This window comes from Kitasatospora sp. NPDC053308 (assembly GCF_055585785.1).
Genome location: NZ_JBVJJY010000002.1, coordinates 435,309 through 492,527 on the forward strand (window position 1 = coordinate 435,309; position 57,219 = coordinate 492,527).

At 75.4% G+C, this 57,219-nt stretch carries 47 protein-coding genes and 1 pseudogene (2 of these 48 running past the window's edge); 26 read left to right on the plus strand and 22 right to left on the minus strand.

Annotated elements, in window-relative coordinates:
* The 7 genes from ACZ6Y7_RS07195 to ACZ6Y7_RS07225 all read right to left on the minus strand — a co-directional run.
* Positions 1-888, minus strand: the 5' portion of a protein-coding gene (locus ACZ6Y7_RS07195; RefSeq protein WP_465756830.1) for a Pvc16 family protein. Its footprint begins 381 nt before the window's first position; 888 of the gene's 1,269 nt are visible here — the first part of the coding sequence; it begins with the start codon at positions 886-888; its stop codon lies off the left edge, out of view.
* Between the two features lie 37 nt (positions 889-925).
* Positions 926-1,624, minus strand: a complete 699-nt coding sequence (locus ACZ6Y7_RS07200) for a hypothetical protein (RefSeq protein ID WP_465756831.1) — start codon at positions 1,622-1,624, stop codon at positions 926-928.
* Positions 1,617-2,348: a T4 family baseplate hub assembly chaperone gene (locus tag ACZ6Y7_RS07205; protein ID WP_465756832.1), complete on the minus strand. Its 732-nt coding sequence runs from the start codon at positions 2,346-2,348 to the stop codon at positions 1,617-1,619. Before ACZ6Y7_RS07205 ends, ACZ6Y7_RS07200 begins: the two co-directional genes overlap by 8 nt.
* A gap of 11 nt (positions 2,349-2,359) precedes the next feature.
* Positions 2,360-2,884 (minus strand): phage tail protein, encoded by a 525-nt coding sequence (locus tag ACZ6Y7_RS07210; protein ID WP_188297785.1) that lies wholly within the window; start codon positions 2,882-2,884, stop codon positions 2,360-2,362.
* Between the two features lie 8 nt (positions 2,885-2,892).
* Complete coding sequence (locus ACZ6Y7_RS07215; protein WP_465756833.1) at positions 2,893-4,740, minus strand: phage tail sheath C-terminal domain-containing protein; 1,848 nt, start codon at positions 4,738-4,740, stop codon at positions 2,893-2,895.
* A 187-nt stretch (positions 4,741-4,927) separates the two neighbouring features.
* Complete coding sequence (locus tag ACZ6Y7_RS07220) at positions 4,928-5,443, minus strand: hypothetical protein (RefSeq protein WP_465756834.1); 516 nt, start codon at positions 5,441-5,443, stop codon at positions 4,928-4,930.
* A 19-nt stretch (positions 5,444-5,462) separates the two neighbouring features.
* Positions 5,463-7,202: a peptidoglycan-binding protein gene (locus ACZ6Y7_RS07225; protein ID WP_465756835.1), complete on the minus strand. Its 1,740-nt coding sequence runs from the start codon at positions 7,200-7,202 to the stop codon at positions 5,463-5,465.
* A gap of 314 nt (positions 7,203-7,516) precedes the next feature.
* Between ACZ6Y7_RS07225 and ACZ6Y7_RS07230 the strand changes: the two genes are divergently transcribed.
* Positions 7,517-8,041, plus strand: a complete 525-nt coding sequence (locus ACZ6Y7_RS07230; protein WP_465756836.1) for a P-loop nucleotide/nucleoside kinase family protein — start codon at positions 7,517-7,519, stop codon at positions 8,039-8,041.
* A 58-nt stretch (positions 8,042-8,099) separates the two neighbouring features.
* On the opposite strand, the gene ACZ6Y7_RS07235 is transcribed toward ACZ6Y7_RS07230, so the two are convergent.
* Positions 8,100-8,759 carry a thiaminase II/PqqC family protein gene (locus ACZ6Y7_RS07235; protein WP_465756837.1) on the minus strand — a complete coding sequence of 220 codons (660 nt, stop codon included), beginning with the start codon at positions 8,757-8,759 and terminating at the stop codon, positions 8,100-8,102.
* Positions 8,760-9,250: 491 nt separating this feature from the next.
* On the opposite strand from ACZ6Y7_RS07235, the gene ACZ6Y7_RS07240 reads away from it, so the two are divergent.
* Positions 9,251-9,934, plus strand: a complete 684-nt coding sequence (locus tag ACZ6Y7_RS07240) for a DUF1062 domain-containing protein (RefSeq protein ID WP_465756838.1) — start codon at positions 9,251-9,253, stop codon at positions 9,932-9,934.
* A gap of 236 nt (positions 9,935-10,170) precedes the next feature.
* On the opposite strand, the gene ACZ6Y7_RS07245 is transcribed toward ACZ6Y7_RS07240, so the two are convergent.
* The 3 genes from ACZ6Y7_RS07245 to ACZ6Y7_RS07255 form a co-directional block, all read right to left on the minus strand.
* Entirely contained in the window at positions 10,171-10,737 is a 567-nt protein-coding gene (locus ACZ6Y7_RS07245) for a DUF6817 domain-containing protein (protein WP_465756839.1), read from the minus strand.
* 149 nt (positions 10,738-10,886) lie between these two features.
* Complete coding sequence (locus tag ACZ6Y7_RS07250) at positions 10,887-11,873, minus strand: ketopantoate reductase family protein (RefSeq protein ID WP_465756840.1); 987 nt, start codon at positions 11,871-11,873, stop codon at positions 10,887-10,889.
* Between the two features lie 565 nt (positions 11,874-12,438).
* Positions 12,439-13,002, minus strand: a complete 564-nt coding sequence (locus tag ACZ6Y7_RS07255) for a hypothetical protein (protein WP_465756841.1) — start codon at positions 13,000-13,002, stop codon at positions 12,439-12,441.
* A 301-nt stretch (positions 13,003-13,303) separates the two neighbouring features.
* Here ACZ6Y7_RS07255 and ACZ6Y7_RS07260 point away from each other — a divergent pair, with 301 nt between their 5' ends.
* The 3 genes from ACZ6Y7_RS07260 to ACZ6Y7_RS07270 all read left to right on the plus strand — a co-directional run bounded on the left by ACZ6Y7_RS07260 (position 13,304) and on the right by ACZ6Y7_RS07270 (position 17,004).
* Positions 13,304-14,068, plus strand: coding sequence for an ABC transporter ATP-binding protein (locus ACZ6Y7_RS07260; protein ID WP_465757011.1), 765 nt, complete (start codon positions 13,304-13,306; stop codon positions 14,066-14,068).
* A gap of 5 nt (positions 14,069-14,073) precedes the next feature.
* A complete protein-coding gene (locus ACZ6Y7_RS07265) occupies positions 14,074-15,501 on the plus strand; it encodes an FtsX-like permease family protein (RefSeq protein ID WP_465756842.1) in 1,428 nt (475 codons plus the stop codon).
* Positions 15,502-15,780: 279 nt separating this feature from the next.
* Entirely contained in the window at positions 15,781-17,004 is a 1,224-nt protein-coding gene (locus tag ACZ6Y7_RS07270; protein WP_465756843.1) for a sensor histidine kinase, read from the plus strand.
* Positions 17,005-17,181: 177 nt separating this feature from the next.
* Here the strand turns inward: ACZ6Y7_RS07270 and ACZ6Y7_RS07275 are convergent, their stop codons facing one another.
* A complete protein-coding gene (locus ACZ6Y7_RS07275) occupies positions 17,182-17,748 on the minus strand; it encodes a MarR family winged helix-turn-helix transcriptional regulator (RefSeq protein WP_465756844.1) in 567 nt (188 codons plus the stop codon).
* A gap of 76 nt (positions 17,749-17,824) precedes the next feature.
* On the opposite strand from ACZ6Y7_RS07275, the gene ACZ6Y7_RS07280 reads away from it, so the two are divergent.
* Entirely contained in the window at positions 17,825-18,541 is a 717-nt protein-coding gene (locus ACZ6Y7_RS07280; RefSeq protein ID WP_465756845.1) for an SDR family NAD(P)-dependent oxidoreductase, read from the plus strand.
* A gap of 9 nt (positions 18,542-18,550) precedes the next feature.
* Here ACZ6Y7_RS07280 and ACZ6Y7_RS07285 read toward each other — a convergent pair whose 3' ends face one another.
* The 3 genes from ACZ6Y7_RS07285 to ACZ6Y7_RS07295 form a co-directional block, all read right to left on the minus strand.
* Positions 18,551-19,219 carry a response regulator gene (locus ACZ6Y7_RS07285; RefSeq protein ID WP_465756846.1) on the minus strand — a complete coding sequence of 223 codons (669 nt, stop codon included), beginning with the start codon at positions 19,217-19,219 and terminating at the stop codon, positions 18,551-18,553.
* A gap of 335 nt (positions 19,220-19,554) precedes the next feature.
* On the minus strand, positions 19,555-20,055 hold the full coding sequence (locus ACZ6Y7_RS07290; RefSeq protein ID WP_465756847.1) for a DUF5959 family protein: 501 nt from the start codon (positions 20,053-20,055) through the stop codon (positions 19,555-19,557).
* A 350-nt stretch (positions 20,056-20,405) separates the two neighbouring features.
* Positions 20,406-21,404, minus strand: coding sequence for a ScbA/BarX family gamma-butyrolactone biosynthesis protein (locus ACZ6Y7_RS07295; RefSeq protein WP_465756848.1), 999 nt, complete (start codon positions 21,402-21,404; stop codon positions 20,406-20,408).
* 463 nt (positions 21,405-21,867) lie between these two features.
* Between ACZ6Y7_RS07295 and ACZ6Y7_RS07300 the strand changes: the two genes are divergently transcribed.
* Positions 21,868-22,641, plus strand: a complete 774-nt coding sequence (locus tag ACZ6Y7_RS07300; protein ID WP_465756849.1) for a ScbR family autoregulator-binding transcription factor — start codon at positions 21,868-21,870, stop codon at positions 22,639-22,641.
* A 290-nt stretch (positions 22,642-22,931) separates the two neighbouring features.
* On the plus strand, positions 22,932-23,786 hold the full coding sequence (locus ACZ6Y7_RS07305) for an AfsR/SARP family transcriptional regulator (protein ID WP_465757012.1): 855 nt from the start codon (positions 22,932-22,934) through the stop codon (positions 23,784-23,786).
* A 798-nt stretch (positions 23,787-24,584) separates the two neighbouring features.
* Here the strand turns inward: ACZ6Y7_RS07305 and ACZ6Y7_RS07310 are convergent.
* Positions 24,585-25,313, minus strand: coding sequence for a TioE family transcriptional regulator (locus ACZ6Y7_RS07310; protein ID WP_465756850.1), 729 nt, complete (start codon positions 25,311-25,313; stop codon positions 24,585-24,587).
* A 107-nt stretch (positions 25,314-25,420) separates the two neighbouring features.
* On the opposite strand from ACZ6Y7_RS07310, the pseudogene ACZ6Y7_RS07315 reads away from it, so the two are divergent.
* Positions 25,421-26,533 (plus strand): annotated as a pseudogene (locus ACZ6Y7_RS07315) (erythromycin esterase family protein); the annotation flags it as partial.
* A gap of 32 nt (positions 26,534-26,565) precedes the next feature.
* On the opposite strand, the gene ACZ6Y7_RS07320 reads toward ACZ6Y7_RS07315, so the two are convergent.
* The gene (locus ACZ6Y7_RS07320) at positions 26,566-27,717 is read right to left on the minus strand and encodes a LysR family transcriptional regulator (protein ID WP_465756851.1); all 1,152 of its coding nucleotides are present in this window, start codon (positions 27,715-27,717) and stop codon (positions 26,566-26,568) included.
* Positions 27,718-27,788: 71 nt separating this feature from the next.
* On the opposite strand from ACZ6Y7_RS07320, the gene ACZ6Y7_RS07325 reads away from it, so the two are divergent.
* The 9 genes from ACZ6Y7_RS07325 to ACZ6Y7_RS07365 all read left to right on the plus strand — a co-directional run bounded on the left by ACZ6Y7_RS07325 (position 27,789) and on the right by ACZ6Y7_RS07365 (position 44,366).
* Positions 27,789-28,460, plus strand: coding sequence for a maleylpyruvate isomerase family mycothiol-dependent enzyme (locus ACZ6Y7_RS07325; RefSeq protein ID WP_465756852.1), 672 nt, complete (start codon positions 27,789-27,791; stop codon positions 28,458-28,460).
* 154 nt (positions 28,461-28,614) lie between these two features.
* Entirely contained in the window at positions 28,615-29,835 is a 1,221-nt protein-coding gene (locus ACZ6Y7_RS07330; protein WP_465756853.1) for a PP2C family protein-serine/threonine phosphatase, read from the plus strand.
* Between the two features lie 432 nt (positions 29,836-30,267).
* On the plus strand, positions 30,268-31,674 hold the full coding sequence (locus tag ACZ6Y7_RS07335) for an MFS transporter (RefSeq protein ID WP_465756854.1): 1,407 nt from the start codon (positions 30,268-30,270) through the stop codon (positions 31,672-31,674).
* 47 nt (positions 31,675-31,721) lie between these two features.
* On the plus strand, positions 31,722-33,032 hold the full coding sequence (locus ACZ6Y7_RS07340) for a non-ribosomal peptide synthetase (RefSeq protein WP_465756855.1): 1,311 nt from the start codon (positions 31,722-31,724) through the stop codon (positions 33,030-33,032).
* 406 nt (positions 33,033-33,438) lie between these two features.
* Positions 33,439-36,546 carry a non-ribosomal peptide synthetase gene (locus ACZ6Y7_RS07345; RefSeq protein WP_465756856.1) on the plus strand — a complete coding sequence of 1,036 codons (3,108 nt, stop codon included), beginning with the start codon at positions 33,439-33,441 and terminating at the stop codon, positions 36,544-36,546.
* Entirely contained in the window at positions 36,543-37,718 is a 1,176-nt protein-coding gene (locus ACZ6Y7_RS07350; RefSeq protein ID WP_465756857.1) for an acyl-CoA dehydrogenase family protein, read from the plus strand. The genes ACZ6Y7_RS07345 and ACZ6Y7_RS07350 overlap by 4 nt, the downstream gene beginning before the upstream one ends.
* 35 nt (positions 37,719-37,753) lie before the next feature.
* The gene (locus ACZ6Y7_RS07355; RefSeq protein ID WP_465756858.1) at positions 37,754-39,604 is read left to right on the plus strand and encodes an amino acid adenylation domain-containing protein; all 1,851 of its coding nucleotides are present in this window, start codon (positions 37,754-37,756) and stop codon (positions 39,602-39,604) included.
* A gap of 65 nt (positions 39,605-39,669) precedes the next feature.
* The gene (locus ACZ6Y7_RS07360; RefSeq protein ID WP_465756859.1) at positions 39,670-41,478 is read left to right on the plus strand and encodes a non-ribosomal peptide synthetase; all 1,809 of its coding nucleotides are present in this window, start codon (positions 39,670-39,672) and stop codon (positions 41,476-41,478) included.
* Positions 41,475-44,366, plus strand: a complete 2,892-nt coding sequence (locus ACZ6Y7_RS07365; RefSeq protein WP_465756860.1) for a condensation domain-containing protein — start codon at positions 41,475-41,477, stop codon at positions 44,364-44,366. The genes ACZ6Y7_RS07360 and ACZ6Y7_RS07365 overlap by 4 nt, the downstream gene beginning before the upstream one ends.
* A 137-nt stretch (positions 44,367-44,503) precedes the next feature.
* On the opposite strand, the gene ACZ6Y7_RS07370 is transcribed toward ACZ6Y7_RS07365, so the two are convergent.
* Positions 44,504-45,241: an SDR family oxidoreductase gene (locus ACZ6Y7_RS07370; RefSeq protein WP_465756861.1), complete on the minus strand. Its 738-nt coding sequence runs from the start codon at positions 45,239-45,241 to the stop codon at positions 44,504-44,506.
* 141 nt (positions 45,242-45,382) lie between these two features.
* Between ACZ6Y7_RS07370 and ACZ6Y7_RS07375 the strand changes: the two genes are divergently transcribed.
* From ACZ6Y7_RS07375 to ACZ6Y7_RS07390, 4 genes are all read left to right on the plus strand, one after another.
* Positions 45,383-45,958, plus strand: coding sequence for a TetR/AcrR family transcriptional regulator (locus ACZ6Y7_RS07375; protein ID WP_465756862.1), 576 nt, complete (start codon positions 45,383-45,385; stop codon positions 45,956-45,958).
* Between the two features lie 446 nt (positions 45,959-46,404).
* Positions 46,405-48,246 (plus strand): hypothetical protein, encoded by a 1,842-nt coding sequence (locus ACZ6Y7_RS07380; protein WP_465756863.1) that lies wholly within the window; start codon positions 46,405-46,407, stop codon positions 48,244-48,246.
* Positions 48,247-48,430: 184 nt separating this feature from the next.
* Positions 48,431-48,850 (plus strand): YciI family protein, encoded by a 420-nt coding sequence (locus ACZ6Y7_RS07385; protein WP_402212068.1) that lies wholly within the window; start codon positions 48,431-48,433, stop codon positions 48,848-48,850.
* Positions 48,823-50,154 carry an RNA polymerase sigma factor gene (locus tag ACZ6Y7_RS07390; protein ID WP_465757013.1) on the plus strand — a complete coding sequence of 444 codons (1,332 nt, stop codon included), beginning with the start codon at positions 48,823-48,825 and terminating at the stop codon, positions 50,152-50,154. Before ACZ6Y7_RS07385 ends, ACZ6Y7_RS07390 begins: the two co-directional genes overlap by 28 nt.
* A 106-nt stretch (positions 50,155-50,260) precedes the next feature.
* Here the strand turns inward: ACZ6Y7_RS07390 and ACZ6Y7_RS07395 are convergent, their stop codons facing one another.
* A complete protein-coding gene (locus tag ACZ6Y7_RS07395) occupies positions 50,261-50,512 on the minus strand; it encodes an amphi-Trp domain-containing protein (protein WP_465756864.1) in 252 nt (83 codons plus the stop codon).
* A gap of 334 nt (positions 50,513-50,846) precedes the next feature.
* Between ACZ6Y7_RS07395 and ACZ6Y7_RS07400 the strand changes: the two genes are divergently transcribed.
* Positions 50,847-52,349, plus strand: coding sequence for an MFS transporter (locus ACZ6Y7_RS07400; RefSeq protein WP_465756865.1), 1,503 nt, complete (start codon positions 50,847-50,849; stop codon positions 52,347-52,349).
* Positions 52,350-52,410: 61 nt separating this feature from the next.
* On the opposite strand, the gene ACZ6Y7_RS07405 is transcribed toward ACZ6Y7_RS07400, so the two are convergent.
* Both ACZ6Y7_RS07405 and ACZ6Y7_RS07410 read right to left on the minus strand, forming a co-directional pair.
* A complete protein-coding gene (locus ACZ6Y7_RS07405; protein ID WP_465756866.1) occupies positions 52,411-52,767 on the minus strand; it encodes a nuclear transport factor 2 family protein in 357 nt (118 codons plus the stop codon).
* Between the two features lie 97 nt (positions 52,768-52,864).
* Complete coding sequence (locus tag ACZ6Y7_RS07410; protein WP_465756867.1) at positions 52,865-53,251, minus strand: hypothetical protein; 387 nt, start codon at positions 53,249-53,251, stop codon at positions 52,865-52,867.
* Positions 53,252-54,115: 864 nt separating this feature from the next.
* Between ACZ6Y7_RS07410 and ACZ6Y7_RS07415 the strand changes: the two genes are divergently transcribed.
* Both ACZ6Y7_RS07415 and ACZ6Y7_RS07420 read left to right on the plus strand, forming a co-directional pair.
* On the plus strand, positions 54,116-54,424 hold the full coding sequence (locus ACZ6Y7_RS07415; RefSeq protein WP_465756868.1) for a WhiB family transcriptional regulator: 309 nt from the start codon (positions 54,116-54,118) through the stop codon (positions 54,422-54,424).
* Between the two features lie 266 nt (positions 54,425-54,690).
* The gene (locus ACZ6Y7_RS07420) at positions 54,691-56,007 is read left to right on the plus strand and encodes a type III PLP-dependent enzyme domain-containing protein (RefSeq protein ID WP_465756869.1); all 1,317 of its coding nucleotides are present in this window, start codon (positions 54,691-54,693) and stop codon (positions 56,005-56,007) included.
* Between the two features lie 368 nt (positions 56,008-56,375).
* On the opposite strand, the gene ACZ6Y7_RS07425 is transcribed toward ACZ6Y7_RS07420, so the two are convergent.
* The gene (locus ACZ6Y7_RS07425; protein ID WP_465756870.1) at positions 56,376-56,750 is read right to left on the minus strand and encodes a hypothetical protein; all 375 of its coding nucleotides are present in this window, start codon (positions 56,748-56,750) and stop codon (positions 56,376-56,378) included.
* 368 nt (positions 56,751-57,118) lie between these two features.
* On the opposite strand from ACZ6Y7_RS07425, the gene ACZ6Y7_RS07430 reads away from it, so the two are divergent.
* Positions 57,119-57,219, plus strand: the start of a protein-coding gene (locus tag ACZ6Y7_RS07430) for a serine hydrolase domain-containing protein (protein ID WP_465756871.1). The gene runs 1,096 nt beyond the window's last position; 101 of the gene's 1,197 nt are visible here — the first part of the coding sequence; its start codon is at positions 57,119-57,121; its stop codon lies beyond the right edge, outside the window.

The window sequence follows — 57,219 nt, forward strand, 5'->3', positions numbered from 1 at the left end:
GAGGTGCTCGGCGGCCGGTCGGCCGTCCAGGGCCAGCCCGTGCACCACCTGCACCCGGACCACACCGGGCGGCAGGTCCTCCGGTACGGCGACCACCAGGCGGTCGTCCCGGACGGCGCCCGGGTCGACCGCCACCCGGCGCTCGCCCAGCTGGGCGACCACCAGGTCCGCGCGCAGTCCGGAACCGTCCACCACCAGCTCCCGGTCCTTGGTCACCGGCCCTTCCGCGGGGGCGCCCCGGGATCCGGCGGGCCGGGAGAGCACTCGGTCCACGACCGGTCCGCGGGACGGCACGGCCCGCACGGAACGGCGCAGCACCGGCTTGCCCGCCACCGGATCGGCCTTGCCCTCCACGAACACGGCGGTGGCCTGGTAGGCCACGGACAGCGCGTACGGCGTCTGGAGCAGCGTCATCCACAGCTTGGACAGCTCGTCGAGGTCCATCGGCGAGGGCGTGAAGCGCACCCGCTGCGGCGAGGCGGCCAGGTCCGTCCCCGCCAGGTACGGCTGTCCGGCCGCCTCCTCGATCAACTGGCCCGACAGCAGCGGCTGTTCGGTCAGCTCGCGGATCACGCAGCCGAGCAGCCGCTGGCCGACCAGCTGGGTCTCCTCGCCGTAGCAGCTGATCAGGTAGTGCAGGTCCAGGGCGGCGGCCGGGCGGGTCAGCACGGTGCCGTCGGTCGCGCGGGTGGGCGCGTCGCGGTTGCGCAGCGAGGCGTTGGGCGTGACCTGGTAGAGGAAGACGGTGATGGTCGGGTCGGTGGGCGGCTCGCTCGGCGGCTTGCGGGTGCTGACCTCCACCGCGAACGGGATGTCCGGCGAGAGCGCCCGGGTGATGAGCAGCCGCAGCGCCTCGCTCACGGTGGCGATCGCCAGGTGGTTGCTCATCGGCCCATCCCTTCGGTGACGTGCCCCGCCGACGCGCTCATGAGGTCTCCCGGTTGAGGTAGCTGCCGAGGTCGACGGCCGGGGCCGGTCGGACGGCGGCGGGCGTGCGCGGGCCGGCCGGGGCGCGTTCGGCGGCCTTGACCTCGACCCGCCCGATCTGGACCCGTACCACCCGCTCGACCGGCCGCTGCTGGCGCCTGGCCCCGGCCGGGTGCGCCTGGCCCGGGGCGGTCGCCACGGCGGTCCGGCGCCCGGCGGCCCGTGCCGCGACGGCCGGCCGCGCGGGTGCGGGCGGCGCCGCGGTCGGCCGCTCGCGGGCGGCCGTCCGCTGCGGTGCGGTGACGGGCGCGGGTACGGCTGCCGGGCGGGGGGCCTCCCTCCGCACCGCCGGTTCGACGGGCGGTGCGGCGACGGGGGTGGCCGGCGGCGCGATCAGCAGCGGCGTCCGGGGCAGGGGGAGGACGGGAGCGACGGTCGGCCGCTCGCCGTCGTCCGCCGCCCGCGGCGCCCGCTCGGCCGGCGCGGGCGGTGCCGCCGGTGGCCGGGGGAGCGGTACGGGAACGGACCGCCCACCCGGGCGGCCGGGCCCGAACGACTCCTCGTCCACGACCGGCAGCACCGGAGCGAGCGCGGCGAGCCGTTCGAACGGCCCCGGCAGGCGCGGGCGCACCCGTACGCCGGCCCGGTCCCCGCCCGGGCCGCCCTTGGCGAGCAGGCGGTCGAAGTGGTCAGGCATCTGCACACAGCTCCAGGTAGTAGCGGCGCCGCAGCGGGCTGAGCGCCAGGATCTCCGCCTCGCTCCAGCCGTAGGCGGTGGCCAGGAGGTGGACGTCGAGCAGGGTCGCCCGGGCCCAGTCGTCCAGCTCCTCCCAGAGGTAGGAGGCGATGTCCAGCTCGGCGAGGGCCTGTTCGCCGCACGCGGGGCAGTGGAGGTTCAGCCGGACGTCCGCGCAGGGGTCGGCCGCGGCGGCGGCCTGGGCCACGCGCCGCTGGACCGCGTCGGGGAGTTGCCGGGCGGCGACCGGCTCCCCGCCGTGCTCGGCGGTCAGCACGCACCGCTCCAGCACGACCGCCCTGGCCCGGCCCGCGGGGGCCTGTTCGGCGGCGGCCAGGTCGCCGGGGGTGGGCAGCCGGAATCCGACCCGCCAGCCGTCCAGCTCCACCCGCAGCGGGCCGTCCGCCGGCCGCGCGGCGCCGACCACCTGCCCGGCGTCGAAGGTGAACTCCAGCTCCTCCGCGCAACCGGGGCAGCCGACCCGCACGTTGAGCCGCTCGCCGAACAACTCGGCGCGCAGGCCGAACAGTTCGGCGTCCCGCTGGCCGAGTGGGACGGCCAGCAGCTCCTCCGCCCCGGCGCCGGGCCGGGCGGCGGTGTGCAGCAGCAGGGCCCGCCCGGTGCGGCCGGCCGCCAGCCCGGCCTCCCACACGGCCAACAGGGCGGCCTCCCCCGTGAGTTCCACCGGCCGGCCGCTCAGGCCGGCTGCTGGAACGAGGGCTCTTCGGGCTCGGGCGTCTCCTCGTCCCGCTCCCAGCCCTCGACCTCCAGCTTGAGGCTCTGGATCGCCACCGCGTTGGCGTTGGCGTCCAGTTCGCCGAGCACCTGGTACTCACTCGGCCAGGCCCGGTACAGCTTGTGGGCGACCGCCACCTGGCCGGACTCGTTGAGCACCTGGATCACCAGGTCCTTGCGGAAGTCCCGCAGGGAGACCTCCGCCCCCCGGCCCGCGCCGACCATCCAGACCTTGTTGGCCCAGCGGTCGAATTCCGGGTCGTGGGTGACCCCGCGCTCCAGGGTCACCGCCTCGAAGTCGGTGCGCCCCGGCGACTTGCGCGGCGCGCTCGGATCACCCCCGCTGCGGTGCTTCACCACTTCGGTGGTGCGCTTGAGCGGGCTGATCTTGCTGATTCCGGCGACGACCCGACCGTCCCAGACGACCAGGAACTTGAAGTTCTTGTACGGATCGAACCGGTGCGGATTGACGGTGAACTCGACCATGGAGATCCTTAAACCTCGAACTGTCCGGCGAGCTGCTCGATCTTGACGATCACGAATTCCGCAGGTTTCAGGGGCGCGAATCCGACCACGACGTTCACCACACCGCGATTGACGTCGTCCTGCGTGGTGGTGTCCTTGTCGCACTTGACGAAATAGGCCGAGCGCGCCGACGTGCCCTGGAACGCGCCCTGCTGGAACAGCGAGTGCAGGAACGCGCCCACGTTCAGCCGGATCTGCGCCCACAACCGCTCGTCGTTGGGCTCGAACACGACCCACTTGGTACCGCGGTAGAGGCTCTCCTCCAGCATCAGCGCCAGGCGCCGCACCGGCACGTACTTCCACTGCGAGCCGAGCGCGTCGGCGCCCGCCATGGTCCGCGCGCCCCACGCCACCGGGCCCACCACCGGGAAGGTCCGCAGGCAGTTCACCGCCAGCGGGTTCAGCAGGCCGTTCTCCCGGTCCGTCAGCGGGACGGTCAGCGCCCGCACCCCGGGCAGCCCGGCCTCGGTCCCCGCCGGCGCCTTCCACACGCCCCGCTGGGCGTCGGTGCGCGCCATCACGCCGGCGATGGTGCCCGACGGCGGGAAGCTGCGCAGCCGGCCGGTGAGCGGGTCGACCAGCTCCAGGTGCGGGAAGTAGAGCGCGGCGTGGTCGCTGCGCACCGAGTCGAAGGCGGACAGGCCCGCCCGCGCGGCGTCCAGCGTCGTCCACGCCTGCGGCGCGTCCACGATCAGGAAGATCCGCTGCTCCACGCAGAGCGCCTGGGCGGCCGAGACGACCGTGACGGCGTCGTCCACGCTGGCGTAGCCGGCCAGTTCTGGCAGCACCAGCAGGTTGACGTCCGGCACGTCGCGCAGGGCCTGGATGCCGGTCTTGGCGGCCTCGCTGCCGATCAGGTCCGTCATGCCGGGGGGCTCGCCGTCCTGGCCGCCGGCCAGGGCGAGGACCGGCGGGTTGACCGAGCCCTCCAGTCCGAGGTTGTTGGCGGCCTCGCCGAGGAAGCGCACCACGTCGGCCGGGTCGGTGGAGCCGGCGACGACCTGGAGCTGCCGCCCGAACACACTCACCCGGGTGCCCGCGAAGGCGCGCCTGCCCGGGGCGTCGGGCAGGGCCCGCAGCTTGCGTTCGAGCAGCAGGGCGAGTTCGGCGACGGTGGTCGGCGCGGCGCCGTCCGCGGCCGGGTCGTAGATCGTGACGGTCCGCGAGACGTCGGCGATCTTCACCTGGATCTCGTGGGTGAGGTCCGGCAGGGTGGCGGCGAAGGGCTTGGAGACGGTGCCCACCGGGTCCGGCCGGCTCTCCGCCAGCACCTTGACCCGGACGACGCCCGAGCCGCTGTTCACGACCGTCTCGGCGAACCGGGGGCTGGCGGCCTGCGCGGACAGGTCGGTGAAGGACTCCCGGACGGCGCCGGAGGTGTCGAAGACCTGGAGGTTGAAGGTCTCGGCCGGGGTCGCCGTCCGGTAGTCCACGGCGACCCGCAGTCCGCCGCCCCAGAGCCCCGGCTCGACGGCCGTGACCTGCAGGGCGGCGGTGGCGGTGGAGGTCTGCGTCGAGTTGAGCGTGACGCCCGCGGCGGCGCCGGTGCCGGCCGCCGCGACCCGGACCACGATCCCGACCGAGCCCCCGTTGAGGAAGAACTGCTGGACGGCGTAGCTCACCGGGCTCTGACTCGCGAGTCCGCCGAAGCGGCGTTCGAAGTCCGCGAAACTGGTGATGGTGACCGGCTGGTTGAGCGGACCGCGCCGGGTGGCCCCGACGAAGGCGGTCACCGAGGTGCTCACCGCGGTGATGGTGCGGACGCCGCTGGGAAGCTCTTCGATGTAGACGCCCGGGTAGGTCGGTGTCGTCGGCAATTCCCCCTCCGTTCACTTCGTGCATCAAGGGACCGGTGAATGGGGTCCGGATGCATTGGTGGCAGGCTCAGTCTCGGATTCAGGTGACAATTCGTCAAGGCCTGAATGAGAAAGGCTAATTGTATTACTGCGAGTTTTTCGGGGGTTGCGGAGGATGGAATTCCGCAACCCCCTGTGCCGGTGCCGGTCAGCCGCCTTCGGGGAGGTTCCGGTAGTCGGGCCGGGACGGTGTGGGGTCCGTCGGTGTCGGCATCGGTGCGGGGTCGGGTGCGGGTGCGGCCGGAGCGGGCGCGGGAGCCGGAGTCGGCGCGGGCGTCGGTGCGGCCGGCGTGGGTGTGGGTGTGGGTGCGGCCGGAGCGGGCGCGGGAGCCGGAGTCGGCGCGGGCGTCGGTGCGGCCGGCGTGGGTGTGGGTGTGGGTGCGGCCGGCGCGGGCGTCGGTGCGGGCGGTGCGGGCGCGGGTGCCGGGGTCGGCGGCTGGTAGGACGGCGGCCGGGCGGCCCCCAGGAACCAGCCCCAGCCCGCGCCCAGCCGGTGCTCCAGGAGCCGGAACGCGGCGTAGTAGACCGTGCCGAACCCGGTGACCAGGGCGGCGGTGACGGAGGCGTTGTCCAGGTGGATGCCGAGCCGGGCGGCCTGCACCACGAGGAACGCGACGATGTAGGGCACGCATGTGCGCCACAGGGACAGGGCGAGTTGGTACATCTGTCCTCCTCGGCCGACGTCAGCCGACGACGGTGAAGCCGTGCGCCTGGCCGAGCCGGGTCAGCGAGTCGATGCCGGGTATGCCGTCCGCCTGCTGCCCGCTGTACCCGTACCGGCGCTGCAGCTCGGAGTAGGCGTCGATGGTGCGGGTGCCGAACGAGCCGTCCGCCCACCGTCGTTCGAGCATTCCCTCGGCGACGAGGGCGCACTCCACCGTGTACACGTCGTCGGCGTGCGTGGTGGCGCCCTGGGGCGCGTCCGGGTCCTGGCGGGCCGCCGCGACCACCCGCGACTTCGACACGACGGCCAGCGGGACGGGCCCGCCGAGCAGCCGGCGCAGCGAGGACTCGCCCGGCACGCCGTCCGCGTCCCCGCCGGAGTACCCCAGACTGCGCTGGTAGTCCGCGTAGTTGAGGGTGTCGGCGTCGGTCCAGTCCGGTCCCGGGCCCTGGGCGTAGTGCGCGCCGAAGCCCGCCGCGACCAGCGCCTCGCCGACGATGGTGACCTGCGGACCGTGCGCGCCGTAGCCGTACGGCAGGCCGCCGATCTCCGCCTGGTACCGGGCCGGGATCGGGTCCGGTGCCGGGGTCGGGTCCGGCTGGGGCGCGGGCTGCTGGGGCGGGGTGACCACCGTGCCGGAGGGGCGGGGCGCACCCGACGTCACCCAGGCGTAGAGCGCCGGGCCGGGGCAGTCGGTCGAGTAGCCGTCCCGGTGGCCCTTGATCTCCGGGCCGGCCGGGCCCTGCTGCTCGCAGTACTCGATGGCGTCCCGCAGACCGTTGAGCTGCTCCGGGGTGGGCACGGTCGAGCCGGAGGACCCGACGAGCCCGCACACCGCGTAGTGCGCCTCGTTGAGGGGGACGTCGCCGTTGGCGCTGTTGCGCCGGTTCAGTCCCCGGCCCTCGAACACGTGGCCGTGCTCGCAGACCACGAAGCTGTAGCCGATGTCCGACCAGCCGTCGTCGTCCATGTGCGAGGCCTGGATGCGCCGCACGTAGGCCGGGCAGGTGTCGTGGGTGTCGAAGGTGTACGCCGTGCCCAGGTAGTGCACCTTCACTCCGGCCCGCGGACCGGCGTACGGGATCGAACCGTTGGGCTCGCGCCAGGGCCGCGCGCCCCACTGGTCCCGGTTCACCAGCTGCAGCCCCGGCCAGTCGGGCGACTGCGGGGCCGGCGCGGGCGGCCCGGGGTCCGGGGCCCGGCCGGCGCCCGCCCAGGCCCGCAGCTCGTCCGGCGAGCCGTTGAACACGTCCGCGTCGAGCGGGTCGTCGCTGTACTGGTGGAAGCGCCAGGACGCCTGGATGCGCGGCGAACCCGCGGACACGTAGTCCGCGATCCACAGGAAGTCACCGGCGTTGTCGTCCGTCCGGAACCAGTAGTCCCGGTTGGTGTAGAGCCCGACCAGGTGGTCCGGGTAGCGCTGCTTGACCGCCGCCAGCCACCGGTTCTTCGCCGCGGTCGCGTCCCCGTCGCCGACCGACTGCCCGTACGGTTCGAAGTCCAGCACCAGCAGCTCGCCCGCGGGCACCTGCCCCACGACCCGGCAGAAGTGCTCGACCTCGCCCTCGACCGGGTTCTCGGCGTGCAGGAAGTGGTAGTGCCCGACCACCAGCCCGCGCCCCCGCGCGGCCGCGAGCTTGTCGGTGTACCCGGACTGGTCGGTGTGGCCGCCTTCGGTGGCCTTGATGAAGACGAACTCCGCGTCCCCCGGAATGCCCGACTGGAAGTCGGAAACGTCATAGCCCTTCGCGTATGCCATCAGGATGCTCCCCCTTCGCGCCGATGGCAGCCACGGCCGACCGTCCCCATCCCCCGGGGCGCGCGACGTCGGCCACGGCGTCATGCTCACTCCACGGTACAGCTGACGGAACATCAACTCCCTTGATTTGCAAGTGTTCTGCGGGTTATGCGCTCCGCCTGTGGCGGCCCCGTTCCGCAGGCCTGTGCCCCTGGCACATCCAGCCGACGACACGCCGAAGCGAGGGCGTACGCCGGTCCGCATCCCGCGGGCCGGCAACCTCCGGGCAGGCGGCTTGCGCCCGTTCCGCGGAGACACGCCCTAACGTGGGGCTCATGATCGTATGGCTCAACGGAACCCACGGCGTCGGCAAGACGACGACCAGTGCACTCGTCCAGCAGCTGCTCCCGGATTCCCGGGTGTTGGACGCCGAGAAGGTCGGTGAGACGCTCATGGACATCACTCCCGGCCTGCCCGAGACGGACAACTTCCAGCACTGGGCGCCGTGGCGGCCGCTCGTGGTCGAGACGGCCCGCCGCGTGCTCGACTACGCCGGTGGCACCCTGGTGATGCCGATGACCGTCCTGGTCGAGGAGTACTGGCGCGAGATCAGCGCAGGTCTCGCCGACCATGCGATTCCGGTCCGGCACTTCGTCCTCCACGCGGACCAGGAGACCCTCCGCGAGCGCATCGCGGGGGACACGGTCGTCGGTCCCGACTCCCGGTTCCGCCTCCAGCACGTCGAGCCCTACGCCGAGGCGGCCCGCACGTGGCTGCACGGCGCGGCCGAGGTGGTCGACACCACACACCTCACACCCGCACAAGCCGCCCTGCGGATCGCGGAGGCCGTCAGGAGTTGAACTCCTCCACCCGCCGGAAGCACGGGCGGATCGGCAGGCCGGCCCCGGTGATCGGCGGTCAGACGTCGAGTACGCCCAGGGTGTCCCAGAACAGGTGCTCGTAGGACTGGAGCAGCAGTCCGTACTCGCGCGCGGCGGCCAGGGTCGGCTCGTCCAGGCCGTCCGGTCCGAGAGCGTCGGCGGCCTGCTGCTCCAGCCCGGTCGCGGGCTGGGCGAAGAAGTCGAAGAACGCGCAGTCCCGGTCGGAGAAGCCGTAGTGGCGCCGCAGCGCCTGCCCGACGGTGGCGCAGTAGCGGCCCCAGGCCGTGAAGTTGGTGACCAGGGCGAGGGCTGCGGCGGCCGGGCGGGCGTTCAGGGCGAGCCAGGCCAGGTAGGCGGGGTAGGCCTGGCAGCCGGGCAGCGGCGGGCGTGCGTCCGGATCGGTCCGGTCGAGTCCGCAGGCCGCGGCGAGGGCGGGCAGGGTGCGCAGGGCGGCGCTCTCCCCGTCGGCCAGGGTGGCGAACCAGGCGCCGACCGGGGTGTCCGCGCAGCGGGTGGCGAGCAGCAGCAGGCTGCGCCGGTCGGAGCGGATGATGCGGTGCTGCTGGGCGGCGAACTCGGCGAGGACCGCGCGCGGGGCGGCGCCGTCGGCGAAGGCGGTGACCAGGGCGGGGGCGGTGTCCCCGGGTGCCGACTCGGCGCGCAGACGACGGATCTGGTCGAGGATCGGGTGGTTCACCGGTGCCTCCGGGGTGCGGTTCGGTCCGGTGCCCATTCCTACCGGCCGACGGGGTCGGGGTGTGGGAGACAGGCCGTGGGGCGGCCCGGCGAGGTGGCGCGGGACGGTCTTGCCGAGGGGGCGGTGGGCCGTGCGCGGAGCGTTCTCCGGGGCGGCCCGTCGACGGGGGACGGGGGACGGGGGCCGGGGGCCGGGGGCTGGGAGACGGGGGCCGGCCGGGCGTCGTGGGTGCTGTCCGGCCGATCGTCCACGGGGTGCCCTCGGTGGCGCGGATCAATTCGGTTGCCGCGGGCCGCCGGCTCGATCAGGATCTCCCACATGGACTTTTGATGACTGCCACGTCGTACGTACCTGTCGCGCGATCGACCTCGGAGCCTGACAGCCGGCCCGGGGCGATGGGTCGCGCCCCTCGTGAGCATCCGTCAGAGAGCGGGAGCGGCCGCGTGAGTTCGGCATGCCGTCCTGCTGAGTCCTGAAAGTACCCATCACACATGAATACCGACCGCAAGGCCCTGTGGGCCGTGCGTCAGTCCGCCCTGCCCGCTGTCGTCCGGTCCTGCCCGGACTGCCCCGGCACGCGGCACCGCGCCTCGGGAAAGATCCGCGCCAACGCGAACGGCAAGCTGCTCGACGTCTGGCTGCTGCTGAGCTGCGCGACGTGCGACCGGACCTCGAAGGTGCCCGTCCACGAGCGCGTCCACGTCTCGACGCTGGAGCCGGCCCGGCTGGCGGCGTACGAGACCAACGACCGGGCCGTGGTCCGCGAGTTGGTGATGGACGCGTCTCTCGCGGCGAGGAACCGGTACCGGCTCGACTGGACCGGGACGTGGGAGCTGGAGACCCGCATGCCGCTGTACGCGCTCGACGACCCGACCCCGCTCTCGGTGCGGGTGCGCTTCGAGCTGCCCGCGCCGGTCCGGGTGGAGCGGCTGCTCCGGATCGGTCTCGGCCTGAGCCGGGCCGAGGTGCGCCGTTTGGTCGCGGACGGACGGATCCGTCTGCCGTTCGCGCCGGACGCCAAGGCGCACCAGGACTTCGAGCTCACCGTCCACGGGCCCGGTTCCGCCGTCGCGGCCGAGCGCGTGCGGTCCCTCGACGCGCCGGGCGCCGAACGCACCGACCCGGCCCGGACCGGGCTGCCGCCCGTGCCCGGCCGGGCGCCCCGCGTCGCATGACGGCGGCCGGGACCCGTCCGGTCGACCGGGTGCCCAGCCGGATGACGCCCGCGGCTGCGGTGACGGTGCCGAGGCGGACGCAGCCGCGTCGGTCGTAGCGGGTGGCGACGGCTCTGACGTGCGGCCCGGCACCACCACGGTGCCGGGCCTCCGCCCTCGGCCCTCGGCGGGGCGGGGCGGGCCCGTGGCGTGCTCCCGGCCCGGCGGGTGCCGGTGCCGGGAGCGGTCGGGTGATGTCACGGCCCGAGCAGCTCGGTGCAGGCCTGTCGGGCGCCAGGTGGCAGCAGGTGGCGGGTGCGGGTGAGGAGCAGGTGCAGGCCGGGGCCGTGGCGGGCGGCCAGGTCGGCGTTGTGCGCCAGGACGTCGAGCTCGTTGGCGGCCGTGAGGGCGAGGAAGGCGCGCAGGTCGTCCTCCGGCGGGGTGTGCTCCCGCCCGGTGAACCGGTCGCGGAACAGCGGCTGTCCGGCCACGCCCAGGCGCGGGTAGACGGCGGCCCGGTCGCAGCTCGCGTAGAGGTGGACGAGCGCTTCGGCGCGGTGACCGACGAGTTCGACCAGGGTCGCGCGCCGGTCGAGCCCCAGCAGGGCGTGGTCGAACCCGTCGGTGCCGTACGCGGCGTGGCAGAGCCCGGCGGTGCGGACGGCCGGGTCGCAGCCCCAGTCGGCCAACAGGCCCGCCACCCGGACGAGATGGGCGAGCAGAGTGCCGCCCGGGTGGGGGATGCGGTCGGCTCCCTGGGCGCGGAGGAAGTCCTCGATGCGGTCCTGCGCGGGAACGCTTCGGTGGTGGTCGGAAGGCGTCACGTCGGCGGTCCTACCCGCCTTCCGGACGCTTCAGCCCGCTTCTGCCCGCTTCCGCCTGCTTCTGCCCCGGGAGTGGCCGCCCGGCCGCCGCGACCGGGCCGCCCGGCCGTGGCGATCGACCGCCGACGGCGGCGACCGGGCCGCCGCCGTCAGCGCTCGGCGGACTCCGTCAGCTCGGCCACCAGGCGGGTGAGGGTCGGGACGGCGACCCCGTGGGCGTCGGCCGCCCGCAGGACGGCGCCGCCGATGGCGGCGAGCTCGGTCGGGCGGCCGGCCTCCACGTCGCGCTGCATCGAAGACTTCATCGTCCCGGGGACGCGGTCGACCAGCGCGATCAACTCCCGCGCGTCGCCGGGCGCGCCGACCGCACGCGCGACGGCGGTGATCTCGTCCAGCGTGGCGAGGAGTTCGGGCCGGTGCGCGGTCCGCACGGTGCCGACGTCGCTCGCGTGCCGGGTGGTGAGCAGGGCCAGCGGGGCGAGGAAGGAGAACTTGCTCCACAGCATCGCGGTCTCGTCCTCGCGCAGCGTCACGCTCAGGCCGGCGTGCCGCAGCCGCTCGGCGAACTCCTCGACGGCGGTGACGGGTCCGGTGGATCCCGTGGACCCGGTGAGTCCTGTCGGTTCGGTGGGCTCGACGGGCTCCGCACCTCCGGCGGGCTCCAAGGGGCGGGCGGGGGAGGCGAGTTCGATCGTGGCGAACGGGCTGTCGTGCTCGATCCGCCCGGGAGCCGTCCGGGTGGCCTCGACCCGGATGGTGCCGGCCACGACCCGGGCGGCGGGGTAGCGTTCGCGCAGCACCGCCATGTGGTCCAGGCCGTTGAGCAGCGGAACCACGACTGCGGGGCCGAGCAGGTGCGGCGGCAGCCGGTCGAGCGCCGCGGCGAGGGCGGTCTCCTTGACGGTCACGAACACGGCGTCGACCGGCTCGCGCAGCTCGGTCGTGGCCTCGACGCGGGCGCTGAACTCGCCGAACTGCGCGCTACGGACGTGCAGTCCGTCCCGGCTGATGGCGGCGGCGGTCTCCTCGCCGGCCAGGCAGATGACGCGGTGGCCGTCGCGGGCGAGCAGTCCGCCGATCAGCCCGCCGACGCCGCCCGGCCCGAGGATCGCGACGGTCAGGGGGGTGGTGGTCATGCTGGCTCCCGATGGTGTGAGAAGGGGTTGGCGCGGCGGTCACGAGTCGTCCCGCGGGCACGCGGCCCGCCGAGGCGGCCGGTGGCGGCCCGCGCGTCCGGACCGGGGAGCCCGACGCCTTCGCCGTGACCGAGGTCGAGGACGTGCGGGTCGTCCTCCTGCGGAGCGTCCGCGAGGGCGAACAGGAGCCGCCACGGCGCGGGTACCCCCGCGGCCGCTCGGGGAGGACGGGGGACCGCCGAGGCCCTCGCCGCGCAGGCACGGCCGCGCGGCGGTCCGTTCGTCCGTCCAGCGGTCGGGCTCGCCCGGCAGCGGCGGCGGGTCGCACCGGCACTCGACCGGTGTCGAGGCGGCGTCGGGGCCGCGGCGTCGCGGGCGCGCCGTCCGGGTCGCGGCGCCCGAGCGGGCGCGCCGCAGGTGAACCCGTCCATGCACGGCGGCGGTTGAACGGTGGCGGGGAGAGCGTCCGGGCGGGTCCGACTGGTCGGCCGGGTCCGCTGTCGAGGGATGGCGGCGGTGTGGCGCGGTCCCGTGGCGGTCGCGGTGCCGGCGGGCGGCGAGGGGGTCATGCGGGGCCTCCGGCGGGGTCGGTGTCCCCGGTGCCGGGGGCGGTGCCGTCGTGGAAGGAGACGACGTCGAAGCTGAACGGCCCCTCCCGGCGCGGTTTCCGGCCCGGTGCCGAAGGGCGGCGCGGTGTCGAGGGGCGGAGCGGGGCGTGGAGGCGGTAGAGGTGGAGCGGGTCGTGGTGGAGGGCTCCGCGGACGGGATCGGGCACCGGCAGGCCCTCGGCGCGCAGCGCCTCGACGAGTTCGTGCGCCGGCCAGCCGAGCAGGTCGATCCCGAGGTAGCCGACCGGGCAGGCGGGCCGGTCGTCGCTCGGGTTGCGGCAGACCGTGACGCTCCGCAGGCGGTCCAGGTCGTCCGAGCACAGCGTGACGGTCACGCCGGGGAGCGGGAAGGACAGCGCCCAGCGGCACCCGCAGACGAAGGTGCTCCGCAGGCCGCCGGGCAGCAGCTCCCCGTGCGGGGCCAGCAGGCCGCGCACCGCCGCTTCGCCGAGGCCGAACCGGAGTTCGGGCAGCGGCGCGGGCAGGCGGACGCCGCGGCCGGGCAGCAGATCGACGGTCACCCGGTCTGCGGCGTCGTCGACGTCGTGGCCCCGGACGCGTGCGACTGCTCGGCTGCCGGCTTCCCGTGGATGGTCACAACTCGCATGATAGCCAGTCGGCTTGCGGCCGCATGCGGTCGTCTCCGATCGGGGTGAGGGCCTCGGCCGGGCCGGTGCCGGCGGCCTCGGACCAGGCCGGGGGGCCACGGCCCTGTCCGGCCCAGCACCACCTGCGGCGTTCGGTTTTCCGAACCCCGGATTCGGGGGCCAGCCCGATCGATCTCCCGCCCCCGGGCGCCCCACGATGGTGGGCATGAACGGGATGACGACGGCCGCGGCTCCGGCGGCGCATGACGGGGTGAGGGGCGCGGCCCTCAGCGGAGACGGGCTGCACCGGGAGTACGGACGCGGCGGGGCGGCCGTCCGGGCCCTGCAGGGCGTGTCCGTGGCCTTCGCGCCGGGCACCTTCACGGCGGTGATGGGGCCCTCGGGCTCGGGCAAGACGACCCTGCTGCACTGCCTGGCCGGGATGGACCGGCCGAGCCGGGGCACCGTGCGCTGGGGCGACACGGTGGTGTCCGGTCTGCCCGAGCGGCGGCTGGCGGAGCTGCGCCGTACCCGGATGGGCTTCGTGTTCCAGGCCTTCAACCTGATGCCGGCGATGACCGTCGCGCAGAACGTCGCACTGCCCGGCCGGCTGGCCGGGCGGCCGCCGGGGCGGGCCGAGGTGCGGGAGGCGCTGGCCCGGGTCGGGCTGGCCGGGCGCGAGCGGCACCGGCCGGGGCAGCTCTCGGGCGGGCAGCAGCAGCGGGTGGCGATCGCCAGGGCGCTGGTCTCCCGGCCGGAGGTGCTGTTCGCCGACGAGCCGACCGGCGCCCTCGACCGGGCGACCGGGCACGACGTCCTCGACCTGCTGCGCGCGGGCGTCGACTCCGACGGTCAGACCTGTGTGATGGTCACCCACGACCCGGTGGCCGCCGGGTACGCGGACCGGGTGCTGCTGCTGGCGGACGGGCTGCTGGTGGACGAGTTGGTCAGGCCGACCGCCGCGCAGGTCGGCGAACGGCTGAGCCGGCTGGGCGGGTGAGCGCGATGCGCACGATGCGTGGGAGGAACGGGGTGAGCGTGCTGGGCAGCCCCGTTCTGACGATGTCCGTCGGGCAGATGCGGCGCCGGCCGGCGGCCTTCGCCGGCTTGGCGGCGGCGCTGCTCCTCGCGATGGCGGCGGTGACGTTGTTCGGTTCGCTGGTCGCCGCGCAGGTCACCGCTCCCCGGGCGGTGGCGAAGGCGCCGGTGTCCGGGCCGGGTGTGATGGTGATCGCCGCGGCCTTCGGGGAGATCGCCGTGCTGGTCGCGCTGTTCGTCGTGGTCAACGCGCTCGGCTTCACGCTGCGTCAGCAGCACCGTGACCTCGCCCTGCTGCGCACCGTCGCGGCGACACCCCGTCAGGTGCGGCGCGTGGTGCGCGCCCAGGTCGTGGCGACGGTCCTGCTGGCGGCGGTGCCCGGGTGCGCGGTGGGCGAGGTCGCCGCCCGTGCCTTCCTCGCGGCCCTGCGGGAGCGCGGGATGGCCCCGCCCGGTCTGCGGATACCCGGGACACCGGTGCCGGCCCTGGTGGCGCTCGGGGGGGCGCTGCTGGTCGGTCTGGCGGCGACCGCCGCCGTGGCGTGGCGGATCACCCGGCCCGCGCCCGCCGTCGCCCTGACCGAGGGGACGGGCGGGCCGCGAGCGACGGGCGTGCTGCGGCTGTCGGCCGGGCTGGCCGTCCTGGCGGGCGGCGGGCTGCTGCTGCGGCTGGCCGCGACCAGGCCGGCCGGTGAGCTGGACAAGGCGGGGCAGGCCTCCCTGCTGGGTTCGCTGGTGCTGCTGATCGCGGTCGCGCTGCTCGGGCCCGTCGCGGCACGGGCGCTGGCCGCCGTGCTCGGCGCGCCGGTCCGGCTGCTAGCTCCGCGCGCCGGTTGGCTGGCCGACGCCAATCTGCGCGGCTACGCGGCCCGGCTCTCCTCGGCGGTGGTCCCGGTGGCGCTGCTGGTCGGGCTCTCCGGCACGATGTTGATCATGACCAGCACCGCCGAGCGCGTCGCCCGGGCGAGTGGCGCCGCGACCAGCGTCACCAAGGCGAGCGACATCTGGCTGCGCCAGGCGGAACTCGGTCTGCTGGTCTGCTTCGCAGCGGTCTCCACCGTCAACACCCTGGTCGCGCTGACCGCCGACCGGCGCCGTGAGTTCGCACTGCTGCGCCTGATCGGGGCGACCCGCCGGCAGCTGCTGCGGATGCTCACCGTCGAGGCGGTCCTGACCACGGCGCTGGGCGTGCTGCTGGGAGCGGTAGTGGCGGCGGCGGCCACGGGAGCCTTCAGCCGGGCGGTGCGCGGGACGGTCGTACCGGTGGTGCCGGGCGCCGGGTGTGCCTGGGTGGTGCTGGGCGCGGTGGTCCTGACCGTGCCGGGGATCGTCGGTACCGGGCTGTGGGCCGGCGGCGGATCGGCGGTGCGGTCGGTGGGCGCGGACCGGGGGTGAGGTGACGGGCGCGGGGACGGGTGACCGCTCCGGACGGCGGTACGGGGGAGGCGGTGCGGGGGAGGCGGTGCGGGGAAGGCGGCACGGGACCGCGGGTGGATGCGGTGTTCCGGCGGCGCTTGGTGGATGCTGGGGCCGCTCGGCGATGGCGTGGTGCGGTGGATGCCGGAACCGGTCGGCGGGTGCGGTGAGACGGGTGTACGGCGAGACGGCTGTGCGGTGAGACGGGCGCGCGGTGAGGTGGCCTTCGGTGTGGCGGGGTGAGCGGTGAGGTGGGCGATGGCCGAGCGGCGGCGGTTCCTGGCGGTGCGGGGGGCCGAGGTGGCGTTCGCCGTCCTCGGACTGCCGCTGGGGGTGCTCGGCGGTGTCTACGCCGTCGCCGTCCTCTACGCCGGGGCGCTGCTCTCGCTCACCGTGCTGGGCCTGCCCTTCGTGGTGGTCGCGCTGCTCGGGGCCCGGCGGATCGGTCGGCTGCACCGATGGCTGGTGGGGAGGCTGCTCGACGAGACGGTGCCCGAACCGGCAGCGCTGCCGCGCCCGCCCGGCGTGTTCGCCCGGGGCCGGTCGGTACTCACCGACCCGGTGGCCTGGCGGGTGCTGCTCTACCTCGTCCTGCGGCTACCGCTGGGGGTGGTCGGCTTCCTGGCCGTGATCGGGATGCCGCTCGGCGCCTTCTGGCTGGTCGGGTTCCCGCTCTGGGTACGGCTGCTGGAGCCGGGTCCGCGGCCGTTCGGCTGGGCGGACGTGGGCGCGATCCCGGTCGGCCTCGCCCTGCTGGCCGTCGTCCCGGCCGTGCTGCGGGCGCTGAGCCGGGCGAACCGGGCACTCGCCCGCACCCTGCTCGGCCCGGTGCGCTCGCAGCAGCGGGTGCGCGAACTGGAGAGCGCCCGGGCCACCCTGCTGGCCGAGAACAGCGGCCGGCTGCGGCGCCTGGAACGCGACCTGCACGACGGTACCCAGGCCCAGCTGGTCGCGATCGCCATCACCCTCTCGCTGGCCGACGACGCCCTCACCGATCCGGCCGAGCCCGACCTCGCGCGGCTGCGCACGCTGGTCGACCGGGCCCGCGCGCAGACCGACGACACCATCGCCGGCCTGCGCCGACTGACCAGGGGCATCCACCCGGTGGCCCTGGACGGCGGGCTGGCCGAGGCGCTGCCTTCGCTCACCGCCACCTCGCCGGTGCCGGTCACCGTCCGGGTGGACCTACGGGAGCGCCCGGAGGAGGTCATCGAGCAGGCCGTCTACTTCTGCGCGGCCGAACTGCTCACCAACGTGGCCAAGCACAGCGACGCGCGCTCGGCCGAGCTGACCGCGACCTCCGCCGACGGGAGGGTCCGGCTGACCGTCCGCGACGACGGGCGCGGCGGCGCCGCGGTCGGCGCGGGCACCGGACTCGCCGGCCTGGCCGACCGCCTCGCGGCGGTGGACGGCGTGCTCCGGGTGGACAGCCCACCGGGCGGCCCGACCCTGGTCACCGCCGAGCTGCCCGACAGGCTGTGACGGGCGAGGCAACGCCGCGGCGTGCCCATGAGAGGCGCTCACGGGCGTCTCTCATGAGCGTGGGCTCCTCTCATGAGCTTCTCTCATGGGCTTCCCACGTGAGGGAAGCCCATGAGAGAAGCTCATGGCCCAGGGCATGAGGAGGTCTCATGACCTCTTCTACGCCATGTGTCCCGCTCATGACCGGTCGTCGGGCGCGCGGTCTCCGCTGCGGGCGGTGCGCCGTCGGACGTCGTCCATCAGTGTGCCCAGGAGCGTGACGAGTGCGGTGCGTTCCTCGTCCGACAGCCCGCTGACGAGCGCGGCTTCCCGGCTGAGCACGGTGTCGACGGACCGCTCGATGAGCGCATGGCCCTCGGCCGTGAGGTGCACCAGGACGGTCCGGCGGCCCGTGGTCCCGGCGGTCCGCTCGACGAGGCCGTCCCGCTCGGCCCGCGCGATGCGTTGGGAGACCGCTCCGGCGGTGACCAGGGTCCGGCGGGCGATCTCGCGGGTGCTGAGGCGGTAGGGCGGACCGGACCGACGGATGACGGAGAGCAGGTCGAGGGTGGCCGCGTCGATCCCCGCTGCTCGCAGGGCCCGGCCGCGGTCGTCGGTGAAGAGCTTGGCCAGCCACCAGATGGGGGTGACGATCTCGATCGATCCGGTCGGGGTGCCCGGTCGCTCCCGCTGCCAGGCTGCGGCGATCTCCGTGGCGGAGTGGGCGGGCGGCGGTGGTTCCCCAGCCGGGGCCAGATCGTCCACGGTGTGATCCCTTGTCAGTCCGATGCCGTTTCGGGCAATGTTTAGACCTAAACGTATCAAGGGACAAGGGGGAGTCATGACTCGCACCGTGGTCGTCACCGGAGGAACCAGCGGCATCGGCCGGGCGATCGCCCGGATGTTCGCCGCCGAGCAGGCGAAGGTCTTCATCACCGGGCGTCGCGCCGACACCGTCGAGCCGGCGGCCGAGGAGTTGGGCGTGCACGGGGTCGTCTGCGACGCGACCGACCCGGAGCAGGTCGCCTCGCTGGCCGATCGCCTCGGGGAGCTGGACGTCCTGGTCAACGCCGCCGGCGGCCTGCCCCCGGCGGCGCCGGGGGGCGCCGCGCCGTTGGAGGCGCTGCTCGCCCAGTGGCAGGCCAACCTGGGGCAGAACCTGCTCACCGCGGTGCTGACGACGGCCGCGCTGCAGGACCGACTCGTCCACGGTGGCTCCGTCATCAGCATCGGATCGATCGGTGCCGAACGCCGCGGTGGCTCCTACGGTGCGGCCAAGGCGGCTCTGGCCGCGTGGAACGCCTCGTTGTCCGCGGAGCTCGCCCCCGGGGGTGTGACCTGCAACGTCATCTCCGCGGGATACGTCGTGGGCACCAACTTCTTCGCCGGCGGGCTGAGCGACGAACGCCACCGCGCGTTGGTGGAGGAGACGCACGACAAGCGGCCGGGCACGGTCGACGACATCGCCCACACCGCGTGCTTCCTCGCCTCCCCGGGCGCCCGGCACATCACCGGGCAGACCATCCACGTGAACGGGGGTGCCTTCACCACGCGGTAGCGCGCCGGGTCAGGGAGTGCCGTGCTCCGCGAGGTAGGCGAGCACGGCCTTGACACGGCGGTTGTCGGCGTCGGTCGCGGGCAGGTCGAACTTGGCGAACACGGCGGCCACGTGCTTCTCGACCGCCCGCTCGGACACCACGAGCCGGGTGGCGATCGAGCGGTTGGAGTGGCCCTGCGCCATCAGCTCCAGCACCTCCCGTTCGCGCGGGGTGAGCGTGTCCACCAGGCTGCGGCGTCGGCCGCGGATCAGCCCGTTGACGATCTCCGGGTCGAGCGCCGTGCCGCCCGCGGCGACCCGCTGCAGGGCCTCCACGAACTCGGAGGTGCGGGCCACCCGCTCCTTGAGCAGGTAGCCCACGCCGGCGGCACCGCCGTCCAGAAGGCGGGCCGCCCAGGCGGTTTCGACGTGCTGGGAGAAGACGAGGATGCCGACCCCGGGCAGCGCGGCGCGGATCTCGACGGCGGCCCGGATGCCCTCGTCGGTGTGGGTCGGGGGCATCCGGATGTCCACCACGGCGACATCGGGCCGGTGTTCGGTGACGGCAGCCACCAGGTCGGGGGCCGTGCCGGCGGTGGCGACCACCGCGCAGCCGCGGGCGGTGAGGAGTTCGACCATCCCGTCGCGGAGGATCACCGAGTCCTCGGCGAGGACGACGCGGAGCTGCTTGTCAGTCATGTCGTCATTATCGTGTGGCTCGGGCGCCGAGGAGCCTCCCGCAGGGCCTGATCGGGCTCGGCCACCAGACCGGCCTCCACACCACCCGACCGCCCTCCACCACCGGGCCGCCACGGCCGCCACCGCGTCCGCGGCGGGGCTGTCGCACACCTCCCTGTGCCGGGGCGCGACAGCCGCCTCCGCCGCGAACGCCGCCGTCGTCCCGCGGGGCGCCACCCCGAGGAGGGCTGCACCACCTGGCGCTGTTCGCGCCCGGCGGTGCGGCCCTGTTGTTCCTCCTCGCCCCCCGCTCTGCCGGAGGAGAAGTGTTGTGGGATGAGGACTTTGACTATCGTTCAGTTCTCCTCGTTCGAGGAGGCGGGCCAGTCGTGGGCGCTCGGCTCGACCGCGGGCGTCCCGAGCGGATAGGCGTCCCGGACGAGCTTGAGCAGGGCACGCTGGTCGTCCAGCCAGTCGGGGGCGGGGGAGAGGACGACCCGGAGGGTGACGCCCGAGTCCTCCGCGTCCGACACCGTCACCCAGAGTCCGCCCGGACGGCCGGGCTCGATCCGCAGCTCCGGGCCGTGCTCCTCGTCCAGCCAGCGGACCGCGCCACCCCGGCCGAGGCGGTCCAGGGCGGCGTCCCACTCCCGCAGGTGGCGATCGGTCACCAGGGTGACGAACTGCCCGCGCACGGAGTCGGCGGTGACGGAGATCTCGCAGTGCAGCCAGTCGTGCCCGAGCGGGGAGCCCGGAGCGTGCCGCCCCAGGACCCGGACCCGGACGTTGCGGCCGCCGGTCCGTCCGTCGCGGCCGGGTGCGTCGTCCGCCCCCGGACGGTCCGTCAGTCTGATCAACTCATGTCGGTGCGAAGCGGCTTCACTCACTGCGTACTCCCCGTCGGCAGCGGATCCAAGGGCTGACATCCTCGCGCAGGTGTTCGTTCCGGGGCCAGACCGGCGGGTCGTGGGTTCCTCCAGGGATTCGCCCCCGGGCCGCCGTGGCGGGCCGGAGGAGCGACGAACGGCGGGCCGCGCGCCGGGCGCCGGGCGGCTCTCCGGGGGCGCGGGGTGAGGGAACGCGGGCGGCCCGCCGGACCGGGGAGGTCGGGCGGGCCGCTCGGGTGGTGGGGTCGGGGCGGCTGCCCCGCCGTGCCGTTGGTCCCGCCGCACCGGCTGCCCGCTCGGTGCGGTGACGGGCCTGCGGGTCAGCGGTGGTCCGGGTGGCCGGTGAGGACGGTGGTGAAGATCGGCTCGCCGTGCTGGTGGCCGGTGACGGTGGTGGTCAGGGCCTCCTCGTCCTGGCCGGGGGTGTGCCGCGCGGTGATGGTGGTGGGCGCGTCGTACTCGGCGTAGCGGTGGAAGGTGGTGGCTGCGGAGGTGGGCGTGACGGCGACCGGGCTGGTCAGTGCGTTGGTGGCCTGGCGGGCGGCCTCCAGCAGGACCATGCCGGGGATGTGGTCGTTGGCGTGGTCGAAGAGGATCGGGTGCCAGAAGTCCGGGGTGAGGTGCCAGGTGCCCGGCGCGTCGGCCGGGCTGAGGAGGACGTCGCAGGGGCGGAGCCGGCCGACCCGGGCCGGCGGCAGCGCCTCGGCGGTCACCCCGGGTGCCGGGAGGGCGTCGGCCTCGTGGCGGCCCCGGCGGAGCCGCTGGTAGGTCGCGTTCGGCACGGTGGTGAAGCGGGCGTGCCCGGTGGCGGCCAGCTGCGCCCCGCGCCGGACGATCGTGCTGAGCGTGAAGTCGACGGTGGTGCGGGTGCGGCGCGGCTGGGCGAGGAGCTTGGCCTCGATGGTGAGGTCGGTGGGCGTCGCGCCGATCAGGAGCTGGCGCGGCCGGGTGGTGTAGTCGAGGTTCCACATCATGAACTTGTGGTCGAGCGGGACGCCGAACCGGGTGTGGGCGAGGTAGAGCCCGGCCTGACGGATCGTTTCAGCGGCTTGGATCGGGTCGTGCCGGGTGCCGTCCGGGGTGCTGAAGAACGTGTGTGCCCGGGGCCATTGCGCGGAGACCGCGAAAGTGGTCTCGTTCAGCTGCTCGCTGCCGGTGAGGAAGACCTCGGCGTGGCAGGCCCGGTGGACGTACTCCTTGGCGACGGTGCTGGTCAGGCGAGGTGCCGGGCCGGTCGCCAGGGCCGGCCCGGGGAAGGCCCCGGGGTCCTCGGCGCTGGCGGGGGCGGAGGCAGGCGTGCGGAAGGCAAGCAGGGTCATGGGGAGCGCTCCGAAAGGCCGTGACGGGCGGGGTGGGCTGCTCAGGGCTCGTAAGATACGTACCTACCGGTTTGGTTTTCAAGGCGGCTGGGTGAAGGTTCGTCGGCAGCCGAGTACGGTCGTTCGAGTACTCCCCGTGGGTATCGCGGCCCCTCGGCCGACCGTGGCGAAACCGCCACGCGTGATTGACCTGCGGTGATTTCACAAGCCAGACTTGACGGGTTCATTATCATGAGGGTGCTTCGAGGGGCGAGAGGGCGCTGCAAGTAGCAGGTACTCCTCCGGTTCCAGGGGCCTCAGTCGGGGGTTCGGACACCTGCGCGACCGGTACCGTCCATGCGGTTTTCGCTCGCTCAAAGACCGCCGTACAAGGCGTGGCGCCCAAGGATCGGCCGATTACCCGGCGGGTAAGATACGGGGTGTTTGGTTTTGTTTGCCGAGCGTTTCGGATGGGGTGGTTGCGGTGGTGCGGCAGGAACGGGCGGTCCGGACGCGTCGGCAGATCCTTGAGGCGGCGGCATCGGTCTTCGACGAGTACGGGTACGAGGGTGCGACGATCGGCGAGGTCGTCGCCCGCGCGGGAGTGACCCGCGGTGCGGTGTACTTCCACTTCGCCTCGAAGCGGGAGCTCGCCCAGGGGGTCGTCGAGGAGCAGTTCGGCCGCGACGAGATCCCCGAACGGCATTGCAAGCTCCAGGAGTTCGTGGACCTCGGCATGGTGGTCGCGCACCTCATGCCGAGGGACCCGCTGTTGAGCGCGGGCGCGCGGCTCTCCCTCGGCCAGGACGTCTTCGGCGAGTTCAGCGGCGGCGCCGCGCCCGGGTGGATCGAGCGGGCCGAGAGCGTGCTGACGGCGGCCGGCGAGCGCGGCGAACTGCTCCCGCAGGTGGTCCCCGCCGAGACCGCGTGGCTGGTCACCGGCGCCTGGACGGGCGTGCAGATCCAGTCCCAGAAGCTGTCCGGCCGGGCGGACCTGGAGCGCCGGGTCGCCGCGCTCTACCGGCACCTGATGCCGAGCATCGCCGTGCCCGGAGTGCTCGCCACGCTCGACCTCGCAGTGGACCGGGGCGGCCGGGTGGTGGCGGAACTGGAGGCGGCCCGGGCCGCGGCCGGGAGCGCGACCGGGGCCGGGCAGGGCGGCGGGAGCGGCGTCGGCGAGGGTCGCGTCGACGAGGGTCGCGTCGACGAGGGGGAGGCCGCCGAGGGTGCCCGCGTCGGTGGGGCCGCTTCGCGCTGAGGCCCGTCCGGGCCCTCTCCGAGCAGCTCCCCGGTCCGCTCCCGAACTCCTCCCCGAGGCCGGTCGGGGCATCGCTCGACCCGTTGCCCCGGTCCAGCGGCGATTCCTCCGCCCAAAAACAAACAGCGCGTTCGGTTTTGTATTGACAAACCGTCCGTCCTGTTTTTGGATAGGCGTCGGGTGCTCCACCGATCCCTCCGCAGATCCTCGCGGAAGCGTCGAGCAGGGGAGCGCCCGCCCGGCCGGTGGCCGTCGGGGTCGCCGATCCGTCTGGATTTGGGGTGGTCGTCGTGGAAATCCGGGTGCTGGGGGCCTTGGGGGTCCGACTGTGCGGGGTGTCGGTGGTGCCGACGGCTCCGAAGCCTCGGCAGGTGCTCGCCCTGCTCGCCTTACGGGCCGACCAGGTCGTCCCGGCCGGCGTGCTCGCCGAGGAGCTCTGGTGCGGCCGTCCGCCGCGCAGCGCGCGCACCACCGTGCAGACCTACGTCCTGCAACTGCGCGACCTCATCGACCGCGCGCTTGCCCAGGGGGAGGGTGGCCCGGGAGCGTCCTGCGCCAAGGACGTCCTGGTCACCTCGGCCGGCGGCTACATGCTGAACAGCGGCGGCGGACTCGTCGACCTGCAGGAGTTCGACCGCCTCGCCGGGTACGGGTACCGCGCCATGGACGCCGGTGACTTCCCGCTCGCCGCCCGCCAGTTGGGCGAGGCGCTCGCGCTGTGGCGCGGACCGGCCTTCGCGGACGTCCCGGTCGGCGGCCAACTCACCGTCGAGGCCAAGCGGTTGGAGGAGACCCGGCTCTGCGCGCTGGACCAGCGGATCGAGGCGGACCTGAGGCTCGGGCGCCACCGGGTGCTGCTCGCCGAACTGACCGTCCTGGTCGACCGCTACCGCACCCACGAGAGCCTGCACGGCCAGTACATGATCGCCTTGCACCGCTCCGGGCGCCGCGGCGAGGCCCTGGAGGCCTACCAGCGCCTGCGGAACACCCTGGTACGGGAGTTGGGCATGGAACCGTCCGCCGCGCTGCGCCGCCTGCAGCGCTCCATCCTGCTGGCCGGGCCCGAACGGCCCGAGCAGGACCAGCCGGCCGCCCTCGCCGACGGCCCCGCGGCCCGCCCCGCCCGCCTCACCCGGGTCGGCTGACCCGGAGGGGCGAAGCGGGGTTCCAGGCCCCGGTACCTGGACGTCAGACCCCGGCGAGTCACCTCGCCGGGGTCGTGGTGGACGATGCTCGCCGGGACGCGTCCGTGCGGGGGCGGTCGGTCAGGGCGGCGGCTGCGCGGCCCGGGTGGAGCTGCCGAGCTGGACCAGCTTGGCTCCACCCCGGCCGAGACCGCCTGGGGCCCGTCTCGGTGGTCCTCCTACGGCGGACCGCTCTCGCAGGTCGGGCCGGCGCGGGAGACCGCCGGGAGCGCGTCGCTCAGAAGTGGATGATCTGCAGATTGGCGATGCTGTTGACGTCCTGGACGTACCCGCCGGCGTAGAGGGTGTGGCCGTCCGGGCCGACGGCCAGGCCGTTCACCCCACACCTCGTCCAGGGGAGCCGCGGGCCGCGCCGCCCCGGTCTTCGCCTCGGTGTTCCGGTCGGCGTGCAGCAGCTACCGTCCGTCGTCCTGCCTGGTCAGAACGTACGGCGGGGTGCCGTCGGAGTCGCCCGTCGCGGAGGTGGTGCACTTGGCGGAGGTGGCCGCCGCTACGTCGGCCCGCAAGAACCCGGCGTGCGCCGCCCGGTCGGTGACCGGGGCGTCCGGGTCGTTGTGGGTCCTCCCGGGCCTCCCGGTCGTCCCGGAGGGTGGCGGGCAGGACGGCGCGGGTGACCTCGGCGACCGCGTCGAGGCGGAGGGGAGCGTGCCGTAGCGTCGGTCCCGAGGGTGTCGGGGTGCGACGGGGCTGCGGCATCCGGTCGGTCGCGCCGTCGGGCCGGTCGCGCGGTCGGGTCGGTCAGGGGGTGGAACGCAGCGCCAGGTAGCCGTCGAGGCGGGCGGCCGCGGTGAGCATGGCGAGGCCGCGGGCGGTGAGGCGTCGCTGCCAGCCGTCCAGGGCGGCGGCCAGTTCGTCGGTGCCGCCCGCCGAGCGGATCTGCCGGACCACGGTGGCGATGTGGTCCAGCAGGTAGCCGCCGCGTCGGAGGAGGTGGGCGAGTTCGGCGTCCCGGACGTCGGCCGGGAGATAGCTGCGGTGGCCGGTCCCGTGTTCGCGGACCGGGGTGAGGATGCCGGCGGCCTCCCAGGCCCGCAGGGTCGCGGGGGTGACGCCGAGGCGGTGTGCGACCTCGCCGATGCTGAGCGGGCCGGGGCGCGGCGGCCGGTCGGGTCGGTCGAGGGGGGAGGGCCGCCCGACCGCGGGCGCGGAGGCGAGATGGCCCACGGCCTCCCGGACGGCGGCCAAGGTCTCCCGGTCGCGCAGCAGTCGGGCGTGGCCGTGGTCGAGGGCGGTGAGGGCCTCGTCGAGCAGGTCGGCGTGGACGCTGATCATGACCTGCCCGGCGGTCGCGTGCCCGTACGCGGCCACGAGGGCGAGGAAGGCGCGCAGCGCCGCCGCGTGCAGCTCGGTGTAGATCCGGTAGCCGGTAGGGGTGCGGTCGGCGGGCGGGAGGCAGCCGTCGCGTTCGTAGTTGCGGACCGCCTGGGTCGAGATGCCGTGTTCGCGGGCGAGGTCGGAGGGGCGCATGGTCGTCGGTCGTCCTCCGTGCGGGGCGGTTTGAGAGTTTTCTCGGGATTCCTCGGGCTGACACCGGGAAAGTCTCAACCGTTTTTTCAAGGATACGCTTGAGGTTCATGAGCCAGGACATTCACGACTTCGTCATCCCGTCGTGCGAGCTGCTGGGGCTCGGCGAGCCGACGCACCAGGAGCCCGCCTTCGGGTGGATCCGCAACGAACTGTTCGCCCGGCTGGTCGACCGGGGCTTCCGGTCGATCGCCCTGGAAACCGACCGGGGGGCCGCGTTCACCGTGGACGACTTCGTCCGCGAGGGGGTGGGCACCCTCGATGCGGCGATGCGCGAGGGCTTCTCGCACGGCTTCGGCGAGCACGCCGCCAACCGCCGACTCGTCTCCTGGATGCGGGAGTTCAACCGGACCCGACCGCCGGCGGAGCGGCTGTCCTTCCACGGCTTCGACGCCCCGACCGAGAACTACAGCGCCCCCAGCCCGCGCCGCTACCTCGAACACGCCCGCGACTACCTGCAGCTCGGCACGGACGTCGGCACCGACACCGGCACCGACACCGGCACTGGCACCGGCACCGGCACCGACGCGGGCGCGGGCGTCGACGTCGACATCGCCGGTCCGGCCGGCGAGGACGAGCGCTGGAGCCGGGCCGAGGCGGTGCTGGACCCGGCGCAGTCGCCCGGTGCCACCGCCGAGGCCCAGCGGCTGCGCTGCCTGGCCGACGACCTGCTCAACCGACTCCACGCGCGGGCACCGGAGTTGATCGCAGCGACCTCCCTGGCACGGTGGGCCAGGGCCAGGGCGCAGCTGACCGCGGGCATCGGTCTGCTGCGCTACCACGCGCAGTCGGCGGTCCCGGGCCTCACCCCGAGCGACCGCCTGAGCGGCCTGATCGGTGTGCGGGACGCGCTCATGGCGCAGAACCTCCTCGACATCCGCGAGTTCGAAGCGCGGCGCGGGCCGACGCTGGTCTTCTCGCACAACCAGCACCTGCGGCGGAACCCGAGCACCTGGGCCCTGGGCGAGCTGGACTGCGGCTGGAACAGCGCGGGTCGCATCGTCGGTGCGCTGCTGGGCGAACGGTACGCCTTCATCGCCGCGAGCCTGGGCCGCAGCGAGGCCATCGGGCTGGCCGAACCCGCCCCGGACACCTACGAGGCGCAACTCCAACAGCGCATCCTTCACTGGGAGCTGACCGAGGCGGTGCTGCCCGCCGGAGGCCGTGAGCGCACCGACACCACGCCGCGGCAAGGCTACTTCCCGCTCGACCGGGAGGTGCTCGACGGCGCGGCCGCACTCCTGCACGTCGCCGACGGCGCGGCGGTGGCGGCAGCCGCGGAGGCACGGGCGGCAGCCGCGGAGGCGCGGGAAGGAACTGCGGCAGCACCCGAAGGCTGAGCGGTGTCCGGCCCCGGGTAGGCCGCCCGCAGGTGGGACACCAGGGCGGCGGTCGGCGGCGCGGCGGGCCGGCCGCCCGGCCAGGCCAGGGCGATCCGCACGCGCGGGACGGGGTCGGCCAGCGGGCGGATCCGCAGTCCGGGGTGGGGGCCCGGGTCCGGCAGGACGGCGACGCCCAGCCCGTGTGCCGCGAGTTCCGCCAACTGCGGTGGCGCGGCGGCCTCGACGCCGACGGTCGGGCACGCCCCGACCTCGGCCAGGGCGCGTTCCAGGGCGGTGCGCATGCCGGTGCCGCGCGGGGTGCTCACCAGGGGGTGTCCGGCCAGCGCGGCGATCGGGAGCCGGTCGTTCCGGCCGGCCTCGCGCAGCGCGGGGCCTTCCGGACCACCGGGGTGCGCGGCGCCGGCCCGGGCGGTCGCGAGCGGGTGGTGCTCGGGGCAGGCCGCGACCAGCGGGACCTCGAGCACGGCATGCAGGGCGAGCCCGGCCAGGGTCGTCCAGCCGTCGTCGTCCTCCCGCCCGCTCGCGGCGGCGGGCAACGCGATCACCGCGAGGTCCAGCCGTCCGTCGCGCAGTGCGGCGAGCATGCCCGCGGTGGTGTCCTCGGCCAGCGAGAAGTCGATGCCGGGGTGCTCCTGGCGGAACGCGGCGAGGGTGGTGGCGAGCCCGGGGAAGGCGCCCGGCTCGGCCGGCGGGCTCAGCGCCGCCCCGGCGACCATGCCCAGCCGTACGTGTCCGCGCTGCAGACCGCCGAACTCCTGCGCCGTCCGCCGGGCCGCCGCGGCGGAGGCGAGCGCGGCCCGCGCGTGCGGCAGCACCGCCTCGCCGACCGGGGTGAGGCGCACGGTGCGGCCCGAGCGGTCGAGCAGCGGGTGGCCGAGCTCGCGCTCCAGCTGCCGGATCTGCGAACTGACCCCGGGTTGGGTCAGGTGCAGCAGCTGCGCGGCCCGGGTGAAGCTGCCGTGCTGGGCGACGGCGACGAAGTACCGGAGCTGCCGCAGTTCCATAACCGCCGATCATAGGCGGCAGAACTCCCCGGTCTTGGACGGGCGTACGGTTCCGGCCGCAGGCTGGACGCATGGAAACCGTGCCGCAGGAACAGGACACCGACCGGCCCCGCCGGAACCCGAGCATCCGGCAGGAGATCGCGGCCGAGCGCCGTGAACTCGCCGAGCTGTTCGCCGATCTCACCCCCGAGCAGTGGAACGCGCCCTCGCTGTGCGGGGGTTGGCGGGTCCGTGAGGTGGCCGCGCACATGAGCACCGGCTTCCGGCACTCGACCGCGCGCACCCTCCTGGAACTCGCCCGCTCCGGCGGCAACGTCCATCGCATGGCCGACCGGATCGCCCGCCGCGACGCCGCCGCCATGACCGAGCGCGCACTCGCCGCCGCCATGGCCGAGCACGCCGACCACCCCTGGCGCCCGCCCGTCGGCGGACCGATCGCCGCTCTGGCCCACGACGCCGTCCACGGCCTCGACATCACCGTGGCGCTCGGACTGCCCGCGCGGCTGCCGGTGGAGCGGGCGACGGCCGTGCTGGCCGGTGTCTCCCCCTTCTCCCTGCGCTTCTTCGGGGCGCGGCTCGACGGCGTCCGGCTGGAGGCGACGGACGCGGACTGGGCGTACGGGGCCGGTCCGCTGGTCGTGGCCGGCCGGGCAGAGCACCTCCTCCTGGTGGCGTACGGGCGGCGGGTGCCGGAAGGGCTGTTGTCGGGGCCGGGCGCCGGACGCTACGTCCGGGGCGGGTGACCCGGGGCGGGTGACCCGGGGCGGGTGACCCGAGGCGGGCAGGAAGCGGCCCGCCCCCGCGGCCGTCCGCGGCCGTCATGCGCGTTCCGGGGGCCGGTGCCTACGATCGGAGGAAGCCCTTCCGGATGGTGGTGAGACGGAAGCCAGGTCGCCGATGCCCCCGAGGTCCGTGCAGTGGCCGCCGTACGTGCGGGTCGCGCCGTGGTTGCTGATCATCGGCGGGCTGCTGTGGAACTCGCAGGGTCCGGCCGACTACTGGGGCGATCCGATGCTGGCGGCGGCCGCCGTGCTGGCGGGCGCGCTGCTGGGCCTGCGGGACACCCTCGCGGTGGGAGCGGCCAATCTGACCGGGATCCTGGTGCTGTCCGTCCGGGACGGCTCGATCGGGACCGGGGACGGCTACCTGGAACTGGCGAACACGGCTTTCGCCGCGCTGCTCGGCATCGGGGTGAACCGGGTGGTGGCCCGGCACGGGCGGCGGCTGGAGCGGGTGCGGTCGGTGGCGGAGGCGGCGCAGCGGGCGGTGCTGCCGGAGCCGCCGGGGCGGGTGGGCGCGCTGTCGGTCGCGGCCTGCTACCGGGCCGCGGCCGACGAGGCGCTGATCGGCGGTGACGCGTACGCGCTGCAGGCCACCCCGTACGGCGTCCGGGCGTTGATCGCGGACGTGCGGGGCAAGGGGCTGCACGCGGTGGGGGCGGTCTCGGTGCTGCTGGGGGCCTTCCGGGAGGCCTCGCACCGGGTGCCGGACCTGGTGGCGCTCGCGGACGCGCTGGAGGACTCACTGCTCCGGGAGCCCGAGCAGCTGAGCGAGGAGCAGCGGATGGAGGGGTTCATCACGGCGCTGCTGGTGGAGTTCCCGCCGGGGGAGGCCGCGGTGCGCACCCTGGACTGCGGGCACCCCGGCCCGTACCTGCTGAGCCCCGGTCCGTACCCGCCCGCCCCCGGTCCGTACCCGCCCGCCCCCGGTCCGGCCCCGGCCGCGGTCGCTCCGCCCGCCCCCGGTCCGGCCCCGGCCGCGGTTGCTCCGCCCGCCTCCCCGCTCGCGCGGGCGGGCCGGCCGCAGGTGCGCCGGTGGGACGCGACCGACCCCGGACTGCCGCTGGGGATGGGCGCGCTGGGGGCCGGGCGGTCCGCGCCGGAGCGCCGGCCGTTCCCGCCCGGGTGCACGCTGCTGCTGGTCACCGACGGGGTGACCGAGGCCCGGGACGCGGCGGGGGAGTTCTACGACCCGGTGCGCGGGCTGGGCCCGCTGGGGCCGTTCGCCGGGCCGGACGAGGTGCTGGACGCGCTGGTGGCGGACGTCGAGCGGTGGGCCGGCGGGCCGAGGGACGACGACATGGCGGTGCTCGCGATCACCCACCGGGCGGACGGGTGAGGGAGCGGGGCCCGAAGCCCGCGGTGGCGGTGGGGGCCCGGAGGCCGCCGCGGCGGTGATCGGTCGGTTCCACGGTCGCCGAGGGTCACGCGGATATCACGACGAGGTGAAGGGCGCGCGGCACTCCACGGAATCCGGCCAAGTTGAGTGACGGCGTCCGGTGGCCGGAAAGTCGACGTCCGGATATCGGACAGAGAAATGGACGGACGCTCCGGCCGCCCCCGACCGTGCCCCCGGGTGCCGCTCGGGCCGGGACGCCTTGGCGGAGCGGCGTCCGGGGCCGTCCTACGGCGTCCCGGCCGGTCCATAAGGGGACGTAAGAGGCTTCCAAGGGGCGGCTGAGGGAGTGGCGGGTTCCGGCCGAGCCGGGGTTCGTCCGGAAACGGACCCGGTGTTTGCTCCGTGTCGAAGCGGTGACCGAGAGTCGAACCGATGAACGAGAAGCCTCAGCCCCGTCAGGCCCGTCTGCTCGGCCACCGCGATTTCCGGCTCCTGCTGACCGGAGCCGCGGCGGCCCAGACGGGCAGTCAGGTCACCCTGGTCGCGCTGCCCTTGGTGGCGGTGATGGTGCTGGACGCGACCCCGTTCGAGGTCGGTCTGCTGACTGCCGCCGAGACCGCGGCCTTCCTGCTGGTCGGCCTGCCGGCCGGCGCCTGGCTGGACCGGATGCGCAAGCTTCCGGTGCTGATCCGCGCCGACCTCGTGCGCTGCCTGGCCGTGGGGTCGATCCCCCCGGCCGCGGCGCTCGGGGTGCTGACCATGCCGCAGCTCTACCTGGTGGCCCTGGTCACCGGGGTGGCCACGGTGTTCTTCGACGTGGCCCACCAGTCCTTCCTGCCCGCCGTCCTGCCGCGCGAGCAACTGGTCGGCGGCAACGGGGCGCTGGAAACGGTCCGCTCCTCGGCGCAGATCGCCGGGCCGGGCCTCGGCGGCGGGCTCGTCCAGCTGCTCGGCGCGCCGCTCGCCATCGTGGCCGACGCCTGCGGGTACCTGGCCTCCGCGCTGCTGCTCGCCCGGATCCGGGTCGAGGAGCCGCGGCCGGAGCCGGAGCCCGGACGCTCGCTGCGCGCCGAGGTGGCGGAGGGCGTCCGGTTCGTGCTCGGACACCCGCTGCTGCGGGCGATCGCGACCGCCACCGCGGTGTCCAACCTGTTCGCCGCCGTACTGATGGCCGTGCAGACGGTCTTCTGGGTGCGGGTGCTCGACCTGTCGCCCGGCGTGATCGGCGTCCTGCTATCGACCTCCGCCGTCGGCGGGCTGGCGGGCGCGCTGTGCGCAGGCCGGCTGGCGCGGTGGGTCGGGCAGGCCCGGCTGATCTGGCTGTCGACCCTGGTGACGGCGCCGTTCGCGGTGCTCTGGCCGCTGTCCGGCGGCGGTGCGGGCGTGGTGCTGTTCGGCATCGCCTCCGGGGTGGTGCTGTTCGGTGCGGTCGCCTACAACGTCGCCCAGGTCAGCTTCCGGCAGAGCGTCTGCCCGCCCGCGCTGCTCGGGCGGATGAACGCCACCATGCGCTTCCTGGTGTGGGGCACGCTGCCGCTCGGCGCGTTGGGCGGCGGGACCGTCGCCGAGACGGCCGGGCCGCGCACCGCGCTCTGGCTCTGCGCGGCCGGCTTCCTGCTCGTCCCGCTGCCGCTGCTGCTGTCGCCGCTGCGACGGATGCGCGACCTGCCGAACGCCGACGCGCCGGGCGGTGACGCGCCGTCCGGCGACCAGCCCGGGACCGAAACGACCGGCGCCACCCGGGAATCGAGCGCCGACGCGCCCGCCGACGCCAGCGCCGACGCGACCGCCGACGCGACGGCCACCGAGGAGCCCGCCATGAGCCGCAGCACCCCGTGACCCACCCCAGACCTGCCGAGCCGCGACCGGAAACCGGAGACCGTTCCGTGCACGCCAGCATCACCGCCGCCTACCTCGCCCGGTACAGTGCCGCCGCCGCCCGCTCCCCCGTGGAGCTGCTCCCGCTGACCGGCGCCCAGCGGCGCTTCCTGATCACCCGCCGCCTCGCGCCGCAGACCCGGTCCGACGTCGTCCCGCTGCTCTTCGCCTACCCGGCGGGCACCCTCGACCCGGACCGGCTGGGCCGCGCCGCCGCCGCGGTCGCCGGCCGCCACCCCGCCCTGTGCGGCGGATTCGCGACCGTACGCGGCACTCCCGTCCTGCGGGTCGGCGGCCCGTCCGTCGAGGCCGCCCGGATCGCCGTCGCCCCCGGCGGCACGGCCCGCGAGGCGCTGCGCCGCGTCCTGCTGGACTGGCCCGTCGACGGGCCCGCGCTGCGCCTGCTGATCGCCCGGGAGCCGGACGGCGAGGAGGAGTTGCTCGCCCTGGCGCTGGACCACGCCGCCTGTGACGAGCAGTCGCTCGGCGTGCTCACCGCCGAGCTGAGCCGGGCGTACGAGGGGGACGAAGCGCCGGCGGACGGGCCCACCGCGCAGGCCCTGGCCGACTACCGGCAGGCCGTCGAACTCCAGCTCACCGCCGAGGACGCCGCCGGCGGCCCCGCCGCGCAGGCCCACTGGGGCCGCCGGCTAGGCGGCCTGACCGGCGCGGGCGGCGGCGCGGCCGCCGCCACCGGCATGCTCGTCGAGCGGCTGCCCGCCGCCGAGGGGGCCGCCCGCACCGCCGTCTTCCCGGCCCTGCTGGACGCGGTCGGAGTCGCCGCGCACCGGCTCCACCGGGCCCGGGGGCCGCTCCCCGGGGCCGGGGGAGGGCTGCTCGCGCTCGGCTACCCGTGGGGCGGCCGCCCGCCCGGCGCACCCGCCGCGCTCGGCTGCTTCCTCAACACCCTGGTGCACCCGGCCGGGCCGGCCGCCACGGGCGCGCTGGACGACCTCGCCGACGCCTGGTGGGACGACCTCGACCACGCCGGCACCCCGTTCGACGAGGTGGTGCGCGCCGCCCGTACCGCCGGGGCGCCCTGGTCGGGAGCGCTGGACGCCATGCTCACCCTGGAGGACCTGCACCGCCGCCCGCCGCTGGTGCTCGGCGGCACGCCCGGCCGGGAGACCCACCTGGCCGGACGGCCGCTCGCCGCCCCGCTGGCCGTCTCCGCCTCGCACGGCGACGACCTGCTGATCCGGCTCGCCTGGGACAGCGACCGCTTCCCCGAGGCCGACGCCCGGGCCGCCTTCGACGACCTGCTCGCCGTCCTGCGGCAGCACCTGCACGGACGGGCCCGCCTGGCCTCCCACGCCTGACCGCTCCCGCCCCCGGGCGGGAGCGCGACCACCGGAACCCGCGCCCTCACCCGGGGAGCGCGGACCGCACGCCCGCGCCCTTCCCCGTGGCACGGCCCAGACCTCCCGCGCCCTTCCCCAGGGCGCGGCCAGACCTCCCGCGCGCCTCCTCGGGGCGCGGGCCGGATCACCCGCGCCCCCTCCGCGCGGGCCGAACTCCCCATCCCCACACCGGATCCGCCTCGCCGGATCCACCGTGCCCGCGCACGCGTGCCCCGAGGGGCGCGCCCGTGCGCACGCCCGGACCACGGACGCCGGGCCGCGCCCCACCCCAGCGCGCCCCGGTCCACCGGCCGGAGCGGGACCACCCCACGCCCGCCGCCGGCCACCGCAGTGCCGACAAGCCCACCACACAAGGGAAACGCCGATGTTCGCACTCTCTCCGTCCCAGGAGATCGTCTGGCTGCACGAGCAGATGCTGCCGGGAAGCCGCGCCTACAACTTCACCGCCGTCCTCGACCTGTGGGGCACCCTCGACCGGGACGCGCTGTACACCGGTCTGGCCGCCGTCCTGGACCACCACCCCGGCCTGCGGCTGGAGTTGGTGCCGCGGGCCGAGGGCCTGCCCGGACAGCGGGTCGCCGAGGGGTGCCGCCCTGAGCTGCGCCACAGCGACTTCTCCGCCGAGGCCGACCCGGAGGCCGCCTTCCGGCGGCTGCTCGCCGCCGAGGCCGAGGAGCCGGTGGACACGGAGCGCGCGCCGGTGCTGCGCTGGCACCTGGTCCGGATCGCCGAGGACCACCACCGGCTGATCCACGTCGAGCACCACCTCGTCCACGACGGCCACTCCTTCGCGATCCTGCTGCGCGACCTGTTCACCGTCTACCGCGCCCAGGTCCTCGGCGAGCCGTACGAACTGCCCGCCGCGCCCTCGTACGAGGAGCACGCGCGCGCCGCCGCCGACCTCCCCCGCGACCGCGGACTCGACTTCTGGACCAAGGAGTTGACCGGCGCCCCGCGCGAGGTCACGCTCCCCGGCCTGGCCCGGCCGGGCGTCGAGCGGCGCCACCGCGGCGGGCAGCTGCGCCAGGCGATCGGTGCCGACCTCGCCGAACGGCTGCGCGAGCGCAGCACGGCGGACGGCCACACCCCGTTCAGCACCCTGCTCGCCCTGCTCGCCGAACTGCTGCGCCGGCACAGCGGGCACCGCGAGATGGTGATCGGGACCGCCGTCGGCAACCGTCCGGAGGGCTTCGAGGGCACCGTCGGCATGTTCGTGAACACGGTGCCGCTGCGCCTGCGGCTCGACCCCGCGGCCACCGGCACCGACGCCGTCGACGAGGCCACCGACGTGCTGATGCGCGCGCTGCCGTACCAGGACCTGCCGGTCCAGGAGCTGACCCGCCGGCTCGGCCTGCACACCGGTGGCGCCGACAACCCGCTGTGGAACGTGATGTTCAGCGCGCACGACGCGGCGCTGCCGGACGTCCAGGCGCCCGGGCTCGAGGTCTCGCTGTACGAGGGGTTCAACACCGGCACCACCCGCTTCGACCTCGACGTGGTGCTGCTGCCGGACGACCGCCGGGTGGTCGGCGAGAAGCACGGCGCCGCCGGGATGACCCTGGTCTGGGACTACGACGCCGACCTGTTCCGCGAGTCGGACGCGGTGCTGCTCTCCGAGCGGCTGCTGGAGCTGCTGCGCTGCTACCTCGACCGCCCGCAGGCGCCGATCGCCGAGCTGGCCCCCGCCGCCGAGGCGGAGGCCGAGCCGACCGCCCTGCCCGCCGGCACGATCCCGGACGCGCTCGACCCGGCCGCCGTCCACGACCCGACCGCGCTCGCCCTGCTGGCCGGCACCGAGCGGATCAGCTACGGCGAACTCGACCACCGGGTCACCGAGTTGGTCGAGCGGCTGCGCGCCGCCGGGGTCACCCCGGGCCAGCCGGTGGCCACCGTGCTGCCGCGCGGCGCCGACAGCGTCGTCGCCCTGCTCGCCTGTCTGCGCCACGGCGCCGTCTACGCGCCGCTGTCCACCGAGGACCCGGCCGCCCGGCTCGGCCTGCTGCTGGAGCGGCTGAGCCCGGCGCTGGTGCTGGCCACCCGGCAGAGCGCGCTCGCGCTGCCCGCCGAGGGCGTCACCCCGGCGCTGCTGGACGGCCCGGCCTTCCCGAAGGCCGAGCCCGCCGCCGTGCTGGACGGCGCCGCGTACCTGATCCACACCTCCGGCTCCACCGGCGTGCCTAAGCCCGTGCAGGTCGGCCGGGAGGCCCTCGCCGGGTACGTCGCCGCGATCGCCGCCCGCTACGAACTCACCTCCGCCGACCGGGTGCTGCTGTTCGCCCGGCCGTCCTTCGACGTGGCCCTGGAGGAGGTGCTGCCCGCCCTCGCGGTCGGTGCCGCCCTGGTCGTGCCGCAGCGCGAGGTGCCCACCGGGCCCGAGCTGGTCGCCGTACTGGCCGCCCGCGGCGTCACCGTCGCCAACCTGCCGACCAGCTACCTGCTCGCCGTCCGCGAGGACCTGCGCGAGGCGCTGCGCGACGGCCGGTGGACGCCCCGGCTGCTCGTGCTCGGCGGCGAGCGCCTGCCCGCCCGGGCCCTCGCCGGCCTGACCGACGCCACCACCGTGCTGAACGCCTACGGCGTCACCGAGGCGACCGTCACCTCCACCGTGCACCGGGTGACCGCCGCCGACATCGCCGAGGACGGCGAGATCCCGCTCGGCACCGAACTGGACGGCGTGCGGATGCACGTCCTGGACGACACGCTGCGCCCGCTGCCGGCCGGCTGCGTCGGCGAACTCGCGGTCGCCGGACCGATGCTGGCCGACGGCTACGTCGGCCTGCCGGAGCCGACCGCCGCCCGCTTCGCCACCGTCCCCGCGCTCGGCGGCGCCCGGGTCTACCGCACCGGCGACCGCGGCTACCGCGACCTGGACGGCCGGCTGTGGTTCCTCGGCCGCGCCGACAACCAGGTCAAGCTGCGCGGCCACCGGATCGAGCTGGAGGAGATCGAGGCCGCGGCCTCCGCCGAACTCGGCGGCCGCCCCTGCGCGGTGGTGCTGCACACCGATCCGCAGGCCGGCCCCCGGCTGCTCGGCTTCCTGGAGGGCGGCGGCAGCGTCGACCAGGCCGCCATGCACGAGGCGCTCGCCCGCCGACTGCCCGCCGGACTCGTCCCGGCGAGCTGGACCGCCGTCCCGGCGATGCCGACCCTGCCCGGCGGCAAGCCCGACCGCGCCGCCCTCGCCCGCCTGGTCGACGAGTCCGCGGCCGAGCCCGCCGAGCGGCAGACCGCGCCGACCGCCTTCGCCGACCCCGGCCAGGAGCTGATCGCCGCCGCCTGGCGCGAGGTGCTCGGCCACGACCGCTTCTCCCCGGACTCGCACTTCTTCGAGGTCGGCGGCCACTCGCTGCTCGCCGCTCAGCTCGCCGCCTACCTGGAACCCCATCTCGGCACCCGCCCGCCGCTGCGCACCCTGTTCCGCCACGCCGTGCTGGCCGACCAGGCCCGCGTCCTCACCGGAGACGCCAAGTGAGCGCCCCCTCCGCCGTCCTGGAGGACGGCCACCACGAACTCGTGGACGCCTTCGAGAGCTTCATCCGCCGCGAACTCGTCCCTCTCGCCGCCGAGTTGCCCGAGACCGCCGACCAGGTGCCGGGCGACCTGCGCCGCTACGTCCGCAAGCGCTCCGCCGCGCTCGGCTTCTACGCGGGCGACTACCCCGAGGAGCTCGGCGGCTCCGACATGCCCTTCACCGCCGTCGTCCTGCTGCACCACGCCGCCGGGCGCAGCGGCTGCGTCCTCGCGCCGTACGCGCTGGCCGGCTCCGACGGCCCCAGTCCGCTGCTGCGCCACGGCACCCCCGAGCAGGTCGAGCGCCACCTGGTCCCGCTGGTGCGCGGCGAGCAGACCCGCTGCCTCGCCCTCACCGAGCCGCACGCCGGCTCCGACGCCTTCCGGCTCACCACCACCGCCGTCCGCGAGGGCGAGCGCTGGGTGATCAACGGGCGCAAGACCTTCGTCAGCAACGCCGAGCACGCCGGGCTCGCCCTGGTCGTCGCCGCCACCGACCTCGGTGACGGCGCCGGCCCCACCGGCGGCGCCACCGCCTTCGTGCTGCCGATGGACCAGCCCGGTCTGCGGATCGGCCAGCGCTACGAGGGCATGTCCGGCGAGCCGCTGTTCGAGCTGCTGCTCGACGGCGTCACCGTCGGCCCGGAGGCCGTGATCGGCGGCGAGGAGGGCGTCGGCGCGGCCACCGCCCTCGCCATCGACAGCCTCTCCCGCGGCCGCCTGGTGGTCGCCGCGATGTGCAACGGCATCGCCGAGTACGCGCTGCGCGTCGGCGTCGACTACGCCAAGGAACGGCGCGCCTTCGGCCGGGTGATCGGCGAGTACCAGCACGTCCAGGAGCACCTGGTCGCCACCCGGGCCGAGGTCGAGGCCTCCAAGCTGCTCACCCTCGCCTGCGCCCGGCTGGTCGACGAGGGCACCGAGTCCCCCGAGAACGCCGCGCTCGCCAAGCTCACCGCCTCCGAGACCGCCGTGCGCGCGGTCGACCGCTCGCTCCAGGTGCACGGCGCCACCGGCTGGGTGCGCGGCCACCCGCTGGAGTTCCTGTACCGCTACGTGCGGATGACGACGATCATCGAGGGCACCTCCGAGGTGCAGAAGGTGATCATCGCCCGTTCCATGGGCCTGAACTGACGGCCTGTCACACCCCTAGAGCGAAGGAGACCCCGATGGAACCCCTGAGCATCGGGCACGGCCGTCCGCACCAGGACGGCGCGGTCCTCGACCTGTTCACCACCTGGGCGCACCGCACCCCGGACGCCCCGGCCCTGATCGACGGCGAGCGGACGTACAGCTACGCCGAACTCGACCGCCTCGCCGACAGAACGGCCGAGGCCCTGCGCGGCAAGGTCGGCCCGGGCGACCTGCTCGGCGTCTGCCTCGGCCACTCGGTGTCGCTGGTGGCCGTCACCCTGGCCGCCGCCAAGCTCGGCGCCGTCCACCTGCCGCTCGGCCCCCGCCCGGGCGAGCACCGGCTGCGCGCCGTCGCCGAGCAGCTGCGCCCGGCCTGCCTGGTCGGCGAGCCGGCCCTGCTGCCGCCCGGCGGCGAACGACTGCCGCTGGACCTGCCCACCGCCGGCGTGGTGGCCGCACTGACCCCCTGCGAGCAGGTGCCCGTCCCGGTCGGCACCCACTACGCGGTGCTCACCTCCGGCTCCACCGGCACCCCGAAGGCCGTCGCCGTCACCGAGCCCGCGCTCGGCGCGCTGCTGCAGTGGTACCGCGAGCTGGCCGGACTCGGCCCCGGCGCGCGGCACAGCCTGCTGATCGGCGTCGCCTTCGACCCGCACCTGATGGAGCTGTGGGCCGGTCTCACCTCCGGCGCCGCCCTGGTCGTCGCCCCCGAGGCCGTCCGCTGGGACTCCGGCGCGCTCACCGAGTGGTGGCGCGAGGCCGGCATCACCGCGGCCATCCTGCCCACCCCGCTCGCCGAGCCCGTCCTCGGCCGCCCGTGGCCCGCCGGCCTGGCGCTGCGCCACCTCACGATCGGCGGCGACCGGCTGCGCCGCGCCCCCGGGCCGGACGTCACCGCGAGCGTCCACAACGCCTACGGCCCGGCCGAGGCCACCGTCACCACCACCGTGCACACCATGGCCCCCGGCGGCGACCACGGCGCCGGCGCCCCGCCGATCGGGCTGCCGATCCCGGGCGCGGTCGTGCTCGTCACCGACGAGGACGGCCGGCCGGTGCCCCGCGGCACCGCCGGTGAACTGCGGATCGGCGGCCGGGGCCTGGCCGCCGGGTACCTCGACCCCGAGCTGACCGCCCGCCGCTTCGTCGCCGCACCCGAGGGCGTGGACGGCACCGACCGGGTCTACCGCACCGGCGACCGGGTGGTCATGCGGGCGGACGGGGTGCTGGAGTTCCACGGCCGGCTGGACGACCAGGTCAAGGTCAGCGGCGTCCGGATCGAACCCGCCGAGGTCGAGGCCGCGTTCGAGCGCGACCCGGCGGTGCGCCGGGCGGTGGTCGCCGCCGAGCAGGCACCGACCGGCGGCGTCCGGCTGCTCGCTTTCGTCCAGCTCGCGGACGGCCCCGCGGACGGCCCCGCGAGCGGCGTCACGGACGGCCCCGCGGAGGCGGCCCTCGCGGCCGGCGCGGCGGCCGGCGAGGCCGCGGCACGGCTGCTCGACGCCGTACGGCCCTGGCTGCCCGAGCAGGCGGTGCCCTCGGCCGTCCGCCTGGTCGACCGCTACCCGCTCGACGCCAACGGCAAGGTCGACCGCCGGGCCCTGCTGGCCGAGGCGCAGCCGGAGCCCGCCGCCGAGGAGGGCGACACCCCGGTGGAGCGCACCGTGCTCAAGCTCTGCCGCGAGCTGATCGGCCGCGCCGACCTCGGGCCCACCGACAACTTCCTGGCCTCGGGCGGCAATTCACTCGCCGCCGCCCGGCTCCTGGAGGCCCTGGACAGCGAGTACGGGATACGGCTGCGCGCGCCCCTGGTGCTGCGCCAGCCGGACCTGCGGGCCGTCGCCCGACTGGTCGAGGAGCGGCTGGCCGCCCCGACCGCGACCGCCTGACCCTCCCGAACCACCTCAGCAGGGCGCCCCGGCCCGTACCGCCGGGGCGCCCGGAAGGGACCACCATGACCACCGCGACCCTGCCCGCGCTGATCGCCCGGCAGGCCGAACGGCAGCCCGACGCGCTCGCCGTGACCGACGGCTCCACCGTCCTCACCTACCGCGGACTCCTCGACGCCGCCGGCCGCCTGGCCGCCGTGCTGACCGAGCGGGGGATCGGCCCCGGCAGCGCCGTCGGCCTGCTCTGCGCCCGCTCCACCCGCCTGGTCGTCGCCCAGCTCGCGATCTGGCGCGCCGGCGGCCACGTCCTCCCGCTGGACCCGGCCTACCCGCGCCCGCGCATCGCCGAGATGACCGCCGACGCCGGGGCGGAGCTCGTCCTCGGCGACAAGGCGATGCTCGCCGAGGCCGGACTGGCCGAGGAACGGACCCTCGTCCTGGCCGAGTACGGCCCCGACACCGGCCCCGGCACCGATCCGGACGCGGCCGGCCCGCTGCCCGACGCCGCCGAGCCGGCCGCTCCCGCCCTGGTCTTCTACACCTCCGGTTCCACCGGCCGGCCCAAGGGCGTGCTCGTCCCGCACCGCGCCGTCGCCGACCTGGTCACCGCCCCCGACGCGATCGCCGTCGGCCCGCGCGACCGGGTGCTGTTCCACTCCGCCGTCACCTTCGACGCCTCCACCTTCGAGCTGTGGGCCCCGCTGGCCCGGGGCGCCGCCGTCGCGGTCTCCCCGGCCGACCGGCCCACCGCCGAGGAACTCGGCCGCGACGTCGAGCGGTTCGGCGTCACCACCCTGCTGCTCACCAGCGCCCTCTTCCACCACCTGGCCGCCCGCCAGTCCCGGATCTTCGGCGTCCTGCGCACCCTGGCGGTCGGCGGCGAGGTGCTCTCGCCCGAGCACGCCGACGCCGTGCTGCGCGCCTTCCCGTGGCTCGAACTGGTCAACGTGTACGGGCCGACCGAGGCCACCACCTTCACCACCCTGCACCGGGTGACCCCGGCCGACTGCGCCGGGCCCGTCCCGATCGGCCGGCCCTTCGGCGGCGCCCGCACCCTGGTCCTGGACGAGCGGCTCGCCCCGGTGCCGACCGGCACCGTCGGCGAACTCTGGATCGCCGGCGACCGCCTCGCCCACGGCTACCTCAACCGGCCCGAGCTGACCGCCGAGCGCTTCCGCGAACTGCCCGAGGTCGGGCGGGCCTACCGCAGCGGCGATCTCGTGCGCCAACGCCCGGACGGGACGCTGGAGTTCCACGGCCGGACGGACGAGCAGGTCAAGCTGCGCGGCTACCGGATCGAACCGGGCGAGATCGAGCACGCGCTGCTGCAGCTCCCCGAGGTCGCCGAGGCCGCGGTCGTGGTCCGACGGGCCGGGCAGCACGACGCCGCCCTCACCGCCTGCCTGGTCCTCGCCGAGGGCGCCGGCCAGGCCGTCGAGCCGCTGCGCGCCCGCCTCGCCGAGCGGCTGCCCGCCCACCTGGTGCCCACCGTCTGGACGGTGCTCGACGCGCTGCCGCTGACCGGCTCCGGCAAGGTCGACCGGCGCGCCCTGGCCGCCGACGACGCGGTCGGGCAGCGCCCCTCCGGGGGCGGCGAGCTGACCCCGATCCAGCAGGTGGTCGCCGAGGCCTGGAGCCGGGCCCTGGAGCGGCCGATCACCGACCCGGCCGCCGACTTCCTCGCCGAGGGCGGCCACTCGCTGCTCGCCATGTGGGTCGTCGACGACCTGCGCGAGGACCTCGGGGTCGAGCTCTCGCTCGCCGACTTCCTCGACCACCCGACCATCGCCGGCCAGGCGGAGCTGCTCGAACGGGCGCTGCTGGCCGCCGACGGGCCGAGCGGCGCCGAAGCACCCCGGGGAGCGGCCCGATGAGCGCCGTGGACCAGGCCGAACTGCTGCGCCGCGCCCGCAGCCGCCGGAACGCCACCGCCCCCGCGCCGCGGCCCGCCGCGGTGGCCGACGGCCCCGCCCCGCTCTCGCACGCCCAGCAGCGGATGTGGCTGATGGACCACCTCGGCCAGGGCGGCGCCCTCTACAACGTCCCGATCGCCACCCGGCTGCGCGGCCCGCTCGACCGGGTCGCCCTCGCCGGCGCGATCACCGGCCTCACCGAGCGGCACGCCGTCCTGCGCACCCGCTACCCGCGCCGGGCCGGGCAGCCGTACCAGCAGGTCGACCCGGTCACCCCGGTACCGCTGCCGGTGGTCGACACCAGGACCGAGCAGGCCGCCGCGGAACAGCTCGCCGCCGAGGCCGCCCGCCCGTTCGAGCTCGCCACCGGCCCGGTGCTGCGCGCCCTGCTGCTGCGGCACGGACCGGAGGACCACACGCTGCTTCTGACGATCCATCACATCGCGGTCGACGGCGGCTCGCTGCCCGTCCTGGCCGCCGACCTCGCGGCGCTCTACGCCGCCGCGCGCGACGGCGTGGCACCGCAACTCCCGGCGCCCGGGCCCTCGTACGCCGAGTACGCGCGCCAGGAACGGGCCCGGGACGCCGAACTCACGGCCGCCGCCGACACCCTCGCCCTCCGGCTGGCCGGGGCCCGCCCGCCGGCGCTGCTGCGGCCCGTCCCGCCCGGCGCCCGCGAGCGCCGCGCCGCGCTGCACGCCGCGCCGCTGGACCCGGCCGTCGTGGACGGCCTGCGCGGGCTCGGCGCCCGGCACGGCGCCACGCTGTTCACCGTCGTGCTCGCCGCCGCGTTCGCCACCCTGCGGACGGCCACCGGGCAGGGCGCCCTCGTCCTCGGCTGCGCGAGCGGCCACCGGGCCCGGCCCGAGCTGCGGAACACCGTCGGCCTGGCGGTCAACACCCTTGCGGTCCGGGTCGACGCGTCCGGCGAGGAGTCCTTCGCCGAGCTGCTGACCGCGGTGCGCGGCGAACTCCTCGACGCCCAGCGGCACCACGACGTGCCCTTCGATCTCGTGGTCGAGCGGCTCGGCGCGGCGGCCCGCGGCGCGGACGGCACGGCGCTGCTCTCGGTCACCTGCGACCTCGTCCAGCCGGTCGCACCGCTGACGCTGCCCGGCATCGACTCCGAGAACGTGGAACTCGACCTCGGGCTGGCCAAGTTCGGGCTGGCCATGCTGGTCGAGGACGGCCCGGAGCCGCGCTGCCTGGTCCAGCACGACCGGGACGCGCTGGACGAGGCCACCGCCCGGCGGCTGCTCGACGCCTTCGCCGCCGTGCTCGCCGCCGTGGCGGGGGAGGCGGACCCGCGGCTGTCCGAGCTCCCCGGCAGCCCGCTGACCGCCGCCGAACACCCGGTGGTGGCAGGGCTGTCGGCCGATCCTTCGGTGGTCGAGGCCGCCGTGGCCGAGCGCGCCGGCGGCCCGCCGCTCGCCTTCGCGGTGGTCCGCGGACCGGTCGCCCCGTCCGGCTCCCAGCTGCGCGCCGCCCTGCGCGGACGCCTCGGGTCGGCCGAACTCCCGCTCGCCGTCACGCTGGTGGACCGCATCCCCCGGCACCCGGACGGTACCGTCGACCACGCCCGGCTGCCCGGCGTCCAGGCCCACGGGGACGGCCCGCGGACGGACGGCCCGTCGGCGGACGGCCCGTCGGGGGAAGGCCCGTCGGCGGACGGTCCGCTGGACACCGTCCGGACGGCCTTCGGCGAGCTGCTCGGCACCACCCCGCCCGCCGACGGCGACTTCTTCGCCCTCGGCGGCCACTCCCTGGTCGCCGTCCAACTCGCCGAACGGCTGCGCACCCGCACCGGGTTGCCGCTCACCGGCCTCGACATCCTGGAGCAGCGCACCCCGCGCGCCCTGGCCGCGCTGCTGGCCGGCCGCGAGGACGAGCGCCGCGCCGCCCTGGCCCGTACCGGCGCCCGCCCGCACACCCGCCCCCGCACCGGCACCGTCCTGCTCACCGGCGCCACCGGCGGGGTCGGCGCCGCCGTCCTCCAGGAGCTGATGGCCCAGGGCCGGCCGGTGCGGGTGCTGGTCCGCCCGGAATCCGCGCACCTGCCCGCCCTGAACGGCGCCGAGGTGGTGGAGGGCGACCTCGCGGACCCGGACAGCCTGCGGCGCGCGGTCGAGGGCGCGGACGCGGTGATCCACTCCGCCTGCACCTTCACCGACCACGCCACCGACGTCGCCGCCATGCGCGCGCTGGTGGACGGCTGGCGCGGCGGCCCCTTCGCCTTCGTCAGCAGCATCGACGCCTACGGCCGCCCGGAGCGCACCGAGGTCCCCGAGGGGGCGCCGAGCGGCGCGGCCGTCACCGCGTACGGTCAGGCCAAGCTGGACTGCGAGCGGATCCTCTTCGAGGCCGCCGCCGACGGCCGGGGCCCGGTCACCGCCGTGCGCGCCCCGATCGTCTGGGGCCCGCACCACCGCCTGCGCGACCAGCTCCGCTGGGGCTCCACCGGCGACCTCTACCAGGCCGCCCTGGCCGGCCGGCCGATCCGCCTGCCGGAGACGGCGGACACCGTGGGCGCCGCGGGTGCCGCGGCCGGCTGGTACGGCGCCTCCTGGGTGCACGCCGCCGCCCTGGCCCGGGCGCTCGCCGCCTGCGCGGTGCCCGACCACCCGGCCGCCGGGCGGGTCGTCAACGCGGTCACCGGACACGTCTCCTGGGCGGACTTCACGGCCGAGCTGGTCCGTCTGCTCGGCTCCGACAGCCCGCTGCTCGTCGCTCCCGACGCGGACGACGAACTGCGCCGCCCCTGGCGCTACCGGGCCGACACCCTGGCCGCCGCGCTCACCCCCGAGCCGGGCGAGGACTGGCGCACCGTCCTGGCCGCCATGGTCGGCTGACCGGCCCCGCCCCACCGCGGGCGGAGGAGTCCCCGGGCAGCGGACTCCTCCGCCCGGCGGCCGGCCCGCGACCGGCCGCGCGGACCGCCCCCGCTCACCATCCGCGACGAGCGCGCCCGGGGCCGGTCAGGCGGCCGTCAGCCCTGGGCCGTCGGGCGGACGACGATCTCGCTGACGTCGACGCCCTCGGGCTGGTCGACGGCGTAGCCGATGGCGGCGGCGACGGCGGAGGGCGGCATGGCGATCTCCGCGCGCTGCCGGGCGAGCGCGGCCGCCACCTCGGGGCTCGCCCCCTTGCCCACGCCCTCGGTGTCGGTGAAGCCCGGGGAGACGAGGGTGACGCGCAGGTCGGGCCCGGACTCCTGGCGGAGGCCCTCGGTGAGCACCTTCACCGCCGCCTTGGTCGCCGCGTAGACGGCCTGGGGTGGCTTCACGACGTAGGCGGCGGTGGAGGCGACGTTGACGAAGTGGCCGGAGCGCTGCTGCCGGAAGACCGGCAGGGCCGCGGCGATCCCGTTCAGCAGTCCGGTGATGTGGGTGGCGACCATGGCGTCCCAGTCGTCCTGGCGCAGCTCGTCGAAGGGCGAGACCGCCATGGTGCCGGCGTTGGAGACCAGCACGTCGAGGCGGCCGAAGCGGTCGAGCGCGGTCGCGGTGAGGTGCCGCAGGTCCTCCCGGCGCGTCACGTCGACGGTGGTCCCGACGGCGCTGCCGCCGTCGGCGGTGATCCGCGACACCACCTCGTCCAGCCGCTCCCGGCGGCGCCCCCCGAGCACGAGCCGGGCACCCTTCCGGGCGAGGTGGACGGCCGTCTCGGCTCCGATGCCGCTGCCGGCGCCGGTGATGGCCACGACCTTGCCTTCGATTCCTGACACGGGCGGCGTCCTCTCGGTGGGGCGCAGGTCGAGCGCTGACCTACGATGCACGGGGGAATGCAAGTGGGGATCTCTCCGCTTACGCTAAGTGGGGAACTCCCCGCTTGGCAACCGGGCCGTGGGACGGGAAAGGGACGACAGGTGACCGACGGCAGCTCAGAGCGCCCGCTGCGGGCGGACGCGCGCCGCAACAGGGACAAGATCCTCGCGGCCGCGGTGCGGGTGTACGCCGAGGACGGGCTCGACGCCCGGATGGAGCACATCGCGAAGGCGGCGGGCGTCGGCAGTGCCACGCTCTACCGCAACTTCCCCACCCGGGAGGCGCTGATCGAGGCGGTCTACCGCCAGGAGGTGGCGCAGCTGTGCGACGCCGTCCCCGGCCTGCTCGCCGCCCAGCCGCCCTTCCAGGCGCTGTTCGCCTGGACGCGGCTCTTCCTCGACTACGTCGCCGCCAAGTCCGGGATGGCCGACGCCCTGCGCGCCATCGCCGCGACCGGCGGCAATCCGCACGGCCGGAGCCGGGACATGATCGGACGGGCCCTCACCGAGCTGATGGACGCCTGCGCCGCCGCCGGCGCGATCCGCACCGACATCAGCCCCGCCGACATGCTGGCCGCCCTCGAAGGCATCGCCCTCACCTCGGCCCGACCCGACCAGCGGGAACGGGCCGAACGCCTGCTGGACCTCACCCTGGACGGGCTGACGGCCCGTCCGTGACCCCCGCCCGGGGCCGCTCCCGGGAGCCCGGGACGACCGGGAAGCCCTCCGCCTGTCGCCGGGGCCGGATCCACGGTGGGAGCGCCCGACGGCGGTCGGCTGCCGCCCCGACGCGCCCCGGCCAGGGGGCGGCGCCGTCATCCCGTCCGCAGACCGGCCCGTCGTTCCGCCAACGGCACTGCGGGCCGTGCCCGTATCGGTTCGTGCCCCGGTTGTCCCGCCTCCGGCCCCGGTGCCGCCGCCCCCCGGACCGCCGGTCCTTCCCCCCGGGCCCTGGCGCCGCTGCCCCGGGAGCTGCGCCGGCGGTACACCAACCGCCCGCCGGGCTCCGGGGGTTGGGGCGTTTTCCCGAGCGGGCGGGGTGGGCCGACGCGTAGCATCGGAGGCCGGCCTCACGCCGGGGCCGGTGGTGCGGGAGTGGGCGGTGGGAGTGGAGAGGGGGGCGTGTGACGGAGCGTGATGTCCGGCGGGGTGCGGTGCGGCGCGGGGTGGTGGCCCTGGCCGTGTGGTGGCTGTGGATGCCACTGGTCGGCGTGCTGGGGTGGCTGGTCTCCGACGTCGTGTTCGGCGGGTTCGGGCAGCAGGCGCAGACCTATGTGCTGCTGGTCCGGCAGGAGTTGTTCCCGCACGGCGGGCCGCTCGACGCGACGCCGCTGTTCTGGATCTGGGTCGCGATCGGGCTGTGCGGCACGGTGGGCGCGGTCGCCTACGTCGCCGAGCAGTCCGCTGCGGGGTTCCGTGGGTGGCGGGCGCGCCTGGCACTGGCGGTGACGGTGCTGGCGGTGGTCGGCTCGCTGGTACGGGTGGGCACCGGGTTGTGGGACGACGACAAGGACGCGGGCCGCTTCTACGCGGCGGCGACCGTGCTGGACGTCCCGGCCGGCGGCGCGGGCACCCCGCGTTCGGTACTGCCGGTGACCGAGCACGCCCGCCCGGGCGACGGCGACCGCTGCGACCTGGTGGGCGGCGCGGACGTGCCGGCCTGCGTGAAGACCGCACCGATGCCGGACTTCGACTTCGAGGCGCGCACCGCCTCCTACGCGGCGGCGACCAAGGCGCTCACCGACAGTGCCGGCCTGACCTCCGGCGTCCACCTGATGGGGCACAGCCTGCACTACCTGCCCGACGCCTCCCAGGGCGGCGGGGTGTGGACGGCCGTCCTGGACGGCTCGGGCGAGCAGCCGATGGAGGGCATCGCCGTCTGGGACGGCCGCTCCAACTCCGTGGCCACCTGCGCGTTCCGCGGCGACCACGCCTTCGACCGGGCCTTCGCCGGCACGGGGGCGGTGAGCCTGCGCAACCTGCTCGCCGAGCGGTTCCCGGCTCTCGTCTACAGCGACCAGGACATCTGGGGCTACTGCGACGGCGCCGACCCGCGGACCGCCCAACCGGTGGTGGTGGTCTCCGTGGCGCGGCAGACCGGCTGGCGGCAGCGCACGGTGCTGGAGCCCGCCGGGGTGCTGGTCCTGCGCGGCTCGCCGGACGGCCGCCCGAACCTGACCTACCGGGCCGAGGTGGCACCGGGTGACCTCCCCGGCGGGGTGTACCCGGCCTCGGTCGTCCGGGACCAGATCCACGAGGTGCAGTGGCTCGGCGGGCGCGGTGCCAAGGACGACCGAGGCTTCGGCTACTCCCACACCTCGGCGTCCACCAACGCGGGCAACCCGGGCGAGTTCCTGCTGCGCTCGAAGGCGGACGGCCACCTGTACTACGTGACGCCGCTGGTGCCGCGGGAGAGCTCCTCGCAACTGGTGGTGGCGTTCGCCGTCGTGCAGGCCGACCGGGCCGGCGGCGGCCTCAACGACCTGCACGTGTACGTGCGCGGCGACGACAGCCCGTCGGTGAACCTGGACGTGCTGGCCAGCCGGATGGTGTCGTACATGGCGCAGCAGACCTCGATCACCATCAGCGCGGGGCAAGGCGGCGCGCTGCAGGAGATCGTCCCGTTCGGCCGGGACATGTGGCGGGGCTTCGTGGACTTCAACGGGCAGACCCAGGACTACATCGACCTGTCGGGCGATGCCACGGTGACGCCCAACCTGGTGTCGCTGAACGGCAACATCACCGCACCGGGCGGCGGCCAGCCGGCGCCCGCGCCCGGCACCCCGGCCCCGACCGGCCAGCCGTCGGGCCAGCCGTCCTCCCCGCCGTCCGGCCAGCCGTCCTCCGCACCGCCGCCCGCTCCTGCGGGCGACTGCGGCGGGGATCCGGCCCGGCTGACCACCGGGCAGCTCGCGGCCTGCGTCGCGGAGCTGTCCCGGCAGCTGCAGGGGCGCGTCCAGGGCTAGATGTACTGACCACAGAGGTCCCTGCCCGTCGCCGACCTGCCCCGATGCGGTGCGCCGGAAGGCCGCCGGAAGACATCGGAAAGAAAATGGCCCGGAATCCGTCCCCCGTGTCGATCCGCGGCCGCGCCGTTCGACCTGGGAGTGAGAGGGTCGGAAGACGACCCCCCGAACGAGGAGACAGACCATGGCGAAGTACATGCTGATCATGCGGGGCACGGACGAGTCCGTCGCGAAGATGATGGAGACGCCCTTCGAGGAGATGCTCGAAACGGTGGGCCGTTTCAACGAGGAGCTGATCCGGGCGGGCGTGCTCGTCGCCGCCGAGGGCCTGGACGACCCGTCCCAGGGCGTGGTGGTCGACTTCGCCGGGGAGACCCCGGTGGTCACCGACGGGCCGTACGGGGAGACGAAGGAGCTGTTCGGCGGTTTCTACCTGATCGACGTCGCTTCCAAGGAGGAGGCGGTCGAGTGGGCCAAGCGGCTCCCGGCGTTCCCGGGGTCGAAGTGCGAGGTCCGCCGGGTGCCCGGCATCGAGGAGTTCCCGCAGGACAACGAGTGGATCGTCAAGGAGCGGGCCTGGCGCGAGCGGACCGGCCAGCTGTGACGGCCGGGGCCACCGACGGCCCGCCGATCGCCGAGTCGGCGCGGCGGGCCGTCGAGGCCGTCTGGCGGATCGAGTCGGCCCGGATCGTCGGCGCGCTGGCCCGCTACACCGGGGACTTCGCGCTCGCCGAGGACGTCGCGCAGGAGGCCCTGGCGGAGGCCCTCGTCGCCTGGTCGCGCGACGGGGAGCCGGCCAGCCCGGTGGGCTGGCTGCTGGCCACCGCCCGGCGCCGGGCCATCGACGCCTTCCGCCGCAAGTCGGCGCTGGACGAGCGGTACGCCGTGCTCGCGGGCCCCCTCGCCGACGGCGAGCTCAGCTCGGGCGCGTCGGCCGCGCCGGAGCGGACGGACGACCTGCCGTGGGACCCGGACCGGGTCGACGACGACGTCCTCGCGCTGATGTTCACCGCCTGCCACCCCGTGCTCCCGCCGGAGGCGCGGGTCGCGCTCACGCTGCGCGTGGTGGGCGGCCTGTCCAGCGAGGAGATCGCCCGCGCCTTCCTCGTGCCCGTCCCGACCGTGCAGGCCCGGATCACCCGGGCGAAGAAGACGATCGCCGCGGCCCGGGTGCCCTTCGAGCTGCCGCCGCCCGAGCAGCGCCGCGAACGGCTCGGCGCCGTCCTGAGCGTGCTGTACGTGATCTTCACGGAGGGTTCGACGGCGACGGCCGGTGCCGACCTGCTGCGCCCCGACCTCGCCTACGAGGCCGTCCGGCTGGCCCGGACGCTGGCCGCACTGCTGCCCGCCGAGCCGGAGGTGCACGGCCAGCTCGCGCTGTTCGAGCTCACCGCCTCGCGCTTCCCGGCCCGCACCGGGCCCGACGGCGAGGCGGTGCTCCTGGAGGACCAGGACCGCCGCCGCTGGGACCGTTCGGCGATCCGTCGCGGCCTGGCCGCGCTCGGCCGTTCGGCGGCCCTCGGACGGGGCCTCGGCCCGTACGGTCTGCAGGCCTCGATCGCCGCCTGCCACGCCACCGCGCCCTCGGTGGGGGAGACCGACTGGGAGCGCATCGTGCTCCTCTACGAGGCGCTCGGCCGGGTGGCGCCGTCGCCCGTCGTCGAACTCAACCGGGCCGTGGCCGTCGCGATGGCGAACGGCCCGCAGGAGGCGCTGTCCCTGGTCGACGACCTGGTCGCCTCCGGCCGCCTGTCGGGGTCACACCTGCTCCCGACGGTGCGCGGCGAACTCCTGACCCGGCTCGGCCGTACCACCGAGGCCCGGGCCGAACTGGAACTGGCCGCCCGGCTGTGCCGCAACACCCGCGAGCGGTCGGTGCTGCTGCGCAAGGCGGCGGCCCTGGGCTGACGGCGGTGGCCGGGCCTCCGGCCACCGCTGTTACCCGTTACCCCTTACCCGTCACCCGTCCGTCGCGCGCCGTCAGCCGTGCGCCGCGGGCCCGGGACATCGGCCGTCAGTCGTCCGCGGCGCGGTCCGACCGCCCCGTGTGCCAGGACAGTTCGACCTCCAGCTCCAACTTTCCGTCCTCCAGCTCCACCTCGATCTCGGTGTGCAGTTCGTCCGGGATCCGCAGGGTCAACTTCCCCGGGCCGAGCTCCAGTTCGGCCTGTCCGCCGCGCCTGAGGGCGGCCGCCAGGGCTTCCAGCTGGTCGGCGGCCTCGGCGCGCGACAGCGTGCGCTTCTGCTCGAACTCAAGGTCCTTCACGACGCCTCCAGAGCCGGTGGGAACGAGGGTCGCCTCCCATTGTCGCGCCGCTGCCGGCAGCCGTCCCGGTGGCGCGGAGCGTGACGGGCGTCGCGGCCCGGGCCCATGCCGCCGTGGCGGGGCTGCGGCCGCGGCGAATGGGCGCGCCGGTTCCGGGCAGACGGCAGGGCGGGCGGGGTCCGGACGTCACGCGGTCCCGCGCCGCGACGGCCGACGGGCGCGACGGCGATGACACACCGCGGTGGCCCGTCGCCGAACGTCACGGACGGGAGGCGGACGACCTCGCCCGGCCCGCCCGAGGGGCGGGACAGGACGAACGGGAGGAGACGATGTCATGGGTGATCCGGCGAAGGCACCCGCGCACCGGGACGAACACCGGCCGGAGCCGGGCGTGGTGGAGACCGATGTGCCCGCCAGGCTCGACCGACTGCCCTGGTCCTCGTGGCACTGGCGGATCGTGATCGGGCTGGGCACCGTCTGGATCCTCGACGGCCTGGAGGTGACGATCGTCGGCAACATGGCGGCCCGCCTGGCCGAGCACGGCAGCGGCATCGCCATCTCCACCAGCCAGGTGACCACCGTCGCGGCCGCCGTCTACGTGGCGGGGGCCTGCTCCGGGGCGCTGTTCTTCGGCTGGCTGACCGACCGGCTGGGCCGCAAGAAGCTCTTCATGCTCACCCTCGCCGTCTACCTCGCCGCGACCGCGCTGACGGCGCTGTCCTGGACGCCGTGGTTCTTCTTCCTCTGCCGCTTCTTCACCGGCTTCGGCATCGGCGGCGAGTACGCGGCCATCAACTCGGCGATCGACGAGCTGATCCCGGCCCGGGTGCGCGGACGGATCGACCTGGTCATCAACGGCAGCTTCTGGGTCGGCGCCGCGATCGGCGCCTTCGCCTCCATCGCGCTGCTGGACACCTCGCTGTTCGCCACGGGCCTCGGCTGGCGGCTCGCCTTCGGGATCGGGGTGGTGCTGGGCCTGGTGATCCTGCTGGTGCGCCGGCACGTCCCGGAGAGTCCGCGCTGGCTGTTCACCCACGGCCGGGCACGGGAGGCCGAGGAGGTGGTGGCCGAGGCCGAGCGGGCCATGGAGCACTCGACCGGGGAGCCGTTGCCGCCGGTCACCGGTGAGCCGATCCGGATCCGCGAGCGTGCGGCCCTCGGCTTCGTCACGATCGCGCGCACCGTCGTCGCCCGCTACCCGCGGCGCACCGTCCTCGGGCTGGCGCTGTTCATCGGCCAGGCGTTCCTCTACAACGCGATCACCTTCGGCTACGCCGTCATCCTGACCAGTTACTTCGGCGTGGCGGAGGGCGACACCGGCTACTACTTCGCGGTGATCGCGGTCGGCAACTTCCTCGGTCCGCTGCTGCTCGGGCACTTCTTCGACTCCGTCGGCCGCAAGCCGATGATCGCGGGCACCTACATCGGCTCCGGCGTGCTGCTGTTCGCCACCGCCGCCCTGTTCCAGCGCGGCGACCTCTCCGCCACGACGATGACGGCCTGCTGGACCGGTGTGCTCTTCCTGGCCTCGGCCGGGGCCAGTTCGGCGTACCTGACGGTGAGTGAGATCTTCCCGCTGGAGACCCGGGCCCTGTCGATCGCCTTCTTCTACGCGGTGGGCACGGCCGTCGGCGGCATCACCGGGCCGCTGCTGTTCAACGGCCTGGTGAGCAGCGGGAAGGTCTCGGACACCACGCTCGCCTTCTGCATCGGCGCGGCCCTGATGACCCTGGCCGGACTGGTGGAGGCCGTCCTCGGGGTCAAGGCGGAGCGGCGCAGCCTGGAGTCGCTGGCCGCACCGCTCAGCGCCGTCCCGGCGGCACCGGCGAAGGGGTAGCCGACTCCATGGGCCCGGCCTCCCGGCCTCTCGGACCCCTTACGCCGGCCTCCCGGGTTCCTCAGGCCCGGCCGCCGAAGTAGACCCGGACCTCCCGGATCAGTCCGTCGCGTACCGTGATCGCCTCGACGTTGCGGTACCGGCCGCCGGCGGTGAGCTCGTACTCGTAGTGGACGAAGACGAGGTCGCCGTCGGCGGGCGTCACGTTCAGCAGCCGCTGCTCCGTGAAGCGGTCGGCGGTGGGGAAACACCGGCGGAAGAACGCGTCCCGGTCGATGTGGTCGTCCTGCGGGCTGGTGAACGTGAAGTCGTCGGCGTACAGGGGCAGGGCCGCATCCCGGTCCTGCGACCGGTAGTGGCGGAACGCCGCGCGGACGACGTTCTCGGGGCTCTCGGGGCTGTCGGGGCTGTCGTTCAAAGGATCTCCGTGGTTCGGCCGACGGGCGGGTGCGGGCGATCGGGAGGGGTGCGGGCGCGGTGGGCGCAGGCCCGTCCTCCACCTTCCCGCACACGGCCTACGGCCGCAGCTGGATCGCCAGCGCCGTCGTGTAGCCCACGAGCAGGCCGAAGAGGCAGACCGCCGTCACGTAGCGGGGCGTGAACGGCAGTCCGGCCAGGGCGGGGTAGAGCAGCACGGCCGCGCCCGCCGCCAGGTCGGCGACATACAGGCCGCCCGGCGGGGCGATGCCGGTGCTGTGGGCGGCCCAGCCGGTCGCGATCAGGAAACCGGTGAGCAGGGTGAAGCCGGAGAGCAGCCCGGAGCCGATGCTGGCGAGCGTGGCGTGCGGCTCGGGCGCGGGCCGGCCCTCGGGCACGGGCGGGCGGAGCCGGTGCCCTACGGCGAGGGCGGCGGCGGCCAGGACGGCCGCGGCCACGGCGGCGATCAGCGGTGCGGGGTTCAACGGCGGCTCCTGAGGGGCGGGCGGTGGTGGCCGAGGACGGCGGCGAGTGCGGCCGGCACCAGGACGGTGAGGACGACGACGGTGGCCCACACGGTGGGCGCGATGACCGGCACCACGGGCCCGCCCGGCCCCTCGGGCGGTGGAGCGGCGACCGTCGACGTGGTGGCGGCCGCGGTGACGCTTCCGGTCGGGACCGGCGCGGGCGCGGGCCTGGACGCGGGCGGGATTACGGCGGGCGCACGGGTGGCGGTGCTCTCCGGGGCCGCGGCGCCGGGGTGCGCCGCCGGGGGCTCCACCCGGGACGGTGAGGGCGCCGCGCCTGCGGAGCCGGGCGCCGGCCGGGTGGGTGACGGGTGCCCGGGCGACGCGGGCGACGCGGGCGACGCGGGCGACGGTGAGGGCGAGGGGCTCGCCGACGTCGTCGGGCCCGGACAGGCGGTCGGCGGCGGCTGCGGGGGCTCCGGCAGCTCCGGCGGTGGCGGCGGTTGCGGCGGGCTGGGGGGATGGATGTGCGGCGGCCGGGGTGGCACCGGAAGCGGCATCGACGGCCACGGGATGAGCGGAATCGGGATCAGCGGCGACAGGATCGCCGGGAGCGGCGGCGAGGGCGGCCCCGCAGCATGGTCCATCCCCCGATCATCCGGCCGCCGGTGCCGCCCTCACCCCGCCCCGCACCTCAAACCCCCGTCCCCGGTGAACCTCCGCCCCCGCGTATGGATCGGGCATTCCCCGTCGGCTCGTGTGTTCGACAAGTCCCTTGCTGCCATGAATGGTTGACATCCATCGGAGCGGATTCGCATGCACCCGGCGAATCGGGATAGACGAGCGGGCGGAATCGACTGCGTCACTCGGAAGGAGCACATCGTGTCCGACCTGACCCGCCTGCCCGGAGCCTTCGAGCACCGCTGGTCCTGGCAGTTCGAGGGCGCCTGCCGCACCGTCGACAGCAACGTCTTCTTCCACCCGGCCAATGAACGGGGTGCCGCGGCCCACCAGCGGGAGCAGCTGGCGAAGGCGGTGTGCGCCCGCTGCCCGGTCCTCGCCCAGTGCCGCCAGTACGCCATCGACGTCCGCGAGCCGTACGGCGTGTGGGGCGGTCTGACGGAGGACGAACGCCGCCGCATGATCGCCGCCCGCCGCCGTCGCCGCCGCGCCTCCGCGACGGCCGCCTGACCGCACGTCCGGTCGCCGCGGTCTCGACCGGGTGGCCCGATGCCGCCCAACGGGCCGAGCCGGGAGGCGGTTCGGGCGGCGGAGCCGGGTCAGGAGGTCGCTGCGGGAACGACGTGGTCGAGTCCCCGCCCGCGGTCCGGCGCGGCCCGGTGCGGTGGCCCCCTGGGCGTCCCGGGCGCGAGCGCAGGACGGGCGTATCGCCGCGGGGCAGTCTGGAGGTACGGCCGAGACGAGTACCACCGGGACGACCACACGGAGCGTGCACCATGGCGAACCCCCAGCCGACGGCCCCGTACGGCCCCGAGCGCCGTGAGCTGCTCCTCCGCGCGGCGGTCCGCGAGGGGCTGCTGGACCCGGAGGAAGCGCGGCTCGCGGGCTTCCTCGACCTGGACGCGGTGGCGGCGACCGTCGACGCGCTCCACCGCGCGTTCGCCGGCCCGGCCGAGGTGCTGCACGCCTTCGCGGCCAAGGCCAACTGCCTGGTCCCGGTGCTGGCGCGGCTGCGCGCCCTCGGCATGGGCTGCGAGGTGGCGAGCCCGGGCGAGCTCGCCCAGGCACTCGCTGCGGGGTTCGAGCCAGGCCGGATCGTCTTCGACTCCCCGGCCAGGACCCGCCGCGACCTGGCCCGAGCGCTGGAACTCGGGGTGGCGGTCAACGTCGACAACTGGCAGGAGCTGGCCCGGGTCGACGAGCTGGTGGCGGCGAGGCGGACCGCCGCGACGATCGGGGTGCGGGTCAACCCGCAGATCGGCGTCGGCGCCATCGGGCCGATGAGCACCGCCACCGCGACCTCGAAGTTCGGCATCGCGCTGTCCGACGAGGGCAACACCGAGCGGCTGGTCGCCGCCTTCCGGGACCGGCCCTGGCTGGCCCGGCTGCACTGCCACGTCGGCAGTCAGGGCTGCTCGGTGGACCTGATGGCCGAGGGCGTCGCCGCGACCGTCGCGCTCGCCCGGAGGATCAACCGGGAACTGGGCCGCCACCAGGTGGTCGGCCTGGACATCGGCGGCGGCTTGCCGGTCGACTTCACCCGCGACCGGATGACCCCGGACTACCGGGAGTACGTCGAGCGGCTGCGGGCGCACGCGCCCGCCCTGTTCTCCGGCGAGTTCGGGCTGGTGACCGAGTTCGGCCGCTCCGTGCTGGCCAAGAGCGGTTTCACCGCCGCGTACGTGGAGTACACCAAGACCGCCGGCGGCCGGGCGATCGCGATCACCTCCGCCGGGGTGCAGGTGGCCACCCGGACGGTCTTCGCGCCGTACTCCTGGCCGCTGCGGATCACCGCGCACGACGCCACCGGAGCGGCCAAGCACGGGCGCCCGGTCGAGCAGGACGTGGCCGGGCCCGCCTGCTTCGCCGGGGACCTGGTCGCCGAGGCCCGGCCGCTGCCGCCACTGGAACCGGGGGACCTGGTCGCGCTGCTGGACACCGGGGCCTACTACACCTCGACCCCGTTCTCCTACAACAGCCTGCTGGAGCCCGCCGTGCACGGGGCCACCGTCACGGGCGAGGGGCGGGTGCGCTTCGAGACGCTGCGCCGCGCGCAGACCGTCGAGGACCTGCTGCGGCGCACCGGCGGCTGAACCGCGTCCGCGCCGGCTGAACCGCGTCCGCGCCGCCACCGCTCGCGCCCGGAGACCCCGTACGTCCGCCCGGGCCCGGCGGACGGGCGGCGTCCACCGTCCACCGCCCGGGGCGGGTGGGTGAGTGTACGGGGTCCCCGTCCGGGCTCAGCCGGTGCCCTATCCGTCCACGCCGACTTCCTCGGAGAAGTCCCAGCCCTGGTCGGCCGCCAGGCGCTGCCGTTCCGCCCGGCGCCGCCGCAGCGCGGCCCGGCCCGCTCCGAATCCCCAACGACTCATGCGCAGCCTCCCGTTGTGAGGCTACGAACCGTACCGCGCGCGGCGGACACCGCGCGGTCCGGACGGTCGTCACGTCGGGACGGCCGCGCTCACAGCGGGGCGAGGACGTCCTGGTGCACCTCGTCCAGCACGAAGCCGTTGTCCCAGCGGACCCGGACCGTCACCCGCTTCCCGCGCTCCCGGTACGCCGCCCACTGCGGTTCCAGCGCGGCGAGCTCCGCCTCCAGCCGTTCCCGGCTGGCCGTCGGCATGGTGTGCCCGTAGTCCTCGAAGAGCGCCTTGAGCCGCTGGTACTCGCGGACCTCGTGGCTCTCCGGCAGCTCCCCGTCCACGCGCTCGACGGTGCCCTCGATCCCGGCGCCGAGCGAGAGGAACCCGACGACGGCCCGGTGCTCCCCGGCGACCGCCTCGCCGATCGCGAGGTCCTCGGCCAACCTGACACGTCGGCCTTCCTCCAGGGTCATCGGTCCGCTGCCTCTCCGTCGATCGACACCGCGGGCGCCCTCGGCCCGCGGTCCCGGCCATTATCCGCCGGGCCCCTCGCGGCCGGGCAGGCGCCCGGCGGTGCTCCGTTCCGCGCGGCGGCGGAGGAGGGGAGAGGTGGCACGGAAGGGGGTGGACGGTGGGCGAATCAGCGGCGCCACCACCCGCCCACCGCGCAGTCCACTCCAGCCCCCTCGGTCCGTTTCCGTACCACGCCGCCGCCCGTACCCCCGGGCGGCGGCCCGAATCCTGCGGGCGGCCCGGGCCAGGAACCAAGCGGACCGGTCGTCGAGTTGAACCCCCGTGACGGCCGCAGCCGCGTGCCGGGAAACGAAGGGGAGGGCGTGCGATGGAGACCGGGACAGTACCGGACAACCCGGCGCAGCGGCGCGTCGAGGCGGTCCTGGCCGAACTGACCGCCTCCGGCGCGGAGACCGGCGTACAGGTGGC

Coding starts and splice junctions, on each gene's coding strand:
- ACZ6Y7_RS07225 (WP_465756835.1), bottom strand. CDS start 7,202: ATGGCATACGCGAAGGGCTATGACGTTTCCGACTTCCAGTCGGGCATT.
- ACZ6Y7_RS07320 (WP_465756851.1), bottom strand. CDS start 27,717: ATGGAACTGCGGCAGCTCCGGTACTTCGTCGCCGTCGCCCAGCACGGC.
- ACZ6Y7_RS07345 (WP_465756856.1), top strand. CDS start 33,439: ATGTTCGCACTCTCTCCGTCCCAGGAGATCGTCTGGCTGCACGAGCAG.
- ACZ6Y7_RS07285 (WP_465756846.1), bottom strand. CDS start 19,219: ATGACTGACAAGCAGCTCCGCGTCGTCCTCGCCGAGGACTCGGTGATC.
- ACZ6Y7_RS07200 (WP_465756831.1), bottom strand. CDS start 1,624: ATGCCTGACCACTTCGACCGCCTGCTCGCCAAGGGCGGCCCGGGCGGG.
- ACZ6Y7_RS07385 (WP_402212068.1), top strand. CDS start 48,431: ATGGCGAAGTACATGCTGATCATGCGGGGCACGGACGAGTCCGTCGCG.
- ACZ6Y7_RS07330 (WP_465756853.1), top strand. CDS start 28,615: ATGCCCCCGAGGTCCGTGCAGTGGCCGCCGTACGTGCGGGTCGCGCCG.
- ACZ6Y7_RS07310 (WP_465756850.1), bottom strand. CDS start 25,313: ATGCGCCCCTCCGACCTCGCCCGCGAACACGGCATCTCGACCCAGGCG.
- ACZ6Y7_RS07280 (WP_465756845.1), top strand. CDS start 17,825: ATGACTCGCACCGTGGTCGTCACCGGAGGAACCAGCGGCATCGGCCGG.
- ACZ6Y7_RS07355 (WP_465756858.1), top strand. CDS start 37,754: ATGGAACCCCTGAGCATCGGGCACGGCCGTCCGCACCAGGACGGCGCG.
- ACZ6Y7_RS07250 (WP_465756840.1), bottom strand. CDS start 11,873: ATGACCACCACCCCCCTGACCGTCGCGATCCTCGGGCCGGGCGGCGTC.
- ACZ6Y7_RS07265 (WP_465756842.1), top strand. CDS start 14,074: ATGCGCACGATGCGTGGGAGGAACGGGGTGAGCGTGCTGGGCAGCCCC.
- ACZ6Y7_RS07335 (WP_465756854.1), top strand. CDS start 30,268: ATGAACGAGAAGCCTCAGCCCCGTCAGGCCCGTCTGCTCGGCCACCGC.
- ACZ6Y7_RS07220 (WP_465756834.1), bottom strand. CDS start 5,443: ATGTACCAACTCGCCCTGTCCCTGTGGCGCACATGCGTGCCCTACATC.
- ACZ6Y7_RS07240 (WP_465756838.1), top strand. CDS start 9,251: ATGAATACCGACCGCAAGGCCCTGTGGGCCGTGCGTCAGTCCGCCCTG.
- ACZ6Y7_RS07230 (WP_465756836.1), top strand. CDS start 7,517: ATGATCGTATGGCTCAACGGAACCCACGGCGTCGGCAAGACGACGACC.
- ACZ6Y7_RS07425 (WP_465756870.1), bottom strand. CDS start 56,750: ATGACCCTGGAGGAAGGCCGACGTGTCAGGTTGGCCGAGGACCTCGCG.
- ACZ6Y7_RS07365 (WP_465756860.1), top strand. CDS start 41,475: ATGAGCGCCGTGGACCAGGCCGAACTGCTGCGCCGCGCCCGCAGCCGC.
- ACZ6Y7_RS07270 (WP_465756843.1), top strand. CDS start 15,781: ATGGCCGAGCGGCGGCGGTTCCTGGCGGTGCGGGGGGCCGAGGTGGCG.
- ACZ6Y7_RS07210 (WP_188297785.1), bottom strand. CDS start 2,884: ATGGTCGAGTTCACCGTCAATCCGCACCGGTTCGATCCGTACAAGAAC.
- ACZ6Y7_RS07295 (WP_465756848.1), bottom strand. CDS start 21,404: ATGACCCTGCTTGCCTTCCGCACGCCTGCCTCCGCCCCCGCCAGCGCC.
- ACZ6Y7_RS07325 (WP_465756852.1), top strand. CDS start 27,789: ATGGAAACCGTGCCGCAGGAACAGGACACCGACCGGCCCCGCCGGAAC.
- ACZ6Y7_RS07420 (WP_465756869.1), top strand. CDS start 54,691: ATGGCGAACCCCCAGCCGACGGCCCCGTACGGCCCCGAGCGCCGTGAG.
- ACZ6Y7_RS07400 (WP_465756865.1), top strand. CDS start 50,847: ATGGGTGATCCGGCGAAGGCACCCGCGCACCGGGACGAACACCGGCCG.
- ACZ6Y7_RS07360 (WP_465756859.1), top strand. CDS start 39,670: ATGACCACCGCGACCCTGCCCGCGCTGATCGCCCGGCAGGCCGAACGG.
- ACZ6Y7_RS07260 (WP_465757011.1), top strand. CDS start 13,304: ATGACGACGGCCGCGGCTCCGGCGGCGCATGACGGGGTGAGGGGCGCG.